Here is a 57,671-nt window from a genome sequence, read left to right as displayed (position 1 = left end):
CAAATAATTCTAGTCCAATTAAAGTAGCGACAGTTAATAAAATTGTCCCCCATAAACTTGATAATGGATATAACAATGCAATAAATGAAAAAATTAACGCTATTCCATATATCACTAAAACTGTTTGTCGATGAGTTAACCCAATTTGCATCAATCTATGGTGTAAATGATGTTTATCTGCATGCGAAATTGGTTGCTTATTTAATTTTCTTCTTAAAATTGCATAAACTGTATCAGTAATTGGAACTCCTAAAATAATTACTGGAATAATTACAGAAATAAATGTTGCATTTTTTAAACCATTTAATGAAAAAACTGCAATCATAAATCCAATAAATAATGATCCAGTGTCACCCAAATATATTCTTGCAGGAAAGAAATTATAAGGTAAAAATCCTAAACAAGAAGCAACAAGTGCAAAAATCATAATTGAAACATAAATATTCCCGACATTTAAAAAGAACATCCCTGTAATTCCCATTGTTGTTAATGCAATAATTGATACTCCTGTAGCTAAACCATCTAAGCCATCAATTAAATTAATTGCATTAGTAATAGCTGCAATCCATAACCAAGTAACCGGTAAGCTCAACAATCCTAATTGAAAATCACCAAGAAATGGAATTGTTACTGTCGTCATTTTTATTCCAGCCACAAAATAAATCCAAAATGCTGCAAGTGTAATACCAGCCATTTTTTGCCATGGCTTAAGTGACCAAATATCATCACATACACCAACAATAATGATTATTAATCCAGCTCCAAAAAAACCAGGCATTTTATCCATTGGCATTTGATTTCTTAACAAGATTAATATTGAAATTGAAAAAGAAATAAAAATAGATAAACCACCAAGGGTTGGCATCGATTTTTTATTAACTCTTCTTTTATTAGGTTCATCTTCTGCACCAACTTTAAATGCTAATTTTCTAATAAAAGGTGTTAAAACAGCAGATATTAGCATAGTTGCAAAAAGACTTACAATTATTTCTAGTTTTATTAACATCTTAATTCCTCACAATATTTTATGTATTCTAATTATACAAATCGTATTAATTAAACACAAGATTATAGGTCAATCATTCTAGCAAATTGTTAAAAGTTTAACTATTTATCTGTTATAATTACAATAATATTTAAATTTTGAAGGGATAGATTACAATTAATAAAAAAACTGGCATAATAAATCAATTACTTATATTTGCAACAATTTTATTCATTTCCGACCTCATAGCTAATCTTTTACCTGACGGATTTCCACTTTCTGGGCCTGTAATTGGTATCATAATTTTATATTTATTATTAACTATGAAAATCATCAAACTACATCAAGTAGAAACATTAGCAAGTTTTTTCATTAAAATTTTACCTTTCTTGATTATACCTTCTGGAATTGAATTAATTACATCAATCGATGTACTACATAAATATGGATTTAAATTAATTATTATGATTTTTTTATCTACAATTTTAATGGTTTTATCGGTTTCTGTTACAACTGCACTTTTAATTTTTATTCAAAAGAAAATTAAAAAAATTTTCAAAAAAGGAGATAATTTATGAAAGAGGAATTAATTAATCTATTAAAAGATCCATTATTTGGAATATGTTTAACCTTAATTGCATATTTAATTGGAATGTGGATTTATAAAAAAAGTAGTAATTTCTTTATTTTACAACCTGTATTAATTGCAATTGTGATTGGTATCCTAGTGTTATCATTAATCTCCATGTATACAAGCCATCATGTTGAATGGGTCTATAAAAGCCTATATAAGCCAGGTGGAGATATGATTTTTTGGTTTTTACTTCCTGCTACTTTGTCTTTTGCTGTCCCACTTTATAAAAGAAATGATATTATAAAAAAATATTGGTGGGAAATATTATTATCACTTTTTATTGGAATGATTATTTCATTATTTGGTATGTATTATATAGGTAAAATGCTTGGCATTGATGATACTGGAATTGCTTCAATTTTACCTCATGCAGCTACTTTAGCAGTTGCAATTCCTAATGCTGAAGCAATTAATGGAAATCCTTCAATTACTGCAGTTGCATGTATTTTAAATGGAATTATCGTTTATGCAATTGGTACTCAATTATTAAAATTATTCAAATTAAAAAATCCTGTTGGTGTTGGTCTTGGCTTAGGAACTTCTGGTACAATGGGATCCGCCAAAGCAGCAGAAATTGGATCAATTGAATTAGCAACGTCTTCAATCTCAATTGTTATTATTTCAATTCTAATTGATTTCTTAATTCCATTTTTTGCTAAATTAATGAATTTAGGTTAAAAAATTTAAAGGGAGTCACTTTATTATGAAAAAAGAAACACCAATTATCATTCAATTAAGTATTTTTGTATCTATTTTATTTGTTTCTAATATTATCTCTAGTTTTTTCCCTAGTTCATTTCCCGTCCCAACACCAGTAATCGGTCTTATTCTTTTATATTTATTATTAACTACAAAAATTATAAAAGTTGAACAAGTAGAAAAAGTCGGCGATTTTTTTATTGGTATTTTGGCATTCTTATTTATTCCTTCTGGAATTCAACTCGCCCCTTCTCTAGATGTATTGAGTCATGATGGAGTAAAAATTATTGGTATGACAATTTTTTCAACAATTATATTACTTGTAGTTATTACAACAACCGCATCAATTATTATTCGTCTAAAACAAAAAATTAGTTCAAATAATAAATAAAAGAAAGGTCTTAAAATAATGAGTAAAGATATAATGATTACTTTAGAAAATCCATTCTTTGGAATTTTTCTTTCTCTTCTAGTTTATGCCATTGGTGTTTTTCTCTTTAAGAAAACAAATGGCTTCTTCTTATTTCAACCGCTTTTTCTTGGGATGGTTTTAGGTATCTTTGTACTATGGCTAATTTCAAAAATGATTAATCAAAATATTGGATGGGTTTATACAAACTTATATAAACCTGGTGGAGACATAATTTTCTGGTTCTTATATCCTGCAACAATTGCATTTGCAATTCCACTATATAAAAGAAATGATATTGTTAAAAAATATTGGTTTGAAATTATTTCATCATTAGTTATTGGTACATTAATTTCACTATTCATTATTTACTTCACTGGTAAATTAATCAATTTGAATAATACAGGAATTGCTTCAATGCTACCACAAGCAGCAACTACTGCTGTAGCAATGCCAATTGCTGAAGGAATTAAAGGAGTACCAGCGATAACTGCAATGGCATGTATTATAAATGCAGTTATCATTTATGCATTAGGTGATAAACTAATTAAATTCTTTATATTAAAAAATCCAGTTGGTTTAGGACTTGGTCTTGGAACTGCTGGTCATACAATCGGTTCTGCAAAAGCCGTATCAATTGGTTCAATTGAAGGATCAATGGCATCAATTGCTGTTGTTATCATTTCAATTGTTGTTGATTTAGTAGTTCCACTCTTTGCTAAAATTATGCATATAAGTTAATACAAACCTAATAAAAAAGCTTACCTCGATTGGGGTAAGCTTTTTTTAATCTTTCAAATGGTAATTAAATGTTGAAACGATTATATTTTCTCTTGAATTTAAAACAGCTCTTAATTTTAAAGCTGTATGATTATGCAACACTTGTTGCCATGGATGTTTTGGTACAAATTGAGGTACTAAAACAGTTGTTGAATTATTATCTTTATCATCTTTATTAGCAATTACATCACAGAATCTCAAAACTGGATTAGTTATTGAACGATAAGAAGTATGAATATCGACAAATCTAATTTCTGGATAAGCTGCTTTAAACTTATCCGATAATTTCTTTTTCTTAGCATCTTCATTTTCATTAAATGAAACATGCATTGCAATTACATAATCTCCGATTGAGCTTGCGTATGCCATTGCTTCTTTAGTAACTTGTGTAATATCACTAACTAAAACAATCACAGTAGATCCTGAATAAGGTTTAATTTCTTTTACAGATTCTCTAGAAACTCTTAACTGTTCTGCTACTCTCTTATAATGATCATTAATTTTATAAAATAGTAATAAAAGTAATGGCATTATAATCAAATATGGCCAAACATTTTTAAAATGTAAAATAAATAAAAAGATTACTAAAGTAGCAGAAATAACTGTTCCAATAAAATTAATGAATGCTTTTCCAAGCCAGAAACCATCTCTTTCACGGAACCAATGTTTAATCATACCTGATTGCGATAAAGTAAACGGAATAAATACTCCCATTGCATATAAAGGAATCAATAAATTAGTTTCACCATTAAAAATTAAAATTAATATAATTGCTCCTAAAGCTAATGAAATTATTCCATTAGAATATCCTAAGCGATCTCCCTTATCCAAATATGCATGAGGAAGGTATTTATCTTTAGCCATATTGAAAGCTAAAACTGGAAAAGCTGAAAATCCTGTATTTGCAGCAACTACTAAAATCAAAGCAGTTGCAGTTTGAAGAAGATAATATAAAATACTATTTCCAAATACGGCCTGACCAATTTGAGATAATACAGTTTCTTTACTATTTGGTACAATTCCAAAATAATAACTTAAGAAAGTTATTCCAGCAAAGAAAATACCTAAAATAATTGACATAATAACTAATGTATTAGCAGCATTTTTTCGCTTTGGTTTATTAAAATTAGGAACTGCATTACTAATTGCTTCAACTCCAGTTAATGAAGAAGATCCTGAAGAAAAGGCTTTGAAAAATAGTAATAATGTCATTCCACTTACATTTGATCCAAAGTTTGCATAGCCATGAAACTCAACATTTCCAGTAATTATGTTATAACCACCAACAACAATCATCGCTATGATTGTAATAATGAATAAATAAACTGGAACAATTAAAAATGATGCAGATTCTCTCATTCCACGTAAATTTAATAACATAATAAATATTACAATAAAAATTGAGATAGCAACTGAATACTTATGTAAAGATGGAATTGTTGAAGTAATTGCTTCTGTACCAGCAGTAGTTGAAACTGCAACGGTTAACATATAATCAACTAATAGCGATCCACCAGCAACTAATCCAGCTGATTCTCCCCAATTAGTTTTGGATACTATGTAAGATCCACCACCTGAAGGATACGCATAAATAATTTGACGATACGATAGCGTTATTGCTGCTAATAAAATTAAAACTAACAAAGCAACCCATAACTGATACATTAATGCTGCCGCAGAAAGGGTTATTAATACTGCAGTTATCTGTTCTGTCCCATAAGCAACTGAAGACAAAGCATCAGACGACAACAATGCAATTCCCTTAAATTTAGAAATTGATTGTCCACTTTCATCATTTGATTTAAGTGGTTTACCAATTAAAAATCTTTTTAGATAACGCCACATAACTGTTACTCCTTTTTAATACATTTAATTAACTAATTAATGCATTTATTGAACAACGTGTATTTTACTACAATTACAATCATAATTCATCTACAAAGTAAAAAAAGATTTACTAATTATAGTAAATCTTTTTTACATCATTGGATTATTCGATTGAATATCTTTACTTTTTTCAGTGACTACTGCTTCAGTAGTTAACAATAATGCTGAAACAGAAGCTGCATTTTGTAATGCTGAACGGCTAACTTTAGTTGGATCAACAATTCCTGATGCAATCATATCCTCATACTCACCAGTTCTGGCGTTAAAGCCAATTCCATTTTCTTTATTTTTTAAATTTTCAATTACAATTGAACCATCAACTCCTGCATTTTTTGCAATTTGTCTAACTGGTTCTTCTAGAGCTCTTAAAACTATTTTAACTCCAGTTAATTCATCATCTTCAACATCAATATCTCTGATAGCTTTTAAAATATTGAGATATGATGTTCCACCACCTGGAACAAATCCTTCTTGAACTGCTGCTCTAGTAGCATTTAAAGCATCTTCAATTCGATATTTTTTTTCTTTTAATTCAGTTTCAGTAGCTGCTCCAACTTTAATTACAGCAACTCCACCAGCTAATTTAGCTAATCGATCTTTTAATTTATCTTGATCAAATTTTGAGCCAGTATCATTAATTTGTTTTTTTAATTCATTAACTCTTTCTAAGATATCATTACGGTTTCCTTTTCCTTGCACAATCGTAGTAGAATCTTTAGTTACGTTTACTCGATTAGCCTGACCTAATTGTGCTAATTTAATATCTTTCAAGTTCAAACCTAAATCATCAGTTATTAAAGTTGCTCCAGTTAATATAGCCAAATCTTTCAATTGATCTTTTCGACGATCTCCAAAACCAGGAGCTTTAACAGTAACCACATTAAAATTACCACGCATTTTATTTAAAACAATTGTTGGTAAAGTCTCTCCAGAAATATCATCAGAAATTAATAATAATGATCTTCCCTGTTTAACAACCTCTTGCAAAATAGGTAAAATTTCTTGAATACTATTTATTTTCTTATCTGTTAATAAAATATATGGATTATCTAGATTTGCTTCCATTTTTTCTTTATCAGTTACCATATACTGTGACATATAACCACGATCAAAAGACATTCCTTCAACTACTTCTAAATTAGTTTCAACGCCTCTTGATTCTTCAATAGTAATTACTCCGTCATTTCCAACTTTTTCCATTGCATCAGCAATTAATTGACCAACTTTTTCATTTGCAGATGAAATTGAAGCAATTTGAGTAATATCATCTTTACTAGATACTCCATGGGACATTTCGTGTAATTCATGAACAGCTGCATCAGTAGCTAATTCTATTCCTCTTCTAATCCCCACGGGATTAGCTCCTGCACTAACATTTTTTAATCCTTCTTTTACAATGGCTTGAGCTAAAACTGTTGCAGTTGTAGTTCCATCTCCTGCAATATCATTTGTTTTAGCAGCTACTTCAGCAACCAATTTAGCACCCATATTTTCAAAATGATTTTCTAATTCAATCGCTTTTGCAATAGTAACTCCATCATTTGTAATTTCTGGATTTCCGGCTGTTTTTTCCAAAACAACATTTCTTCCTTTAGGGCCCATTGTTGTTTTAACAGTATCGGCTAATTTATTAACTCCTTTTAACATTGATCTTCTAGCATCTTCTGAAAATTTTATTTCTTTAGCCATAAAAAACACCTCACTCATATATTTATTTAATAATTGCTAAAACATCTCTCAAATCAACGATTAAGACACTCTTTCCACCATCATTAAATTTCATACCACTATTTTTATTAATTAATACTTCTTCATCTTTTTTAATTTCATTAATTTCATCACTTACAGATAAAACTACAGCATTTTGTGAGCTTTCATCTGAATCATTGGGAATAATAATCCCACCAATTGATTGTTCAGTTTTATTTTTTAACTCAACAACAATACGATTTCCAATCGGTTTCAACATAATTAAATTCACCTCTATATTTTTAGCAATTCATTTATTGTACTGCTAATTTACTAATTCAATATATAATTTATTAATTAATTTTTCAAGTTAAAAAAAGACGATTTAAAAGAAATCGTCTTTTTCATCTTTTTGATCATAATGATCAATAAAATAAGTTAATGTTTGTAACTCATTAGTCAAATCTACATTGTGTACTCTAATTTTTTTAGGTGTTGATAATCTGATGGGGGTAAAATTCAAAATACCTTTAACACCTGTTTCTGCAACTTCGTCAGTTACCTTTTGAGCAACTTTAGCAGGAGTGGTCAAAATAACTACTTCAATCTGTTGTTCATTTAATTGTTGGACCATTTGATCCATTGGATAAATTGGAACTCCACCTTGAACAGTATTTACATTATCAGCATTAGTATCAAATGCTGCTGAAATTCTAATATTACTATCCATATGAAAATTAAAATTTAACAACGCATGTCCTAAATTACCAGCACCAATTAATGCAACATTGGTTAATTGATCTTGGTTTAAAATCTTTTTAAAAAAATCTAATAAACTTTGAACATCATATCCATATCCTCTTTTACCAAGTGCTCCAAAATAAGAAAAATCTCTTCTAATTGTAGCAGAATCAACTTGAATTGCATCTGACAATTCATTAGATGATACTCTATTTTTTCCACCATCGTGTAAAATATTTAAGTAGCGATAATAAATGGGCAATCTTTTTGCGGTCGCTCTTGGAATTTTTGTTTCTGCCATCTCTTTACTCCCCTATTTTAAAAAAATTCACAAAGACTTACGATATTTATCATATCATAAACTTTATACTTGTGAAATAAATTATATTACCTATCTGATTATGTTAATATTACTATATATAGAATGGAGGAATCATCATGAACATATTACAGGTATCAAATTTAACCAAAAGATTTGATGGGATAGATTTATTTTCCAATGTAAATTTATCAATTTCCTCCGATGATAAAGTCGGATTAGTTGGTAAAAACGGTGCTGGTAAATCAACTTTAATAAAAATGATTTTAGGTAAAGAAACAATTGATGAAGGTCATATATCTCAAAAGAAAGACATAAAAATTGGATATTTAGAACAAAATACTGGTTTAAATTCCAATAAAACAATTATTGAAGAAATGAGAACTGTGTTTTCAGAATTAATCAGTATTGAAAAGAAACTTCATGAAATTGAAAAAAGATTAAGTACTGATCAAGTTATTAATAATCCATCACTTCTTGATGAATTAACTCAAACTTATGACAATATTCAAAATGATTTTGAAGCTAAAGGTGGATACACTTATGACTCTGAAATTAAAAGTGTTTTATTTGGTTTTGGCTTTTATGAAGATATTTTTAACAAAAAAATATCAGAATTATCTGGTGGTCAACAAACACAACTGGCACTAGCTAAATTATTGTTACAAAAGCCTGATCTTTTAATTCTTGATGAACCAACAAATCATATCGATGTAGAAACAACTGCTTGGTTAGAGCAATATCTTCAAGGGTATAATGGATCTCTATTAATAATTTCACATGATCGTTATTTTATGGATAAAATAACTAATAAAATTTATGATTTAAACAATGGAAGTATAAAGGCATATACCGGTAATTATACTGAATTTATTAAAACAAAAGAACATGATCAAATCATTGAGTTAAAGCATTATGAAAAACAACAAAAAGAAGCTAAACAATTACAAGATTTTGTTGATAAAAATATAGTTCGTGCTTCAACTACTAAAAGAGCACAATCTAAACGAAAACAATTAGAAAAAATGGATTCGTTACAAAAACCTGATATTTATGATAAAAAAGCTAAATTTAATTTTTCATTTGATCGAAGTAGCGGAAATATTGTATTAGATTTAGATAAATTAAAATTTGGTTATCCAAATAAAACTTTTTTACCAACAGTTAATTTGAATCTCAAAAAAGGTGATTCCATCGGGATTGTAGGACCTAATGGTATTGGTAAATCTACATTAATAAAAACAATTATTGGAAGAATCCCAAAACTATCTGGAACAATCCGTTTCGGAACTGGCGTTACAGTCGGGTACTATGATCAACATCAAAGTGATTTGCATAATAATAAAACTGTATTAAATGAACTTTGGGATGATTATCCGACTGTTGATGAAAAAGACATTAGATCTATTCTTGGTAGTTTTTTATTTTCTGGAACCGATGTTTTAAAAACTGTTAGTATGTTATCTGGTGGAGAAAAAGCAAGACTTCTATTAACTAAATTATCTATGGAAAAGGATAATTTCTTGATTTTAGATGAACCAACAAACCATTTAGATATTGATAGTATCGAAGTTTTAGAAAAGGCTTTGCTTAACTTTCAAGGAACTATTTTATTCATATCTCATGATAGATACTTTTTAAATAAAATATCTAATAATATTTTAGAAATGAATTCTAATCAAGCTAACTTATATCTTGGAAATTATGACTATTATACTGAAAAAAAAGAAGAAGAACGTATTCTAAAAGAATACGAAGAATCACAAAAGGACCAAAATAATACTAAAAAAGAAACAAACGAAAATAAAACTTCATATCAATTAAGTAAGGAAAAGCAAAAAGAGCAAAGAAAAATTATTCGTAAAATAAATCAAATTGAAGAAGAATTAATTGAAATTGATAAAAATAATAAAACAATTCAAAATCAAATGACTTTGAATGAGAATATTACAAATTATGATAAATTAAATGATTTACAAAACTCTATTAATATTAATAATGAAAAAAAAGAAAATCTAGAAAATATGTGGACAGAACTATCTTTAAAATTAGAATAAATAAAAAAGACTGATTTAATAATCAGTCTTTTTTATATTCGAATTCTAGTCCAGGGTTAGCATTTAAACTATTATCAGCAAACACTCCCAATTGATAAAGTGGATATGCAGCTGCACCAATCATAGCAGCATTATCACCACATAATTTTAACGGAGCTTTTTCAAAAATAATATTTTTGTAATTATTATTAAATAATTTATCAAATTCATTTCTAAGTTGAGAATTTGCAGCAACCCCGCCAGCTAAAATAAATTCATTAACATCTAAATCATCAATTGCCTTCTTTGTTTTATGTACTAATACATCAACAACTGCATCTTGAAAACTAGCTGATAAATCATTTTTACTAAGTACCTGATTGATTTGTTCTGCATGATGAACTGTATTAATGAATGAACTTTTTAATCCACTAAAACTAAAATCAAAATTATCATCATCATTCATAGCCCTTGGAAAATTAAAAGTATCTTTTCCTTCAAATGCCAATTCATCGACTTTTTTTCCTGCTGGATATTGAAGTCCTAAAACTCTTCCAATTTTATCATAAGCTTCACCAGCAGCGTCATCACGAGTTTCACCAATTATCTCAAATACACCTTTTTTAGGCATATGAACTAATTCAGTATGTCCACCTGATACAACTAATGCTAGAGCTGGAAATACGATTTCCTGATTAAAAGCAGAAGCATATATATGCCCCATAATATGGTTTACAGGAATTAAAGGTAAATCATGAGCCCACGCTACCATTTTGGCTGCTGTTAATCCAACAAGTAATGATCCAACTAAACCAGGACCATAAGTGACAGCTACAGCATCTAAATCATCATAACTAACATTAGCTTCTTGCATTGCATCATCAATGCAAATATTAATTTCTTCAATATGATGTCTACTTGCTACTTCAGGTACAACTCCACCAAATCTTTGATGACTTTTTATTTGTGTTGCAACAATATTTGATAGAATTTCATTTCCATTTTTAATTACTGCGACACTAGTTTCATCACAACTACTTTCAAAAGCCAAAATCAAATTATCATTTTCAGCCATAATATCATCCATTCCACTATCTTCCATAATTACTTGGAGATAGATCAATTGTATTTAAATCAAAATGCATTAAAATCGCGTTTGATTTATCTTTATAAAAATTAGGTAACATTCCAGATTGTTTAAATCCAAGGTCTCTAAAAATATGTTGTGCTTTAAAATTATCATCTTTAACTTCTGCGATTACTTCTGACATTTCCATCAAACGTGCTCGATTAACAGCATTTGTAATCAAAAAATAACCAAGTCCATGATTACGAAACTTATTTAATAATGCTAAATTATTAATATAAAAAACATTTCTTTTTCGATCAATAGAACAACTAATATAACCTATTAATTCATCTTCTTTTCTTAAAACAAAAAATAAAGAATTTCGTTGATCTTTTAACTGTCTAGTTAAGATTTTTTTTCGATTCAATTCATTTACATCAAAAGCTTCTTTTTCAACTCGAATAATATCCGGCAAATCAGTTAAATTTCCCTTTGCAAAATAAAAATCTAATCCATTGATTTCAATAATATGATTTTTAAAATCTAAAGCCTCCCTGATTTTGTCATCAGAATCATCTTTAAAATCATCATATAATTGTTTAAGCTTTCTCCACATATTTTTTATTAACCTCTTTCGGATGTGTTTTTTTCCAATCAACTTCTGCTTTTGTTAATCTTAAATAATCTGGTGTTAATTCATTTATATTTTTAACTACTTCTTTATCAGAACCATAAAATGCTAAATTTGAAGCTTGTGGTAAATTATCAATTCCATTTACAAAGTTAGCATTATCTCCAATATAATCTAAAATTTTACTCTTAAAATTGATTATATCTGTTCCAATAAAAATAATTTTTGCCTGTTTTAATTTTAATTGTTCTAACCAATCATCAATATTTATATGTTGGTCTTTAATCAAATTGATAATTTTTTTGTTTTTCTTTTCATATAAACCTGTAAATACATTATCATTTCTAACATCAAACATTGGTACTACTAAAGTATCATCACTTTGAACATTAAGTACAAGAGTTTCTAAACTAGAAACTGCAACTAGATCAATATTTAAAGTATTAGCTAATACTTTTGCAGCAGTTACTCCAATTCTAATTCCCGTATAAGAGCCTGGTCCCTTTGCAACAACAATTCGATTTAATTCATTTGGCTTTAAATTAGCTACATTCATCAAATCATCAATAATCGGTAGTAATTGCTCTGCATGTTTTTTATTAGTTGTAATTGTTTTAGTTGCTTGAATTTTATTTTCAGCAATTAAAGCAATTGATAAAGGTTTGTTTGAAGAATCAATTGCTAAAATATTCATTTAAAATCTCCCATTTTATTATTTAACGTTTCCCCCATTCAAGATCAGCTACTGAATGATTATGACCATTAATTGTAATTTCATGATGAGTTTTTAAATAAATATCATTTTCTTGTACAATTTGTGCCGAACTTAGAATATCATTTCCATATTTTACTTCGTCTTCAAATTTTATATTAACTTTAGTTGGAACATATTCTTTTAATGTTGTAAAAGGCAATACATCAACCATCCACTCAATATAGTTTGCATTATTTACGTGTCCATTCCAATCTATATCAGAAAATCGAATATGATAACTCTTTTTTAATTCATTTATATTTTCATCTTTTCGTTTAATTTTAGGTAATTTAGGAATTCTTTTAACTTCTTCACCTCGGAAAGGAAGAACAACTTCTGGTGGTATTTTTACCATTTTTCTAGTTTCCATATCCATTGTTACCCATAAACTATCAATTACAACTAAATCATTTCTATTTTCATCTTTAATCCAAAATTTTCGATCAGCAAAATACTTATTATATGAAGTTGATTCAGTTTTTAAAATAATATCTTCTTTAATTTTTGGTAAACGCTTTATCTCCATATAATATTGAACAACAACCCATGTTACTCCTATTTTTTGAACTGCTTTATTAGTCTGATTCAAAGTTTCTCCATGATTTTGTGAAGCTAAATTTATTAATTCTAAAACCATTGATAAATTTACTTCTTCATTAGAATTACATTCATAATAATTAACATGGTGTTTCTCTTCATAAGAGCTAATCTGATTATTCATTTCGTTTCATTACCTCACTAATCAATTTGATGATAGATGTTATAAACTTCTTGTCTTTTTATTTCATTTTTTTTAGCTATTTTCTTAATTGCCTCATTAGTTTTTTCACCTTTATCAATTAAAAATTGAACTTGTTTATCAATAGCTAAATCAACAAGCGGATCATCTTCATTAGATTGAGGATTACTATTCCCAGAGACAAGTAATACAAACTCTCCTCTGACTTCATTTTCCTCAAACCAATTTATCATTTCATGAATTGTTCCTCGTAAATATTCTTCATATTTTTTAGTAACTTCTCTAGCTAAAACAATTTCACGATCACCTAAAATTTCAACCATCGATTTTAAAGTTTTTTTCAAACGATGTGGAGCTTCATAAAAAATAATTGTAAACGGAAAGTCCTTTACTTCATTTAAACTATTTTTTTGTTCACTTATTTTTCGAGGTAAAAAGCCATAAAATAAATTAGGTTGTGGAGCAATTCCTGAAGCAATCAGACTACTTAATCCAGCAGTAGCACCTGGAATTGAAATAACTGAAATATTATTTTTAATACATGCTTCAACTAATTCATGACCAGGATCACTAATTGAAGGCATTCCTGCATCACTCACTTGAGCAATACTTTCACCATTTTTTAGTATATCGATTAAAGTATTAATTTTTGTTTCTTTATTATGCTCATGAAAACTAGTTTTTTTTGTTTCAATTTCAAAATGATTTAATATTTTTTGAGTATTTCTTGTATCTTCAGCAGCAATCAAATCAACTTCTTTTAGAACTTCGATTGATCTTATTGACATATCTTTTAAATTACCAATTGGGGTCGGAACTAAATAAAGTTTCCCATTTTCACTTGTTTGAAAGCTTTTTTGAATTTGCAAAATAAATCCTCATCCTATCTTTCGCCATATATAATATCTGTACAAAACATACAGCTCTCGTCATTTTGTCTTCTTTTACCATAAAATTGATTACATACATGAAACCCTTCAGTATATAATTTTTCTAAATTTTTCTTTGAAAAAGATAATTCATAATCATCATTTTTTATTTGGTTTTTTGGTAATAATTCGCGTAGATGGTCATTTTCAATCTTTAATTCAGAATTTTCTTCTAACAGTTCAGAAATAGTATCTTTAACTGTTGTTAGTCGATCATTCATTAATGAAAATTTTGATTCTAAATCATTTAATTCATCAATCAAATCTTTTTTCTTCAAGTTAAATCCCCTACATTTCAGTTATTATCCATAATTGATATTATTTTTAAATTTATCATTTCAAGTAAATTTTGAAATGAAAGATTATGTTTGATTTTTTTCATATCATTTAAAATTACACTTAAAATATCTAATACTTTTTGATCACTTAAAGTATTAGACATTTTTTTTATTTGTTCACATATATTTTGAAAAGTTAAATCATTTTCATTATATTTTTTAAAATGAACATTAAAAACATCTTGATATAACATAGAAAATAACTTAATTATAATTTCTTGTTGATCTCGACTCTTTGCCAATGGCATTATTTCAGATTGAATAATAATAAACGACTTATCTTTATTATTATTCATCAAATAAAACCAGTTTTCTAGTTTACTTTTAATTTCCATTAACCAATTATCTTCAAGCATTAAATTAGCAATTTGAACATTATTGGTTAGTTTCTTTACTAAATGAACTATTTCATTATTCACTGAATATTTTTTCAAATATTCATCTAAATCATCATAATTATTTTGATGAAATTCTACAATTTGTGTTCTTGAAAGAATTGTAGGTAAAATTAAGTTTTTATGTTCAGTCAATAATATTGAGGTTATATTTCCAGTTGGTTCTTCAATGAATTTTAAGAGACTATTAAAAGAACTATTAGTCATCTTTTCAGCTTCATTAATAATAAATATCTTTTTTGAACCTTCTAACCCACTTTTAGAAAATTCTTGTTTCAAAAAACGAACTTGATCAACCTTGATTGTCTGATTTTCTGGTGAAATCATTATTACATCTGGATGCTGATCAGAAATTATTCTGGAACAATTATCACATATGCCACATGGATAACTTTGTTGCTTATTTTCACAAAATAGTGTCATTGCAATTAATTTAGCAACGTACAATTTCCCAGAACCTGCTAATCCATCAAATAAATACGCATGTGTTAGTTGATCATTATTGATTAACTTAACAAAATGCTTAGACACTTCTGGTTGCTTTTTATAAACTTCATTAAAAAAATTATCTTTAATATCTAGTTCCTTTTTATTAATCATTTTAAAAATGATGGAATGAATCCATAGGTAATACCATAACAGTAGCACCACCAACCTGTACTTCGACAGGATATGATGTTTCACTGATACTACCAGCTAAACTTACTGGAGGTGTCATATATTGTTTTCTAGTTTGAGATGTTTCCTTAATAACATCAAGGACATTATCAACCTTTTCATCTTCTGTTCCAATTAAATAAGTGACATTTTTAGCTTTTAAAAATCCACCTTTTGTTGATAAACGAGTTGCTTGAATTTTATTTTTGATAAACTCAGATTGTAACTTTGCTGCATCCTTATCTTGAACAATTGCGACGATTAACTTCATAACTTTCTCCTCCTAATAATATTTAGTTATTATTCTATCATTTAAAATTGATAAAACATCTTTAACAACTTCATCAATCGACTTAGTTGCATCTACTTTAACAATTCTTTGACTGAATTCATTCTCAATTTTATCATAAGCATCATGTACTCTTTGATAAAATTGCATATTTTCTAAATCCAATCGATTAATTTCATCATTATCACGATATTTATTAATTCTACTTAATCCAGTTTCTACTGGAATATCAAAATAAATTGTTAAATCGGGCATTTTATTTTCAATAGCAAATTGATTCATTTTTAAAACACTATTATATCCAATTTGTCTACCTTCACCTTGATATGCAATTGAACTATCAACATATCGATCACATAAAACTAGATCACCTTTATCTAGAGCTGGCCAAACTGTTTCAATCATATGCTGTCTTCTAGCTGCAGCATATAATAATGCCTCAGTTCTTGGATCCATTTCTGTATTATCTTTTTCAAGAATTATACTTCTAATTTCTTCAGATATTCGATTCCCACCGGGTTCTCTTGTAACAGTTAAACGATCATCTAATTCATCCTTTAAGTGCTCAATTACTTTATTTAAAACCGTTGTCTTACCAGCACCATCAGTGCCTTCAAAAGTAACAAATTTACCTTGCATAGAAATCATCCCTATTAATATTTTCTTACTCAATTGTACTTTAAGTTAACTTTTATGTCTATTTAGCACAAATAAAAAAGCTCATCTTTTGATGAACTTTAATAATCATAAATAGAACTTTGTATTTGGTTACTTTTAACGTTTCTTTTTCTAGCCTGTTTATACATAAATAAATATTTTCTTTTAGCAATTAAAGTAGGAACATGAACCGATTCATTAAATTCATAAACTGCTTCTTCAGTTTGAATTGCCTGGTTCCACTTCAACTTAAAATCATCAATTATTTCTAAAATTTCTTCATCATACTGTAACTTTAATTTTTCACTTTTTTTCCCAAACATAAGCTACCTCACATTTCAGTTCGTCCTTCAACTGCTTTAAATAGTGTCATTTCATCAGCATATTCAATATCACTACCGACTGAAAGTCCATGTGCCAAACGAGTCACTTTAATTCCTGATGGCTTAATTAATTTAGAGAGATACATTGCCGTAGCTTCGCCTTCTGGGCTTGCATTAGTTGCAATAATCACTTCATTAATTGATTTATTTTCCTGAAGTCTTTTAATTAAAGAACTAATATTTATATCTTCTGGTCCTTTACCTTCAATTGGTGATAAGACTCCATGTAAAACATGATAAAGTCCATTGTAATCTTTCATTCGCTCCATAATCATAATATCTTTAGACTGTTCTAATACTAAAACTTGTGATTGATTTCTACTTTTATCTTTACAAATCTCACAAACATCGTCCTCACTCAAGTTTCCACAAATTGAACAATATCTTAAATCATCTTTAGTAGAAATCAGAGCATTGGAAAATTGTTTTACATCATCTTTTTCCATATCAACAGTATAAAAAGCTAATCTTGTCGCTGTTTTTTTACCAATTCCTGGTAATTTCATATAGCTATCAATTAATTTTAAAAGTGGTTCTGGATAAAACATAAAATCCCTTCTTACATTCCAGGAATATTCATCCCATTAGTATATTTGCCTAAAGTTTTTTCTTTTTCATCACTTAATTTTGAGAGTGCATCATTAACTGCACTAATAACTAAATCAGAAAGCATATCAGGATCATCTGGATCAATTGCTTCCGGTTTTACTTGCATATCTTTCATCTTTTGATCACCAGAAAATACAACGCTAACTAACTCTTCTGGAGCAAATCCTTTAAATTCTTTTTGATTCAATGATTCTTGTGCTTCTTGCATATCCTTTTGCATTTGTTTTGCTTGTTTCATCATTTTTCCCATGTTCATACCGTTCATCATTATTAATTATCTCCTTTTTAATCATCTTTAACATTAATTATATCATCGCCAAATAAATCATGGGCTTTTTTTGTAACTTCATCATCATCTTTATTTAAATCTTCACTATTTTCATTTGAATTAGAAATATTTTCTTTATTTTTATTTAAATAATCTTTTCTAATTTTTGGCCAATCATCATTTGGTACAAAAGCAATTTGTGGAACAAAATTTAGGATTCGATCTAATCCATTCTCTAAAGCAATTCTTAATTCATCATCATCATCAGCTTTTTGAAATAAAAATCCATAATCAAATGAAACTACAACACCTTTTTCACTTGCTGCAACTGGACTAGACGAATGCATTATTGCTCTTTGCGTAACTGATAAAGACTGTAATAACTCATCCCAAATATTTTTATAATTAATCAAGTCAGCTTTTTTTGCTTCTTTTAATACGTCATTAATTTTAGTTAAATTAACTTTTACTGTTGCTTTTTTTACACTTGTTTTATCATTTTTATGTGTTTCTGTATTTACAATTGGTTGACTTTTTTCAGATATTTGATGAGATAAATCACTAACTTGTTTCTTCAATGATTCAATTTGATTTTCTAAATACTCAGTATTTTGTCCCATATTATCTACTGATGTATTTTCTTTTAATTTTCCTAACTTAACAGTCGCAATATCTAAATAAACATCTAGATTATCAGAAAATCTCATTTGTTGTTGAATTGAATTTAAGATTTCAATACAATCATAAATTTCTTCATTACTTACTATTTTTGTAATATTTTCAAAATTTTGATCAATTAATCCTAGTTCACTTTCATTAACTGCAGCAGGATTTTGTTTAAATAAAAGAATTGCTTGGCAATAGTTAATTAAGTCTTCAATAAAACGATTAGGATCTTTCCCATCGTCTAAAATCGAACTATTAATTGCTAGTGCTTCTTTAATATTTCCTTCAAACACTAATTTTAAATAATCAGCTAGTTTATTTTTAGTAACCGTTCCTGTAACTTGCAATGCACTTTCATAAGTTAAATTATTTCCATCATAAGAAATGACCTGATCTAAAATACTAAGTGCATCACGCATTCCACCTTCTGCATTCTTAGCAATTATTTTTAGAGCGTCTTCTTCATAATCAATCTTTTTATCATCTAAAATAAATTTCATTCGATTTAAGATTTCGACTGCTTTAATCCTTTTAAAATCGAATCTTTGTGTTCTAGATATAATTGTGGCTGGAATTTTATGAGGTTCGGTTGTTGCCAAAATAAAAATAACATGTGCTGGAGGTTCTTCTAAAGTCTTTAATAAAGCATTAAAAGCCCCTGTTGATAACATATGCACTTCATCAATAATATAAACCTTATATTTAGCAATACTTGGTGCATACTTCGCCTTATCTCTAATATTCCTTATTTCTTCAACCCCATTATTGGAAGCTGCATCAATTTCAATTACATCATTTAATGATCCCTGATTAACTGATTGACAAATTTCACATTCGTTACAAGGTTCACCATCTTTTAAATTGGGACAATTTACAGCTTTAGAAAATATTTTAGCTGCTGAAGTTTTCCCAGTTCCTCTAGGCCCAGTAAATAAATATGCATGACTTATTTGATTTGTTATCAAAGAATTTTTCAATGTTTGTGTTATTACTTTTTGACCAACTAACTCATCAAATGTAGTTGGTCGCCACACACGATATAATGCTTGATAACTCATTTTCAAAACCTCACTTAAATTATTAATTAATTCATATTATAAACTGCACTTTTTATTATTTCTATTAATTAAAAAAAATCTCTTAACCAAAATTTTGATTAAGAGTTTATATTCTAATAACAAGAAGCACAGTCCAAAATCTACTTAGTGCTGCTTTCTCTCGAACCTGACACGATTCATAGGATGAACTTGCTTCAAGGCCTTACGGCATCTACTATAATATCGTATTTATTTTAAAATGTCTAGTTAAGACTTTCGTTTATTTTTAAAAAATTCTTTCATTATTTTACTTGCTTCCTCAAACTCAATTCCGTTGGTAACTTCAACTTGATGATTTTGTCTTGAATCAGATAATAATTGATACAAACTATTAATGCTACCGGCTTTTTTATTTTCTGCTCCGTAAACTACTCTTTTAATTCTTGAGTTTAAAATTGCGCCGGCACACATTACGCAAGGTTCAATCGTAACATACATAGTACAATCTATAAGTCTCCAACTTTTTTGATTAATATTAGCTTGTTCAATTGCATTAATTTCTGCATGTTGCATAGCAATATTTGAATGCTCACGAAAATTATGTCCTCTGCCAATTATTTGGTTATCTTTTACCACAACTGCTCCAATTGGAATTTCACCAATTGTTGCAGCTTTTTTAGCCTCTTTTAGAGCTTCTCTCATATAATAAGAATCATAATTCATCATTATTCACCTATTTTTTTACTTTTTAAAATATAATAACCTTTATCCTTTTTTACGATTTCTGCATTACCAAATTTTTCTAACATTAATTTTTGAGCAGAAGGAGCTCCTTGCTTTTTTTGTAATACTACAAATAAAAATCCATTATCTAATAAATAATCATATGCATTACCAATCATTTCACTAACAATTTTTTTACCAGCTCTAACTGGTGGATTAGTAATTATTCCTGCAAATTTATTATCAATTGAATCATATACACTAGAATTATAAATTGTTACATTTTCTACATTATTTAATTTAGAATTTTTATTAGCTAATTCTAAGGCACGATTATTTACATCAGTCATATGAAAATATCGATTTGGAAATTCATGTCCCAAAATTATTCCAACCGGTCCATATCCACACCCTAAATCTAAAATTGGACCTTCAGGTAAATTAACTAAATCTACATTTTTAATTAATAAACTTGAACCAAAATCAATTGTTCGTTTAGAAAAAACACCATTATCTGTAGTAAAAAAAAACTTATGATTAAAAATATCAAAATTAATTTGTTTCTCATCATGTTTTGAATTCGGATTTGTTGTATAATAAAAGTCGCTCAATTTATTACCTACTTTCTTATAAATAAATCAACACTATATGTTGTGAAACATTTTACGCAAAACACAATATATAGTGTTTTATTATGTTGAATTTTATTTTTTTGAGTGTACAATTGATAAATGTACTAGAGATTAGGAGATGAAAAGTAATGCCAAAAATAGCTGTTTACACTAAAGAAAATTGCATGCAATGCAAGATGACTAAAAGATTTTTAACCGAAAAAAACGTTGAATTCGAAGAAAAAGATACAACTTCAAATCCTGAATATGTTTCATTTCTAAAAGAAAATGGATTCCTTTCACTTCCAGTTGTTGAAGTTGATGGACAACCTCAATTCAGTAATTTTAGACCAGATGCATTAAAAGAATTAGTTGGCTAATTCTTTTTTTATTTAACCTTAATATTATAATACATAATATTAAATCAAGATATTAATAAACAGAAATACTTAATTAAGAATTTAGAAAGTAGGGAATTTCATGTCTTTAAAAGATGACAAAAAAGTAAGCTATTATGCTTTAAATAATCAAGTTAATATTCCAATTGATGGACAAATTCAATTAGATAAAGATCAAGAAGCCCTTGATGCCTTCATAAAAGAAAATGTAATTCCAAATACATTAAAATTTGATAGTTTAAAAGATAAATTTGATTATCTTTTAAAAAATGACTATCTTGAAGAAGATTTTATAAATAAATATAATTTTTCATTTATTGAAAAAATTTATAACTATTTAAAAGAACAAGATTTTCATTTTAATTCATTTATGGCTGCATATAAATTTTATGCTCAATATGCATTAAAGACTGATGATAATGAGTATTATATTGAAAATTACATTGATAGAGCTGCAATGAATGCACTTTATCTAGCTGATGGAGATGAAAAATTAGCCTTAAACCTTGCTGATGAAATCATTAACCGTAGATTTCAACCTGCTACTCCTACTTTCTTAAATGCTGGTCGTAAAAGACGTGGTGAATTTGTTTCATGTTTTCTAATTCAAACTACGGATAATATGAACACAATTGGTAGAACTATTAACTCAGCGCTTCAATTATCTAGAATTGGTGGTGGAGTTGGAATTAACCTTTCTAACCTTCGAGGAGCTGGAGATCCAATTAAGCATATTGAAGGCGCTGCTAGTGGTGTACTACCAGTTATGAAATTACTCGAAGATAGTTTTTCTTATTCTAATCAGTTAGGACAAAGACAAGGTGCTGGAGTAGTTTATCTTAATGTTTTCCATCCAGATATTATTCAATTTTTAGGTGCTAAAAAAGAAAACGCTGATGAAAAGGTTCGTCTTAAAACATTATCATTAGGAATTACTGTTCCTGACAAATTTTATGAATTAGCTGAAAAAAATGATGATATGTACTTATTTAGTCCTTATGATGTTGAAAGAGAATATAATACACCCTTCTCTTATGTTGATATAACCGAAGAATATGATAATTTAGTTAAAAACCCAAATATCAAAAAGACAGTTATTAAAGCAAGAGAACTAGAAACTGAAATTGGAAAATTACAACAAGAGTCTGGATATCCATACATTGTTAATATTGATACTGCTAATCGTAATAATCCAATTGAAGGAAAAATCGTAATGAGTAACCTTTGTTCAGAAGTACTTCAAGTACAAAAGCCTTCAGTTGTTAATGATGTTCAAGGATATGATGAATTAGGAACTGATATTTCATGTAATTTAGGTTCAACAAATGTTACTAATTTAATGGCTTCACCTGATTTTGGTAAATCAGTTGATACCATGACTAGAGCCTTAACTTTTGTAACTGAAAACTCAAGTATTGATGTTGTTCCTTCAATTAAAAAAGGGAATGATTTAGCTCATACAATTGGTTTAGGTGCTATGGGTCTACATGCATACTTTGCTAAAAATCATATGTACTATGGCTCTAAAGAATCAATTGAATTTACCAGTCTTTATTTCCTATTATTAAACTACTGGACTTTAAAAGTTTCTAATGATATTGCTCGTGAAAAGAAAACTACTTTTTACAATTTTGAAAACAGTAAATATGCCGATGGATCATATTTTGATCAATATACTAATCAAGAATGGCAACCAAAATCACAAAAAGTATCAGATCTTTTCAAAGGTGTTTTTATCCCATCTAAACAAGACTGGGAAGATTTAAAATCATCAGTTATGAAAGATGGTTTATATCATCAAAATCGTTTAGCAGTTGCACCTAATGGATCTACTGCTTACATTAACGATACTACTGCAAGTCTTCACCCTATCATTAACAAAATTGAAGATCGTCAAGAATCAAATATTGGAAATATCTTTTACCCTGCTCCATACTTATCAAATGATACAATGCCATATTATGAATCAGCTTATGACATCGATATGAGAAAAGTGATTGATGTGTATGCGGCAGCTCAACAACATGTTGACCAAGGAATGAGTTTAACCTTATTTATGCGTTCTACAATCCCAGAAGGAATTTATGATTGGAAAGATGGACGATCAGAAAAAATGTCAACTCGTGATTTAACAATTCTTAGAAATTACGCCTTCAAAAAAGGAATTAAATCAATTTATTACGTTAGAACGTTTACCGATGATCAAGAAGAAGTTGGCGCAAATCAATGTGAAAGTTGTGTAATTTAATTTTTTAAGGAGGAAGTTATGGAACAACAAAATAATTATGAAGCAATTAATTGGAATGAAATCAATGATGAAATTGATAAGGCAACATGGGAAAAATTAACTGAACAATTTTGGCTTGATACAAGAATTCCTCTTTCAAATGATTTAAAAGACTGGCGTGAGTTAGATGAAGATCGTCAATGGTTAGTTGGTCATGTTTTTGGTGGTCTAACTTTACTGGATACTCTTCAATCACAAGATGGAATGGCTGCTCTAAAAAAAGATGCAATCACTCCTCACGAAATTGCAGTTCTTAATAATATTCAATTTATGGAATCAGTCCACGCTAAAAGTTATTCATCAATTTTTTCTACTTTAAATACTCCTGAAGAAATCGATGATATCTTTGATTGGAGTGATAGCGAAGAATATCTTCAAAATAAAACCAAAAGAATTTATGAATTATATCATGATGATTCAAACCCATTAAAAAAGAAAATTTCTAGTGTATTTTTAGAAACCTTCTTATTTTATTCAGGATTTTTTACCCCTCTTTGGTATTTAGGAAATAACAAGCTAGCTAATGTTGCAGAAATTATTAAACTAATTATTCGAGACGAATCCGTTCATGGTACTTACATTGGTTACAAATTCCAAATTGAATTTAATCAATTAAGTGAAAATAAACAAAATGATTTGAAAGATTGGATGTATAACTTCATGTACGATTTATATTCAAATGAAGAAAAATATACTCATCTTTTATATGATAAAGTTGGTCTAACTGAAGAAGTATTAACTTTTATTAGATACAATGCTAATAAAGCATTAATGAATCTTGGACAAGAACCAATGTTCCCAGATACTGCTGAAGATGTTAACCCAATTGTTATGAATGGTATTTCAACTTCTACTGCTAACCATGATTTCTTCTCTCAAGTTGGTAATGGATATCGACTTGGTAATGTTGAGGCAATGGATGATAATGATTATAAAAAATGGTTTTAATTAAAAAGGAATTAATTATCTGTATTTTCCAGATAATTAATTCCTTTTTTTATTTTCTCTTTTTATTAACAACAGATAATAATTGTAACATGGTAAAAATCAATGAATTATTTTTTCGATAAACAAAATATTTAGAAGACCAATGATTAACATATTTTTCTTTGTATAATCGTAGTCCCTTAAAATTATAAAAAGCATCACCATATTTATAAATAAGATTTACTACCTTTTCATTCACAAAACTAAACTTTGATTTACCAACATTTGAAAATGGTGCCATTCCAAGATTAAATAATTGATAATTATTCTTTTGATTATATTTAAATAAATTAATAAACATTAAATCCATAATTCCAGATGGAGCATCAATTCCTGATCTCATTAAATCAATTTATGTCATAATTTGATTATTACTTGGCATAATATTAGCAAAAGCCACAATTCTTTGATTTTCATCTTTAATTACCGCAATTGATGACCTTTCTAGATAATATTGATCAAAAAAACCTAATGAGAAACCTTTTTCTTTTTTTCCTGATAACCATTGATTAGAAATTTCTTTTAAATCATTAATTAAATTTAATTCAAAAGGTGGATTTAAAACATCAAATGTATATCCTTCTCTTTCAAATTTATTCATTAAAGCTCTTTCACCACGTCTTTTCTTACCTGATAAAGAGAAGTCATTTAATTGAACATATCCTTCTTCACCAGCTTTAATGAAATCAAATCCTTTTTCATGTAATAGCATTGTTAAATCTTCACTAATTTCATAAAAAACTAAATTTAAATTAATTAAATCAGCATCTTCCATAAATTGATCAATTGCATCATTAAGATAATTTTTATTTCCAATTGGATCTCCCATGATAATTAATTTATTAGCCTTTTTTACATACATAAACATTAATTGATCTTCGGTATCAACTTGATAATAGTAAATTTTTTTATCTCTTAAATAAATTAAATGACTTATTTCATTACCACCAAATTTATTTAATAATGAATTTATTCTTAATTCATCGAATGGTAAATTAAACCAATTTACTTTTTGAGATGATAAATAAATATAAACTAAAAATAAAACTAAAATAGCAAGTAAAAATCCGACTAATCCAATCAACCAGACATGTTCAGATAATAAAATCATTCTCACTTTAGAACTAACGATATGATTATTTAATGAATATAATCCAACAAGTCCATAACTCACGAGTGATATAAAAAATATTCCTAAATCAATTAAAAAATTACCCCAAGAATATGTTAACTTTGTTCGATAGAAAGTATCCTTAGAAAGAAATAGAAATAATAATATAGCTCCTAAAAATATTGTTATTTTAAATGGAAAATCCTGTTTCCAAAGTGTATTTATCATCGCAAATATTAAAACTATTACTGTTGGCCAAAAAGCCTTCTTTACTCCAGACGCAACACCTCTAGCAAGACCAATTAAAAGAAATGCAACCACAATATTGGTTAGTTGACCTAAAAAGTAGACAGTATAAGGTGCTAATGACAAATAAAAGGGATTTACTAAAACTAATTTAGGAAAAATTGAAATTAAAATCATCATAATTGCAGAAAAATACATAAAAATAATTGTAATAATCAATGATACTTTCTTCAAAATAAGTTTTGGTAATCCATCAAAATAATTGTTTATATGACCAACTAAGTCTATTAAATATAAAATTGTTCCAATTAAAAATGGAATCATATAATAAAACACTCGATATAATAATATCCAACTAGCACTTAAAGAAGGCGAAATACCCATACTATTTAATGCAGTTAACATCATTAAATCAAATGATCCCAAGCCTCCAGGAAGCATTGAAACAACTCCTAAAACATTAGCAGCAAAAAAGATTGGAACCACTATCAAAAAATTTGGTGATAAATTAAGAAAATATCCAATTATTAAAAATAAAGAAGCACAAGATCCCCATTCAAGTAAGGATCCTCCTATTAAAGTAAATTCACGTTTAATAGTTAAGTCTTTAAAATAATCAGAATCACTAATTCTTGTTATTAAAAATATAATTGGAAAATATATTGAACCACCTAATAATAAATACCAATAATGTGAAAATTCATTTCCACTCTTTGAAAGAAACATAAAAATAAAGGAAACTAAACAATATGTAGATAATCCTGAAAGTAAAAACAGAGCAATTTTAGATATTGCATAAAGAATTTCCTTTTTTGAAGCATTATCCTTATAAAAATTAGCTCTTAAACTTGCTCCTAAAAAACCACCAAATCCAGCAATATTTGTAATTGTGTTAGTTATCCAACCACTTTTAAAAATATATTTCTTTTTAAAATTACCAGGTAAAAATTTTACGATTGTAAAATCATAAATTAACATTGGTAAGACAGCAACAATTCCTAAAATAGTTAAGATTAAAATATGTAAAACATCTAAATTATTAATTGCATGTTTTACCTCTCCACCATTTATTTCTTTAATTACTTTATATGATTCAGAGGACACAATTAATAATACAAATATAATAAAAATTGTTTTTAATAAATTCATGTTTTTATTGATAAAATTTTTAGTTTTATTAAAAATATTATACATAAAAGTTTTTTCTCCTACCTTAATTTTTATAAAAAAAAGAGATGTGAATTTCACATCTCTTTAATCTGACATTAAAATTATTTAAGATTAATGCCTGCGCCAACTTCTTCAAGTTTTTCTTTGATTTCATTAGCTTCGTCTTCGCTAACGCCTTCTTTAACGATTGAAGGAGCGTTATCAACAAGATCTTTAGCATCTTTAAGACCTAATCCAGTAATTTCTCTAACTACTTTGATAGCCTTAACTTTTTGGTCACCTGATGAAGCTAATTCAACATCAAATGAGTCTTTAGCACCAGCATCGGCACCACCAGCAGCACCACCAGCTGCAACAGGAGCAGCAGCACTAACACCGAATTCTTCTTCAATAGCTGAAACTAAATCGTTTAAGTCAGTAATTGAAGCTTCTTTAATTTGTTCAATAATATTTTCTTTATCAAAAGCCATTTTATTTTCCTCCAATAATTATGAGTTATTTATAATAATTTTATTCTTCTGTTTTTTCAGCAACAGCTTTAACAGCATATGCAACATTACGTACAGGAGCTTGTAATACACTTGCAAGACTTGAAAGTAATTCTTCACGATTTGGAAGAGTAGCGTAAACGTTAATTTCATCGATTGAGGCAACTTTACCTTCGATAATTCCACCCTTAATTTCAACGGCATCATGATCGTCAGCAAATTTCTTCAAGATTTTAGCTGGGGCAATTGCATCTTCTTCAGAAAAAGCAACAGCACTAGGTCCAACAAAGATATCTTTAAGATCAGAAAGTTCTGCTTTGTCTGCAGCACGACTTAATAATTTGTTTTTAATAACACTTAGTTTTACGCCAGAATCACGTAATTGCTTACGTAATTCAGTATCTTCAGCAACTGATAAACCACGAGTATCAACAACAATAGCAGAAACAGAGTTAGTAAAACGTCCTGCGATGTCATCAACTAATTGTGCTTTAGCAGCAATAACATTTTCTTTTGGCATAATTTCACCTCCCAATTTTTTTATGGGATTTAATAAAAAATCCCTATGCTCGCTAAAACATAAGGAAAGAAAAACTTACTCCTCGGCAGGCTGGAAGATTAAGGCAATTAAGCCACCTGAGTCTTAGGCGAATCATATTAACTTAATATTATCATATTTGAAAAGTATCAGTCAATCAGGGATTTTTTATAACCTCTTAATTAAAGTGAATCAACATCAACCTTAACACCTGGTCCAAAAGTAGTTGAAACAGAAACATTAGTAATGTAACTACCTTTTACAGTTGATGGACGATTTTTGATAATTACATCTGAAATAGTTTTTAAGTTTTCAGTTAATTTGTCAGCATCAAATGAAGCTTTACCAATAGCAACTGCAACGTTACCATCACGGTCAGTACGGTAAGTAACCTTACCAGACTTAGCTTCACTAACAGCTTTAGTTACATCCATTGTAACTGTACCAGTTTTAGGGTTAGGCATTAATCCTTTAGGTCCTAATACACGACCTAATTTACCTACTTGTGCCATCATGTCAGGAGTTGCTACAGCAACATCAAAGTCTAACCAACCATTTTGAATACGTTCAGCAAGATCTTCATCACCAACAACATCTGCACCAGCAGCTTCAGCTTCTTTAGCTTTTTCACCTTTAGCAAATACTACAACAGTTTGATCCTTACCAGTACCATTAGGTAATACTACGGCACCACGTAATTGTTGATCAGCTTGTTTAGTATCTACACCTAACTTAAATACGATTTGTACTGAATCGTCAAAGTTAGCAAAATCAATTTTTTTAACTAATTCTACAGCTTCATCAACTGCATAATTTTTTTCTTTGTCAATTTGTTTTACAGCTTCTTGGTATTTTTTACCTCTTTTAGCCATTTTGTTTTCCTCCTTGCAATTGTGGTTATAACGGAAATTCCTCCCACTTGATATTTTGTTTTTAAACAAAACATCAGAACTACTTCAATAATAGACGATTAACCTTCAACAGTGAATCCCATACTACGAGCAGTTCCTTCAACCATGCGCATTGCTGCTTCAACGTCAGCTGCGTTTAGGTCTTGCATCTTAGTTTCGGCGATTTCTTTAACCTGATCACTAGTTACAGTTGCAACTTTTTTAGTGTTAGGTTCACCAGAACCATGTTCAACACCTGCTGCTTTTTTCAATAGAACAGCTGCTGGTGGAGTCTTAGTAACAAAATCGAATGAACGATCTTCATACACTGTAATAACAACTGGAATCAACATACCTGCTTGATCAGCAGTACGTGCGTTGAATTCTTTAGTGAATCCCATAATATTAATACCAGCTTGACCCAATGCAGGTCCAACTGGAGGAGCGGGTGTTGCTTTTGCCGCTGGGATTTGTAATTTAACAACATTAGCTACTTTTTTAGCCACGAGACATACCTCCTTAAGTCCGTGTTGTGGTAATTGAAGATTAGTATTTCTTCTCCCACATGTTACTTAGCATGTTCACAACATACTATGACAATATAACATATCATAAAAAAATTTACAATTAAATTTTAAAGTTCAATAGGTTTTACTTGGTGAAAATCTAATTCCGTACTTGTTTCTCTACCAAACATATCTATGTCAGCTTTAACTTTACCTTTTTCGTTATCAATTTCAGTAATTTTACCAACTAATCCTTTAAAAGCACCGTCAATAATGGTGATAGAATCACCAACATTACTATCAAGTTCTTTATATTTTTCTTTAACACCCATTGCTGCCATAACACTATCTACTTCTTCTGGTAATAATGGAGTTGGTTTTGAACCTTGACCGTGAGATCCGATAAATCCTGTAACTCCCGGAGTATTTCTTACAACATACCAAGCTTGATCTGTCATAATCATTTGAACTAAAACATATCCAGGGAAAATTTTTTCATTAACAATTTTTTCTTTATCATTTTTAACTTCTAATTCTTCAGTTTCTGGAACAATTACATCAAAAATATAATCTTCCATACCCATTGATTCTTTTCTAGAATCTAAATTAGTTTTTACTTTATTCTCATAACCTGAATAAGTATGTAAAACATACCATTGTCTTTCTAGTGTCTCTACCAATTGAATAATCTCCTTATTTTAATCAAAATAAAAAAACTTCGTTTCCGAAGTTCTTGCCTAAAACAACTATATCAAATTTAACAGCCAATTTCTATAACTAAACTAACTTAGATAGTAAATTTTGAAATACAAAATCAACAAATCCTAGGAAAGCAGCAAAAAATACTGTCATACCAATAACTACAGATGTATCTCTTTTTGTTTGTTGCGCATTTGGCCAAACAACTTTTTTCATTTCAGCAACTGTATTCTTTAAAAAATTAATAAACTTTTTCATTAGATAAAACTCCTATACTTATGGATTAGCACGATGTAAAGTTTGCTTACCACACTTATTACAAAACTTCTTTATTTCTAGTCTTTGTTTTGAATTAGCATTAGCAGGAACATTATAATTTCTCGAACCGCAATTAGAACACTCCAATGCAACTTTAGATTTCATAATAAAGTTGCACCTCCTTCATATAACTTATATATTATCATTTGAACTATAAATCGTCAATTTATATATGTATACAAGTTTTTAATTTCTTTCTACATTTACCTAAAGTTAATTTGTATTTAACATTACTACTATCAATTTCTGCATCTAATTTTGTAAGAACATTCATTAATACTTCTTTTTCCTGACAATTACATAAACTTAATGCTTCATTAATAATTTCAGTATTTTTTAATTTTGCATCTACTTCTACTTTAGGATCAATGATTGTTTCTTCGAAATAAAGTGATACCTCTTGAAATGATATTATGTTCTTACTTGGAATTCTTTTTTGAGCTTGCATTTTCCTTAGTAAATCAAATATATGATTTCTTAAATTTGATTTATAAAAAGCACCAAATGTAATATTTCTATCTTCTTTAAAGTTAACCAAAGTTTTCAGCATTACAATTGCGGCTTCTTGTTCAAAATCGTTCAAATCCATTCCATCAATATTATACATACTCCAAAACTTTAATAAAATTGGACGATATTTTTGCATTAACATTTCAAAATAAACATCGTCACCTTTTTTTGATAACTGAATCATTTTTTCTAATCTATTTTTCTTTCCTTCAAAATCATCTCTTCTCATTTTATTTCCCCTTTTAATTTGATAATAATAAATATAATCTAAACAAAAAGAAAACATCAATCGAACTAACATTCGCTTTAAAAGACTATATAATTCTTCAATTCAAATTTAATAAATAAATTTATAAAAATAAAAAAAGTGTTAATTTTATTGAAAATTAACACTTCACAAAAGGTCATCTCTTAATTTTTCTAATTCAGAAATTTGCTTTTCATTGAACGGATTATTACGAGTCTTATTTTTATTATTATAATTTGTAGTTGTATATTTAATTTCTTTTTTTACTCTGTTTACATCCACTAATAATTCTCTTGAAGAAATTCTAAGTGCTCCAGCAGAAAAAATAGTCCATTGTTCTGCCTCATCACTTGTTGCAACCACTACTTGAACTAATAAAGATTGCTTTAGTTTTGCTAATGACTCAATATAACTATCTGCTGTCTCGTCTTTACTTGTCCATATGACTTCCATGTTCCATTTTTTGGACTTCTTAGCTAATCCAGGTACATACATAGCATCAAATACAACAATTATTTCTTTATTTGTAAATTTTCGATATTCTGAAAGTTCTCTTAACAACTCATCACGAGCTTGACCTAATTTATTTTCTAACTTTAATTCATTTAAATGTGGCCATTGTCCAATTACATTATAGCCATCAACAATCAGTAATTCTTTTTTCATTAAAGAGGATTCCTACTATTAAATCCTTGATAAATTAATAGTCCAGCAGCCACTGATGCATTTAAACTTTGAATATCCCCAACCATTGGAATTGTTAGCATTTCATCCATTTGTTTTTTTAGTAGCGGTGAAATACCTTTTCCTTCACTACCAATAACAACTGCACTTGCTCCATTAGCATCCCATTTTCTATAATCTAATCCATTCATGTCAGTTCCAAAAATCCAAACACCATTATCTTTTAATTCTTTAACTGTATTAACTAAGTTAGTTACCCTAGCAACTGGTACTCTTTGAATAGCTCCAGCAGAAGTTTTTGCCACTGTTGAAGTTAATCCAACTGCACGATGCTTTGGAATAATTATTCCATGAACTCCGGCAGCATCAGCCGTTCGAATAATTGATCCTAAATTATGTGGATCAGCTATATTATCTAAAATAACAAAAAAAGGTGCTTCATTTTTTTCTTTAGCATTCTCAAATAAATCATCAATATCAGCATACTCAAATGCAGCAATTGATAAAATAACTCCTTGATGGTTTTGATTATCACTCATTAAATCTAATTTTTGTTTAGGAGCATTCGAAATAACTAAATGTCTTTCTTTAGCTAATTTAACGATTTTTTTAATTGTATCATCATCACTTTTAATTCCATTTTGTAAAAAAAGTTTATTAATACTTTGATCACTTTTTAAAGCAGATACAACCGGATGTCTACCAATTATAAAATCAGCATCGGTTTCGTTATTTTTCATATTGAATTCTCCCATCATCAACTTGCTTAATACACCATTTTGCCAATTCGGATAATCTTTGTTCTTGACCACTAATTGATAAGAAACCAAACAAAGCTTCAAACCCAGTTGAAATTCGATAAGTTACTACGCTAGTATTTTTAGCATGCGTGTAACTTTTAGCATTTCGACCTCGTTTAAAAAAATATATTTCTTCATCAGATAAAATTTGTTCTTGTTCCATTAGTTCAATTAAACCAGCTTGAGCTTTAGCTGAAACATATTTAGTTGCTCGTTTTTGTAATTGATTAGGCTTTGCCATTCCTAATTCAATTAAATGTCTTCTAACAAAAGGTTCATAAACTGCATCACCTAAATACGCCAGTACAACTCCGTTAAGTTGTCTATATTGAATATTATTGTCTGACATTAATTAATTTTCCCTTCTAAATCTAGTACCTGCATTAGTATCTTCTAAGATAATTCCCTTTTCTTTCAATTCATCCCTAATTTTATCACTCAAAGCAAAGTCTTTATTTTTTCTAGCATTGTTTCTTTGTTCAATTAATGATTTAACTTCATCATCCGCTAAATCTTCAGTAGCTAAATCAATTCCAAAAATACTTGATAATTCATTTAATCGATTTAAAATTAAAGAAATTGTTTTATCAAACACAAAATCTCTTTCAGAATATATATTACCTAATTTAGCTAATTCGTAAACCTCTGCAATTCCATTTTGTGCGTTAAAATCATCATCCATTGCATCTTGAAAATTAGCTTGAATTTGTCTAACTTCTTGATCAATTTTTGGATCATTTCCTTCATCAGCACTACTCATACGATGTTCTAAATTATTATAAGCATTTTTAATTTTCTTTAAATTATTTTCTGCTTCTGTTACTTTTTCTTGATTATAAGCAATTGGTCTTCTGTATTGAGTTGTAGACATTAAAAATCTTACAACTTCTGGATTCACTTCTTTGATTAGATCGTGAACTGTAATGAAATTACCTAATGATTTACTCATTTTTTCATTTTGATCACCAACTGTTACGAATCCGTTGTGTAACCAATAGTTTGCAAATTTTTCTTTATTTTTTGATTCACTTTGTGCAATTTCATTTTCATGATGTGGAAATTCTAAATCAATTCCACCACCATGAATATCAAAATTATTTCCTAAATATTTATTAGACATTACAGAACATTCAATATGCCAACCTGGTCTTCCTTTACCAAATGGAGCATCCCAATATACTTCATTTAGCTTTACTTTTTTCCATAATACAAAATCAATTGGATCTTCCTTTTCATTAGCTTCTGCTTCTGTGATATGTTGACTTGCACCATTTTCTAATTCATCAATATTTTTATTACTTAATTTACCATAATTTTTGAATTTTTTTGCACGAAAGTAAACACTACCATTACTTACGTAAGCCATACCATCATCAATTAGTTCTTCAATAAATTTTATAATATCATCAATGTGTTCAGTAGCACGAGGATTATTTGTAGCCGGTTTAACATTTAAAGCAGCAGTATCTTCCATAAATGCATCAATGTATCGATTAGTTAATACATCATAAGAAATTCCTTCTTTATTAGCCTCATTAATAATTTTATCGTCAATATCAGTAAAATTAGATACATAAGTAACATAATATCCCAGATATTCTAAATATCTTCTAATTGTATCAAAAGCAACAACACTTCGTGCATTTCCAATATGAATATAATTATATACAGTTGGTCCACAGACATACATCTTCACCGATCTTTTATTAATTGGTTTAAAGGTTTCAAGTTGATTAGTGAATGAATTATATACTTTTAGCATCTGTTTTCCTCCTATTTATTAATAGCTAGGTGTAATTCTATCATAATTTATTAATGTTTTTCTTAAAAAAATACATTAATCAATTGATTAATGTATTTTCTTCTTATTTAATTTGATTTAATGTTTGTTCAATATGTTTAAGCGCTTTATCACGACCAATTAATTCAATTGTTTCAGGTAATTCTGGTCCATGCATTTCATGAGTAACAGCAATTCTAATTGGCATCCAAAGTTGTCTACCCTTAATTTTAGTATTCTTTTGAACTGTTTTAATTGTTTTTAAAATTTCAACAGTATCAAATACTTCAATATTTTTAACTAATTCTGAAAATTCTTTCAAGACTACTGGAGCAGTATCATTACTAATTTCTTCTAAAGCTTCACCACTAACTTGATCAAAATCTTCAAAGAAAACAGATGCCATTTCATTAATTTGAGCCATATAACTCATTTGTTGTTTATAAACATTAATTAGTTTACGACACCATTCAACAGTTAAGGCATCTGGATTTGATTGAATGTTTCCAGCTTTAACTAATTGTCTTAAAGCCAAATCCATCACAATATCTTCATCACTAGATTTAACATATTGATTATTAATCCATTCTAATTTTTTATTATCAAAAGCAGCTGGTGATTTTGATAAACGATTTTCATCATACATTTTAATAAATTCTTTTTTAGAATAAATTTCATCTTCTCCAACTGGAGACCAACCAAGTAAGGTAATAAAGTTAAACATCGCATCAGGTAAATAACCAAGATCACGATATTGTTCAATAAATTGAATAATTGATTCATCACGTTTACTTAATTTCTTACCACTATCAGCACTAGTAATTAAACTCATATGACCGAATTTAGGATGATCCCAACCAAATGCTTCATAAATCATCATTTGTTTTGGAGTATTTGCAACATGGTCATCACCTCTAAATACATGTGAAATTTCCATCATGTGATCATCAACTACAACGGCAAAATTATAAGTTGGTGTTCCATCAACTTTAGCAATAACAAAATCTCCACCAATTGTATTGGATTGGAAAGAAACTTCGCCTTTAACCATATCGTCCCACTTGTATTCTTTATTCTTAGGAACTGCAAAACGAATAACTGGTTTAATTCCAGCAGCTTTAGCTTCATCAATTTTAGCTTGCTTTTCATCTTCAGTCATACCTGCAAATTCATATTCGTAATGTGGCATAACTCCTCTTGCTCTTTGTTCTTCTCTTTGAGCTTCAAGTTCATCTTCTGACATATATGACTCATATGCTTTACCTTCATCAATTAATTGTTGAATTAATGGTTTGTAAATATGATTTCTTTCAGATTGACGATATGGTCCAAAATCACCAGGATTTTCGGGACTTTCATCCCAATCTAAACCAAGCCATTTAAGATTATCTAATTGACTAGTTTCTCCATCTCCAACATTTCTTTTTGTATCAGTATCTTCAATTCTAATTATAAATTTACCTTTATTTTTTCTAGCAAATAAATAGTTGAATATTGCAGTTCTAGCATTCCCAATATGCAAGTGTCCTGTGGGACTAGGTGCATAACGAACTCTAATTTTCTTGTTAGCCAACCTTAATTCTCCCCTTCAAATAACATCTTTTTCAATACTATTAATCTTACAATGAAAAACATAAAAAATAAAGCTAGCTTCCTATTTTTTTAGTGCAATATTAAGCGCTTCACTTATTGTTGCAACCCCTATCACATCAATTCCTTTAGGAGGTGTCCATCCTGATAAGTTATTCTTTGGAATTAAAATACGAGAAAATCCTAATTTTTGGGCTTCTTTAACTCGTTGTTCAATTCGATTTACTCTTCTAATTTCTCCAGTTAATCCGATTTCTCCGATATAACATTCCATTGGATTAGTCCCTTGATTTCTATAACTTGAAGCAATTCCAATTGCTGCAGCTAAATCAATTGATGGTTCTTCTAACTTAACTCCTCCAGCAGCCTTTAAATAGGCATCTTGATTTTGTAACATCAATCCTGCTCTTTTTTCTAAAACTGCCATAATCAATGAAACTCGATTTCGATCTAATCCAGTTGCTGTTCTCTGCGCGTTACCAAAAACAGATGGTGTAAGCAAAGCTTGAATTTCAACTAAAATTGGTCTAGTTCCTTCCATTGAAACAACAATTGCTGAACCAGTTGCATCCTTTAACCTTTCTTCTAAGAAAATTTCTGATGGATTCAATACTTCTTCTAATCCATCTTCAGTCATATCAAAAATTCCTAACTCATTAGTTGACCCAAATCGATTTTTGACTGCTCTTAAAAGACGATACGAATGGTGTTTATCACCTTCAAAATAAAGAACTGTATCAACCATATGCTCTAATGTTTTAGGCCCAGCAATTGCTCCACCTTTGGTAACATGTCCAACAACAAAAATCGTAATTGCATTAGTCTTAGCAATATTCATCAAATCATTAGTAACACTTCGAACTTGTGAAACAGAGCCAACAGTTGATTCAACTTCACTTTCTTGCATTGTTTGAACAGAATCAATAATTACAATATCTGGATTAATATTATCAATTGCAGCTCTAATTGAAGTCATATCAGTTTCAGGATATAAATAAAGATTAGATTCATTAATGACACCAAGTCGATCAGCTCTCATTTTAATTTGATCAGCACTTTCTTCTCCTGAAACATAAAGGACTTTTTTATCTTTATTACTTAATTGGCCAGATACTTGTAATAACAAAGTGGACTTTCCTATTCCAGGATCTCCACCAATTAAAACTAAAGAACCAGGAACCACTCCTCCACCAAGCACACGATTAAGTTCTGAAGAATCAACCTCAATTCTTGGTGCATCTTCAGCTTTAACTTCACTAATTAGTTGAGGTTGTGACTTATGTCCATCCATTGAAACTCTTGTTACATTTGTTTTTCCGGGAGTTGTTTTTTGAACAACTTCTTCAACTAAACTATTCCATTCACCACAATTAGGGCAACGGCCTAAAAATCTAGGTGATATATATTCACAATTTTGACATTTATATTGTATTTTTGGTTTGGCCATTAAAAATAGCTCCTTAAATAATTATTGACCAGATGAGCCAAATCCGCCAGTTCTTTTCATCTTGTCAGTTTCATCATCATTATCAGTTTTTAAATACGGCATAAAAATTCCTTGTCCAATTTTATCACCTTTTTTAATTTTACGATCTAATAAACCAAAGTTCATTAGTTGAATAAAGATTTCACCTTCATTTTTATCATTATCATAATAATCAGAATCAATTACACCAATTCCATTTGGAACTACCATATTTCTTTTTAAAGGCCCACTTGATCGATTAGCAATCATTAAAAACTCATCATCTTGCATATATGCTTTAATACCAGTTGGAATTAAATATGGTTTAATAATTTTTTGTGCTTTTTCTAAGTCTTCATCTGAAAGATTATCTTGATGCTTTAAAAGCCATAGTCCATTTAAAAAATCCTTTTTCCAGATTGAGGGTAATACAAAATCTTCTGCACTTTCGAAGTCATATCCGGCAGATGCATTGGTTGCTCTTTTAGGTAAATTTAATTTACTATTTTGATACTTTGAAACAATATTAAATCCTCTTTTCATAATTAAATCTCCTATCTTATTTTTTAATTGGTAACTACCATTCTAACAGCAAACTTTAAATTTTAACATTACTTGACAAAATGTCAAAGACAATAGAAAATTAAAAGAAGTAAGAGTGTGCTGAATTTTCCATAGAGAGGTAGTTACTAATATGAAACCTTGTAATCAAGATGATTTAAAAAAGGCAGTTGGTAAAGAGGCAGTTAAATATATTGAAAATGGTATGATTGTTGGCCTTGGATCTGGAAGTACAATTAAATATATGCTTGAAGCACTTTCAGAAAAAATCAAAAACGAAAATATTAATATTGTTGGAATACCAACCTCTAAACATACTGAATTATTAGCAGAAAGCTTAGGAATTGTAACAAAAGATATCAATGATGTGGATTATATTGACTTAACAATTGATGGTGCTGATCAGATTGATCAAAACTACCAAGGTATTAAAGGTGGCGGGGCTGCCCACTTAATGGAAAAAATTGTTGCAATTAATTCTAAAAGAAATATGTGGATTGTTGACGAAACAAAATTTGTTAAAAATTTATCTTATCCACTCCCCGTTGAAGTAGTTCCACAAGGTAGTCGTCAATTATTCAAGAAATTTGATGAAAAAAATTACCATCCTAAATTTAGAGTTGATGATAATGATAATTTTGTTAAAACTGATTCTGGTGATTATATCATTGATTTGTATTTAGGTGAATTTCGTAATCCATATGAATTATCACTTGAAATTGATACACTTACAGGTACGATTGAACACGGATTATTTATGGACATTGTAGACACAATTATTGTAGAACATCCAAATGGTCCTGAAATAATCAATACCAACCGAAAAGAAGTATAATCTACTTCTTTTTTTTATTGCAATAATTTCTCATTAGTTTAGAATACAGTTAACAAATTAAAGGAGTGTGTCAGTTTTATGAGAGAAAATTCAATTTCATCCGAATCAATTAATAAGTTTCAAAATAATTTATCAGAAAATAAAACTTCTGATATTATTAGAAGATCTGTTAGTAAAAATGGTATTTTAGCTTCATCTACTGAAATTCAATCAGATGAACTAATGAAACCAGTTTTTTCAGTTGAGGTTTCTGAAAAACAAGATGTTCCTAATCAAAAACAAAGTGGTCGTTGTTGGATGTTTGCAGCTTTAAACACAATGCGTTATGACTTAACTAAAAATTTTGGTTTGCCTGCTGACTTTGAATTATCTCAAAACTTCATTAATTTTTGGGACAAATTTGAAAAGTCAAACTATTTCTTAGAAAATGTATTGGCTACAGCAAATGAACCAATTAATTCTAGAAAAGTATCTTTCTTGATGCAAACCCCTCAAGAAGATGGTGGTCAATGGGACATGTTATGTTCATTAATCGAAAAACATGGGCTTGCTCCAAAAAGTGCAATGGAAGAAACATTTAATAGTGAACACTCAGGTCAATTAAATAATGTTTTAAATACTAAACTAAGAAAAAATGCAAAAGAATTACGTAAAATGGTGGCTGATTCTAATAGTAATGATGAAATCAATGCTAAAAAAGAATCAATGCTTAATGAAATTTATCAAATCCTTGTATACGCATTAGGAAAACCAGCTGATAAATTCGATTTTGAATACTACGATAAAGATCATAAATACAATTTAGTAAAAGATTTAACTCCAATTGATTTTTATAAGCAATTCTTAAATCTAGATTTAGAAGACTACGTTTCAATCATTAACTCACCTACTGATGACAAACCATTTAATGATACTTATACCATTGAAATGTTAGGTAGCGTTGTTGGTGGACGTTCAGTTAAACATTTAAACTTAGAAATTGAAGAAATGAAAGACTTAGCTATTAAACAATTAAAAGATGGCGAAAGTGTTTGGTTTGGTTGTGATGTTGGAAAAGAATCTGACCGTCAAAAAGGAATTATGGATACTAATTTATTCCATAAGGATGAATTATTAGGTGCTGATTTATCAATGTCAAAAGCTGATCGCTTAAACTATGGTGAAAGTTTAATGACACATGCCATGGTACTTACTGGAGTCGATATAGTTAATGGTAAACCAACTAAATGGAAAGTTGAAAATAGTTGGGGTGACAAAGTTGGTACCAAAGGATATTTTGTTATGAGTGATGACTGGTTTAATGAATTTGTTTACCAAGTTGTTGTAAATACTAGATACATGTCAGATGAACAAAAGAAGAATCAACAAAAAGAACCAAAAATGCTTGATCCATGGGATCCAATGGGTGCATTAGCATAAATAAAAATGTTAAAAATAAAAAGCAAATTTCCATATAATTTGGAAATTTGCTTTTTTATTTATTCTCTTTTTCTATTACTTCTTTATTCAAGATGTTTAATTGATCATCGAAAGTATAAATTATTGGTTCACCGTTTGGAACCTCTACTTTATCAATTTCATCATCAGAAATATTTTCGAGATACTTAATTAATGCTCTCAATGAACTACCATGAGCAATTATTAATTGATTTTCTCCATCTAATAATTTAGGGACAACATTATTATTATAATATGGAACTACCCTATTATAAGTCATTTCTAAACTTTCAGCTTTTGGCTCAGTAACCCCTAAATTTAGATATTTAGAATCACTAATAACTGAATCTGACAGCTCAGGAGGTACTTCTTTGAAACTTCTTCTCCATAACTTATATTGCTTTTCTCCATATTCTTTTTTAACAGAATTTTTTTCTAATCCCCTTAAAGCACCATAATGTCTTTCATTTAATCGCCAACTTTTATTAATTGGTAAATAACTTTGGTTAATTTGACTTAATATAATATTACTAGTTAAAATTGCTCTTTTTAAAAAAGAAGTATGAACCATTTTAATATTCAAATCTAATTGATTTAACAAATTCCCAGCTTTTTGGGCTTCAAAAACTCCCTTTTCAGTTAATGGAACATCAGACCAACCAGTAAAGATATTCTTCTGATTAGCTTCACTTTCTCCGTGACGCATAATTATTAATTTACTCATTAGAATACCTTCTTTCTATTTGAAAATTTATACATCTTTTTCAGATAAAATATCTGAATCTTTTTCTTCATTTCGATTACCAATAAAAGTAATCACTGAACCTATTAGAATTATAACAATTCCAATCCAAACAGTTAAAGAAATTTTCTCACCAATTAAAAGCATCGCTAAAATTGGGGCCAAACCAGGTTTAATAAAGAAAACTAAAGAGGCAATAGAAACCCCTGCTTCTTGCATTGCCAAGAAATAAAATGCAAATCCTCCACCAGTTACACAAATACCAGTAAATAAAATAATTGGTAAATTACTCAAATTGACATTTTGTAAAATTGGCGTATTTGCAAATACCTTTAATCCTTTTGATGACTCTAAAAAATTAGCAATCGTTGGTATATGTGTTGCTCCAATCACAATCAATAATTCAATTGAACCAGCTATAAAAGTAAATGAAGTTAATGTTATTCCATCAAAATTATGTTTAAATGATTCATATCTTGAAAAAATACTATAAAAACCAAAAGTTAAAGCTGATAATAATCCTAAAAATAAACCAATTGGATGACTTAAATTAAAGGGATTAACAATAACGACTAATCCTAACAACGAAACTATTAATGAGATAAAATTTGTTCGACTAATTTTTTCATTCAAAATTAGATATGAAAAAATTAAAGCAAATAATGGATTAGAACTAAATAAAACAGCAACAATCCCAGGATCATCATATAAAATTGACATTTGATATAAACTCATACTAACAATGACACAAAATAAACCTGTCAGAAAAAATACTTTCCAATCTGACATTTTAATTTTCAAGTTTTGCTTATGCATAGATTTAATCGCAAAAGGAAGTAAAACAATTCCTCCAATAAAAAATCTAATTAAGTTTAATTGAATTGGAGAAAATTGGTTTCCAGCAATTTTTAAAGCAATCTCCATTGAACTAAACATAACAGTTGAAATCAAAACATATATATACGATTTTCGCAATTTTTTGAATACTCCTTAAATAAATTTAAATTAATTTATTTGTTGGACCAATAAAATTAGCACAGGTACGACAAATAAACTCAAAATAGTTGTCTCTGTGACCATAACGGAGGCATATTCATAATCTGCATCATATTTTCTAGCAATAATTGGTGCATTGGTCATCACCGGCATTGCCGATTGAATAATAAAAACTTGTTTCATTAAAAGCGGTACATCTGTATTGATAACTAACAACGTCATAACAATTGGAGCCATCACAAATCTACCAAATAAAATTCCCCAATTGGCTCGGTTAAATTTAATTTGACTTAATTTAACTTTTGAAATAGCAATTCCAATAAAAATCATTGATAAGGGAATTGTTAAATCACCAATATAAGAAAAATCACTCATTAAAAAAGTAGGTAGTTTAAAATCTAAAGCAACAATTATAACTCCTACAATGAATCCTAATAATGGAGGAGAAAATATTTTTTTTAAAGTAGTAGTAATACTAAATGGTTCTTTATATTTACTATCTTTTTGAATCAAATAAACCCCAATTGTCCAAAAAAAAGTTGTATTTGCCATGTAATATACCAAAACATATGGTAAACTCTTTTCACCAAACAAAGCCATATTAATAGGTAATCCAATAAAAACTGTATTAGAATTTAAAAACATTGATTCAAATAAGCCTCGATGTTCTTTTTTTATTTTTATAATATGAACAATTGCAATTGAAATTCCATATAAAATAACCATCGAAATAACCGGGAATCTTAAATCTGGTAAAATATGTAATAACTTTGTTGCTGTAAAATCCTTTGTAATTGTAGAAATCATATATGCTGGTAAAGCAATATTAACTACTAATTTAACTAGCAAATCAGTTGAATTCTTATCAAACCATTTAAATTTTGCTAGTATATAACCTAATCCAATCATAATTAAGATTGTCAGTATTCCTGAAATACTTTGTAAAAATTCTGCCATTCAATCATTCCAAACTAAAATTTATTTAAATTCAATTGTACCACAATTGTAAAGCACAAATTTTTACTGATTTTCATGCTATAATAACCTAAATGTTAAAATATCGTAAAGTACTGGTAAAAAACAAAGTCAAATAGAAATATTTATTTTATAATCAAAGAAGATTAACTCACAGATATGGAGATTTTTTATGAAAAATAATAAAGAAATAAATAATCGAACTGAAAAAAGTAACCTTAGAACTGCTCACCATCCTATAATTTGGACTTTCCAATTATTAAGTTTATTAATTGTTATTGTTGGACTAGGACTTGGTTATAATAGATATCAAGATGCAAAATCGACCTTCTCAGATACATATGATAAAACATCAAGTAATAAGATTAGAAATGCTTCCAGTATGTTAAATAACAAGAAACCTTTCTCAATTCTTTTATTAGGTACTGATACTGGTGCATTAGGTCGTCATGATACTGGTAGAACTGATACTATTATGGTGGCAACCGTTAATCCTAAAAAAGAAACTACTTATTTGACTAGTATTCCTCGTGACACTAGAGTTTCTGTTAAGGGTGATCAATCACAATATGAAAAAATAAATGCTGCTTACACTATTGGTGGAGCAGATTCAGCTATGCAAACTGTTGAAGATTTACTAGATATACCACTTGATTTTTACGCAATTGTTAACATGGGTGGTCTTGAAAAAATGGTTAATGCTGTTGGTGGAGTAACCGTAAAGTCTCCATTAACATTTAGTTACGGACATGCAAGCGTTGTTAAAGGAAAAGCTACTCATTTAAATGGTAAACAAGCATTAGATTATTCAAGAATGCGTTATGATGATCCAAAAGGTGATTATGGAAGACAAGCACGTCAAAGACAAGTTCTTCAAAAATTAGTAATGAAAGGGTTAAATATTTCTTCTATTACTAGAACCAAAGAAATTCTTACATCATTAAATGGTAACTTAAAAACAGATATGTCTTTTGAAGATATGACTGCTGCAAGAGCTAATTATGGTGAAGCTACTCATCATATTAAATCTGAAACACTTCAATGTGATGATGCAATGATTGATGGAATTAGTTATCAAATTGCTCCCGACAAAGAATTAAAAAAAGTATCAAATCATATTAGAAAAACGTTAAACTTAAAAGCAACCAAAAAATTTACTACTGATGCACAAAATAATAGTTCTAATAATAATGATAGTTATAATTACAATTCTAATAATAGTTATAATTCTACAAGTTACTAAAAAAGAAGCCATTATGGCTTCTTTTTTTTATGTCTTTTTTTTAAATTACTTATTTCTTTATTTTGCTGATTAACGATTTTAATTAAATAATCCATCTTTTGATTAATTTCATCTAAATCATTTTTTTGAGAAACATCTGTTTTTCGCGTAATAAATTGAATTAGGTTAGATGTTAATAACCCGATAAATCCAATTCCCAAAAACATTAATCCAATTGCTATTAACTTACCTAAAAAAGTATGTGGACTAATATCACCATATCCAACTGTAGTAGCAGTTACGATTGCCCACCATAATGATTCTCCTAGACTTACATGCTCAACAATTGAAAAACCTAAACTAGCAGCAATTATAATTCCAAAAGATACAGAAATTAAATAAATAAATTTTTTTGTAAATAAAAATTCATGAATACTACTTGTTAAATTATTAGATAATCCCAATCGATAAATTAATTTATAATATCTTATAAATTTATAAACACTAATCACTCTAAAAAAAATAAATACTGGATGAAAAGGAATTATTGAAATAATCTCAAATAAATTATTCAATAAAAAAATATTTTTTTCTTTAGATAAACAAAAACGCCAAACTAATTGGATAATATAAATTAATTCAATTAATATTTCAGAAAATAAATAATATTTATCATTTAAATCAAAAAAATTAGCATAAGCTAAAATTACGTTAACAATTGAAATGACTGAAATAATCATTAAAAATGTGTAAAATAAACCTTTTTTATCAATTTTATTTTTATCTGTCATAATTGAATACCTGATTTTTTTATTTTAAATTATTATAACACTAAAAAAGACAACCAAAAATTGGTTGTCCTTTTATTTAAATGCGGCCAAGAAGATTCGAACTTCCACCGGGATAATTCCCGACAAGATCCTTAATCTTGCGCGTCTGCCAATTCCGCCATGGCCGCTTAACCATTAACTAATATAGCAAAATTACAGACTAAAAGCAATACTAATCTAGTTCTCCTCTAATTTCAGTACCATTATTTGCAAGTTTTACAATTTTGGTTTTTCCATCTAAATCTTTTAACTGCTCTCTAATTTTTACTAACTGCTCTTCTTTACCTAATGTAATAATAGTCGAACCAGCACCACTAATAAAAGTACTATGAACATTATGCTCATGCGCAATTTCTCTAATTTTTTTCAATATTGAGTAATCTTTTGTACGACTTTTTTCAACAAAGTTATCAACTTCCATTATTTTTGCTGCTTTGTCCCAATCTTTATTCATAAGTGCTGCAATAAATAGATTTGATGCACTACTTGAATTAACTGCATTCATTAATCCAATTACTTTTGGTAATTCTTTAATACTTTCTTTTTCAGTTATTCCATTTGTTTTAATAAAAATCAATGCTTTAATATCTTCAGGTAATTCGGTTTTTTCAGAATCAACAATCTCACCATTATAATGAGAAATTGTTAATCCACCTAAAATAGCTGCAGCAGAATTATCCGGATTTCCATCAAATTTTGTTACCAAATTAATTTCATCTTCCATTGTCATCTTTAATTTTCCAATTGAATTAGCTATTTTAATTCCTGCTACTACTGCAGTTGTACTTGAACCTAATCCATGTTCTACTGGAATATCAGACATAACCGTGAGTTGATGTGGTTTAATATCAGGCTTTATTTTTAAAATAGTTTGAACAATTAAATTATTTTTATCAGTTGGAATATTATCTCCTAATGCATGGTTTATTTTCCACACTTCTGTTTCTTCTTCAACTATTACTGTGTAATAAAGATGAAGCGCTAATCCAATTGAATTAAATCCATTTCCAACATTTCCAGATGTTGCAGGAACTCTTACAATTAACTTTTCCACTTTATCACCCTCTATATAAATTTAACTATAACTAAATACTAACTTTCCTCGACATTTACTACAAACATATTTATCTGTATTTATTTTTTTCTTTCTAGGATATTTTTGTCCACATTTTTTACATGTATAAATGTATTTTGGCTTATCTAAAATCATCGGTGCATATCGACTACCACCAACTTGTTTTAATAAATCTTTAAATTCTTTTGTTGCATGTTTACCAGAGTAACCTTGTCTTGATAAATGATAATGAACTAACTCATGTTTAATTACACCAATTAAAGTTTCTTTTGAAATTTCCAACATTTTTGGATTGATATCAATATTATGAGAATTTAAATGATATCGCCCTCCAGTGGTTTTCAAACGTCGATTAAAATATGCTTGATGTCTAAATGGTTCATGAAAATAATCAATTGATATTTGTTCAACTAATCTTTGTAGTTCAATATTTTCCAAATTATTAACCTTTCGGTGCAATCATTGATAATTGAATTCTTCCTCGATCTAAATCAACCTGATCAATCCAAACATCAACAATATCTCCCACTGATGCTATTTTACTTGGATCATCAATAAATTTATCACTCATCTTCGAAATATGAACCAATCCATCTTGTTTAACTCCAATATCTATGAATACTCCAAAATCAGTTACATTACGAACTGTGCCTTGCATTTGCATTCCTTCTTTTAAATCTTCCATAGTTAAAACATCAGATTTCAAAAGTGGAGCTGGCATTTCATCCCTAGAATCTCTTCCATAATGTTTCAATCCATTAATTAATTCATTAATAGTTAATTGGTTTTCATCTAATTGATTTATATCAATCTTATTTAAATCTAATTCATTCTTTTTAGCATCTAATTCTGTTAAATCAATATTTTGTTTTTTCAAGATTTTTTTTGCAATCGTATAACTTTCTGGATGAATATCAGTATTATCAAGTGGATTAACCCCATCTAAAATTCTCAAAAAACCTATTGCTTGTTCATAGGTTTTTGGACCTAATTTAGATACTTTTTTCAATTGATTTCGATTGGTAAATTCACCATTATCTTCTCGATATTGCACAATATTTTTTGCAGTTGTTTTACTTAATCCAGCAATATGTTCTAATAACTCTGCACTAGCGGTATTTAAATCTACTCCAACATTATTAACAACCATTTCTACAATTCGATCTAATTTATTATCTAATTCTTTTTGAGAAACATCATGCTGATACTGACCTACTCCGACTGATTTGGGATCAATTTTAATAAGTTCAGCTAGTGGATCTTGTAGTCTTCTACCGATACTAATTGCTGATCTTTCTTCAACATGTAATTCTGGAAATTCTGTTCGTGCATTTGAACTAGCTGAATAAACTGAAGCTCCTGCCTCATTAACAATTACGTAATAAACCTTTCGATCAATTTTTTTCAGTGCTTCTGATACAAAAAGTTCAGATTCTCTGCTTGCAGTTCCATTACCAATTGCAATCATTTCAACATGATATTTTTCAATTAAATTAATAAATATTTTCATAGCTTCTTTTTGTTTAGCTTCACTAGATGGTTTAGTTGGATAAATAATTTCTTTATGAATAAATGTACCATTCTTATCAATTATTGCTAATTTACATCCTGTTCGATAAGCAGGATCAAATCCCATTATAATTTTACCTTTTAGAGGAGATTGCATTAAAAGATGATAAAGATTATTACCAAAGACCTCAATTGCATGAGCTTCCGCATTTTCTGTCATTTCAGCACGTAATTCTCGCTCGATTGATGGTGCAATAAAACGACTATAAGCATCTTTAAATGCTTCTTCTACAAATTCACTTGCAGCTCCAGTTTCTCCCTTTAACAAATTATAAGCTAAATATTTATTAATCACTGCTAAATCCATTTCAATCTTAACTCGTAATATTTTTTCTTTTTCACCACGATTAATCGCTAAAATTCGATATCCCGGAATTTGCTTCAATTTTTGGGAGTAATCATAATAATCTTGATATACTCCTTTTTCATCAAGTTCTTTACCTTTACTTTTTACCTTTGTAACTAATAACCCGTTATCTCTGGTCTGCTTTCTAATGAAAGCACGATATTCAGCTTCATTACCTACCATTTCAGCAATAATTTCATGAGCACCATCAAATACATCTTGAATTGAATTTAGTTCAAGTTCTGTATTTACATACTTTTCTGCTTCTTGATTCAAATCAACTTTAGGAAAAGTTAAAATCCATTCAGCAAATTTATCTAATCCTTTTTCTTTTGCAATCATTGCTTTAGTTTTTCTTTTTTGTTTATAAGGTAAATATAAGTCTTCTACTTGTTGCATAGTTGTTGATTTTAAAATTTTATCTTTTAATTCATCAGTTAATTGACCTGCTTCATTAATTTGATTAATTACTTCTTCTTGTCGCTTAAATAGTTTATTAATTTTATCATGTGAATCTTTAATTTCAGCAATTTGTACTTCATCAAGATTTCCAGTTAATTCTTTTCGATATCTGGCAATAAATGGAATTGTATTTCCATCTTCAATCAGTTTAATTGTTTGTTTAATTTGATTTTCTGAAATATCAGAAAAATTCTTTTTAATTTCTTTTAATGCTTTAGTTTCCATTCTTTCTCCCTTTCAAAATAAATAATACTTCGTTAATTTATTTAACGAAGTATTATATCTTACATGTAAGAAGTTAAAATTCTTTGAACTACTTTTGTAACACGGTCGCTACTTTCTTCTTGATTCTTTTCTGATTCATTAAATTTTTCTTCATCAACTGAATCATCATTTAAACTATCTACCATTAATTGACAACCATCAACATAATCTTCATAAGCACTAATCATTTGATTATGTTTACCTAATTCTTTAATTGGAGCCTTTAAATTTTTTAAACTCACTAAATTCCTTTTGTATTTATCAGTTCCATTTTGAAATTTATCTTGAATTTGAACTAAATCAATATCAATTGTATTATCATCAATATATTTTTTTACTAATAAATAGCTGTCATTCATTTCTTCACCAATATTATTAGTATCTTCAATAATTTCCCCTAATTTTGGTCCATAATTAACATCAAATTTCTTTTTCATTTATTATCTCCTATTTCCAAAAATCATCAAAAACAGTTATTGGTGATTTTCTTTTATGTTCAGTTTTTAAATACCACTTTTCTATTATTGTTGCTGCTTTTTCATCAATTACATTTCCTTCTAAAAAATCATCAATTTCATCATATGTTACACCCAATGCTTTTTCATCTGGCAATGCAGGACGATCATCTTCTAAATCAGCAGTTGGAATCTTTTTATATAGATGCTCTGGTGCATTTAATAATTTTAAAAGTAAAACTCCTTGTCGCTTATCTAATCGCCATAATGGTGTTATATCAGCAGCTCCATCCCCAAATTTAGTATAAAATCCAGTTACCGCTTCAGCTGCATGATCTGTTCCAATTACTACTCCACCATTTGCACTAGCAATCGCATATTGAGCTATCATTCTTTGACGAGCTTTAATATTACCCTTATTAAAATCAGAAATTTCATCATGATTATCAGAAACTGCCTTAATCATATCATCTGTTGCTGCTTTAATGTTTACTCTTTTTACTAAATCTGCTTTCATAAACTCAATTGCATCCATCGCATCAGATTCATCAGCTTGCTCTCCATACGGTAAACGGACTGCAATAAATTTATAATTATTATTTCCAGTTTCTTGTCTTAATTCATCAATTGCAATTTGTGCAATTTTACCTGCTAAAGTTGAATCTTGACCACCAGAAATACCAAGTACTAAAGATTTAGCCCATTGATTTTTTTTCATAAATTCTTTAATTAAATCAATACTTCTTCTTAATTCAATCTTAGCATCGATTTTAGGTTGAACTTTTAGTGATTTAATAATTTTCTTTTGCAAATCTAATTGAGCTTGATTCATTCATTATCACCTAACTTATTCATTTTTTCTTTCATTTTACTGATTAATTCCATTTTATGATTCCAACATTCAGTTGACAAATCAACTGGATAATCCTCTGGATTTAATTGTCTTTTGTATTCAGGCCAAAGTGAGTCTAAATTAGCTTTAGCATATTTTTGAATACTATGAACATCTGGTAAATCATAAACTAATTCACCATTAACAATAATATCTTTTAATAAAGGTTGAGCTGAGAAATTCTTAACTGTTTTATTAATATAAGTAAAGTTAGGATGAAACATATATAAACTATCTTCATTTTGTGGATTTTCATTTTGTAATGATATATAATCACCCTCAGATTTTCCATCTTTATTTTTAGTAATTCTCCAAACTTGCTTTTTACCAGGTGTTGAAACCTTTTCTGCATTATTTGATAATTTAATTGTATCAATCATTTTACCTTGATCATTTTCAATGGAGACTAATTTATAAACTGCTCCTAAAGCTGGTTGATCAAAGGCTGTAATTAATTTAGTTCCAACTCCCCAAACGTCAATTTTAGCATGTTGCATTTTTAAACTTGAAATTGTGTATTCATCTAAATCATTTGAGGCATAAATTTTTGCATCTTTAAATCCAGCTTCATCAAGCATTTCACGAACCCGTTTAGAAAGATAAGCCATATCTCCAGAATCAATTCTAACTCCTCTAAAGTTAATTGATTCTCCCATTTCTTTTGCCACTTTTATTGCATTGGGAACTCCACTTTTTAGTGTATCAAAAGTATCAACCAAAAATACACACTCTTTATGTGTTTCTGCATATGCTTTAAAAGCATCATATTCACTATTCATCGATTCAACCAATGAATGTGCATGGGTTCCACTAATTGGAATATTAAATTTTTTTCCAGCTAAAACATTTGAAGTAGCATCAAAACCACCAATATAAGCTGCTCTTGATCCCCATAAAGCAGCTGTTGTTTCCTGTGCTCTTCTAGTACCAAATTCAAGCAAAGGATCATCTTTTACAGTCATTCTAATCCTTGAAGCTTTAGTTGCAATTAAGATTTGATAATTAACAATATTTAATAATAAACTCTCTACAAGTTGACATTCAGCAATTGTTCCCTCAACCTGTAAAATTGGTTCATTACTAAAGATTAAATCTCCTTCTAGAGCAGAACGAATTGTCCCCTTAAATTCAAAATTTCTTAAATAATTTAAAAAATCTTCTGAATAATCTCCAACTTCTTTTAAATACTGAATATCTTCTTCAGAAAAATGTATTTGTTGAATTGATTCAACCAAATGTTCTAATCCAGCAAATATTGCAAATCCGTTTCCAAATGGCATTTTTCTAAAAAAAGTTTCAAATACAGCATGTCGATTATGCATATTTTTTTTAAAATAAGTTGCCATCATGTTGATTTCATATGCATCTGTATGTAAAGTAATATTATCAACTTGATTATTTTTTAACATTGAAATAAAATCCTCCATCGATTCGTTCGATAATTTAATTATTATTTTACCATTAATTTATAATAATAGTTAAAAGATATCATTTATGAAAGGACATTAATTAATGCTCAATAATTTAAGTACTACTTCAATTTTAAATATTCCATTCGTAAACGAGTCGTTTGATACATTCATGACTCAAATAAAGAATGATATAAATCTACACGAAAATAGATTTGTTATCACTGCAAATCCTGAAATTGCGGTACATGCATATGATAATAAAGACTACCTTGATTTAATAAAAAAATCTGACTATGTCGTCCCAGATGGTATTGGAATTGTAAATGCATCAAAAGAATTCTCCACACCAATCAAAGAAAGAATTTCTGGTTATGATATTTTTTGTGATTTATTAAAATGGGGAAATGAAAATAATAAATCGGCATATTTTATTGGATCAAAACCAGAGGTAATAACTGATTTACAAAAAAAATTAAATCAAGATTATCCTACTCTTCAAATTAAAGGAATTCATGATGGTTATTTTAACAATCCAAATGAAATATTAAATGAAATTAAACATACAAAACCTGATATGGTATTTGTAGGACTAGGTTTCCCAAAACAAGAAGAATTTATAGATAAACATCGACCAATTAATAACGGTTTATGGATTGGTTTAGGCGGTAGCTTTGATGTAATGTCTGGTCATGTAAAGCGTGCCCCAAAATTTTGGATTAACCATCATTTAGAATGGTTATATCGTTTTATTACTCAACCAACTAGATTCAAAAGAATGCTTGCTATCCCAAAATTTTTAAGATTAGTAAAGAAACAAAAAAAGGATAATTAATAATTATCCTTTTTTATTTTTGTAGATAAAATTCAAACCTTTCAGCAACATACTGTGATTGAACATATTCAAACGGTGTTCCATCATCTAAATAAGATGTTTGCCTTAATTTCAAAATAGGCTCATTCATTTTTATTTCTAAATATTCCGAAATCTGTTTAGTAGCTAAAATTGCAGAAATATATTGTTTAGCATTTTTCGGCTTTAATCCTTTTTTCTCTTTTAAAGATTGATATAAAGAACGTGAAATTTCATCTCTGCTAATTCCTTTTAATAAATCCAATCGAATTGTTGTTACTTCATAACAAATAGGGATTTGATCACCATATCTGATTCGTTCCATTCTTAAAACTTTATTATTACCATTAATTTTTAATTCTTCAGACTCATTAAAAGTCGCTTCAACCTCTTTAAAAGATAATGTTTTACTTGAAGGAACTTTACCTTCAGAAATCATAATATCAGTAAAGCCTGTTACTCCTGACATTTTTTCTTGAATCTTTTGATTTGCAACATATGTACCAGAACCAGGAATTTTATTTAAAATACCTTCTTCGACAAGAACTTGAATTGCTTGTCTTAATGTCATTCGAGAAACATTATACATATCTGATAAAATTCTTTCAGATGGTATTCTCTTTCCAACTGACCAAATATTATTTTCAATCTTTTTTTGAATATCATCATGGATTTCAACGTAAACAGGTTTAACCATAAAATAAATCCCTTCTTTTGATATAAAAAAAGCCGATTAACATTTTATGTTAACCGACCATTATATATTGGGCTAGCTGGATTCGAACCAGCGCATCACGGGATCAAAACCCGATGCCTTACCGCTTGGCTATAACCCAATAAATGGAGGGGAGTGGATTCGAACCACCGAACCCGAAGGAGCGGATTTACAGTCCGCCGCGTTTAGCCAGACTTCGCTACCCCTCCGCAAGCATTGAATTAATATATCACTTCAACAAGTAATATATTACATGACTGACAAAATAATGTCAACAGTTATTTATAAAATATAAATAACTAAATAGTTATCTCATCAACAAATAATATATTACATGATAATTAGTTTTTCGTCAATACTTTTTTATAATACATTACCCATATTATTTTTTATTTTCTTTAACATAAACAAAAGAACGATTCCTGCAACAATTGAAACAATTCCAATCCACATAAAATAATTCATTTCGTTTCCGGGAACATAAAATTTAACAATTTGTGAATTAATTGCCTGCCCGGCTGCATCTGCCAAAAACCACATTCCAAGCATTTGAGACTCAAATGACTTTGGTGCCAAACTAGTTGTTACAGAAAGACCAATTGGTGAAATTAATAATTCTGCAATTTCAATAATTGCCCAACTTCCAATCAACCAAAATGGACTAACTTTAGCTGTCTCTCCAAATAATCCAATTGGAATCATCATAAAAATATACGATAAGCCTGCAAAAAACATTCCATAAGCAAACTTTTTAGGAGTGCTTGGTTGTTTCTTTCCTAATTTAGTCCACATATAAGCAAATAATGGTGTATAAAGCATTATAAATCCTGGATTTAATAATTGATACCATGAAACATTAATATTAAATCCTAAAATGCTGTTATTAGTTTGGTCAGCAGCAAATAATGCTAGAACTACTGATCCTTGCTCTTCAATTGCCCAAAAAACAGTTGCTGCAATAAATAATGGAATATAAGCTAAAACTTTTTTTCTTTCTATTGAATTTACTTTTTTACTATTTAACATAATCATAAAGTAAGCGATTGGTGTCAAAATAACAATAATACTTAATAGAGAAATAAAGTTTTCAATATTTAAAATTCCAATAATTTTCATAAATCCTAAAACTAAAATGAATAAAATTGTTCCTAATAAAATATTTCTTTTGATTTTACTTTTTTCTACATCTGTTAAAGGAGCACTTGGTTCATTACCAATATCACCTAATCTTTTATTTCCAACTAAATAATAATTTAAAAGGGCAATAAACATTCCAATTGCAGCAATTGAAAACCCTACATGAAAATTATAATTTAATCCAATAGTTCCAACAATTAAGGGTGCAATTAATGCTCCAAAATTAATCCCAAAAACAAAAATATTGAATCCTGCATCTTTTCGATTATCACCATCTGGATACAATTTACCTACCATATCTGATATATTTGGTTTCAACATACCAGTACCAATACAGATTGAAATAATAGAGGCAAATAAAGCCAACTTACCAAATGGTAATGACAGAAATATATGGCCAAACATAATAAATACTCCACCATAAAAGACAGTTTTTCGACTACCTAAAATTCGATCAGCTATAAATCCACCCAAAACAGTTGATAAATAAACCATCGATCCATAAATAGACATAATTGATAATGCAACTGTCTTATCAAATCCTAAACCACCTTTAGCAACGGAATAATACATATAATAAATTAAAATAGCTTTCATACCATAATAACTAAAACGTTCCCATAATTCTGTAGAAAACAATGTAGATAATCCTAAAGGTTGTCCTAAAAATGTTTTTTCTTGTTTCATAATTATCTCCAAACTTATTTAATAAAATATACAATTAGATATTGTTGGGAATTATACTATTTAAATTAAATTAAAACAATCTTTTATGAATCTTTTAATTTAATTTAAAGAATAAATTTTGATATAATTGCTGATAGTTTAATGAAAGGAAGTTTTTTATGCTTAAAGAATTTAAAGAATTTATTGCTCGTGGTAATGTTGTAGATTTAGCAGTTGGAATGATTGTAGGATCAGCTTTTACAGCCATTGTAACTTCTTTAGTCTCTAATATAATCAATCCTTTAATTGGAATGTTTTTAGGCCAAATAAATTTATCTAATTTGGTACTAAAAATTGGAAGTGCAGAATTTAAATATGGTGACTTTATTGATTCTATTATTAATTTTCTAATTATTGCTTTCGTTGTTTTTATTTTTGTAAAAATAATTAATAAAGTTACTTTAAAAAATAAAAAAGATGAAGAAGCAGCTCCTGCAGAACCAAGTCAAACAGATAAATATCTTGGTGAAATTGTTGATTTATTAAAAAAGGATGATAAATAAAAAAGACTTGCTAAGCAAGTCTTTTTTTATAATGAATCTAAATATTGATCTCTTTCCCATTTTGAAACATTTTCACGATAAGAATCCCATTCTAATTTTTTAGCTTCTAAGAAACTTTGATGAATATGTGGTCCTAATGCTTTTTTCATCAATGGATCATTTTGAAATTCAACTAAAGCATTATATAAAGTAGAAGGTAGATTTTTAATGTTGTCTAACTCTCTTTCAGCTTTGTCCATCATATAAATATTACGGTCAACTGGTTCTTCTGGATCAATTTTATTTTTAATTCCATCAAGACCAGCTTCTAGAATTGCTGCAATAGCTAAATAAGGATTTGCAGCTGGATCTACACTTCTTAATTCTAATCTAGTAGATAAGCCTCTGCTGTTAGGAACTCTTACAAGTGGTGATCTATTTGAACCAGACCAAGCAATATATACAGGAGCTTCAAATCCAGGTACTAATCTTTTATATGAATTAACAGTTGGATTACATACAGCAGCTAATGATTTTGCATGCTTTAATAATCCTCCTAAGAACCAATAAGCTTTTTGTGATAATTCCATTTCATCTTTATCATCATAAAATGCATTTTTATCTTTATCAAATAATGACATATTAATATGCATTCCAGATCCATTAATTCCATTTAGTGGTTTTGGCATAAACGTTGCATAAAAACCATATTTTCTTGCAACTGTTTTTACAACTAATTTAAAAGTTTGAATATGGTCAGCAGCTGTTAATGCATCTGCATATTTAAAATCAATTTCATGTTGTCCCGGCGCTACTTCATGATGAGAAGCTTCTACATCAAAACCAATGTTTTCAAGTTCTAATACAATATCTCTTCTTATATTTTCACCAAGATCCATTGGAGCTAAATCAAAATAACTACCATTATCATTTAATTCAGTTGTTGGTTCTCCATTTTCATTTAATTTAAATAAAAAGAATTCAGGTTCAGGTCCTATATTAAAATTAGTAAAGCCTTCATCTTCCATTTCTTTAAGTACTCTAATTAAATTATTTCTTGAATCACCCATGAATGGTTCACGATCACTTTTATATACACTACAAGTCAAACGACCAATTTTACCATGTTTATCTCCCCAAGGAAATACAACCCATGTAGATAAATCAGGATATAGATACATATCACTTTCTTCGATTCTTACAAATCCATCAATTGAAGATCCATCAAACATTTGTTTATTATCTAATACAGTTTCTAATTTTGAAATTGGAACCTCAACGTTCTTTACTGTTCCCAATGAATCAGTAAACATTAATCTTAAAAATCTGACATCTTCTTCTTTTGCCATGGTTCTAATGTCTTCTTTGGTATAAGTTTTTCTCATAATGTATAGATCTCCTTAATTTTTTATAAGCGATTTGATCGGAAATCGTTTGATTTATTTAATCTTCCAGCATTAAGAAAATCATCTTTTAGATAATTTCTAGCTTCTACATCTGTTAATTCACCTTTTTTAGATTTCCTCAATTGCTGCTTATAATAAATTCTTTTAATATCATGAATATTCATACCCTCATCAAGATAATCTTTAATCTCTAAAATTCTATCAATATCATTTAAAGAATATAATCTTTGATTACTTTCAGTTCTTTCTGGAAAAACTAAACCTTGATCTCCATAATATCTAATTTGCCGAGCAGTCAAGGAAGTTAATCTAATTACAGTTCCAATTGTCAAAACAGACATCGATTTTCTTAAATCTTTTTCTCCCATAATCAAATCTCCTTATGTATGTGTATCAGTTTATTATTACAATACGAATAAGTCAATTATTTATGTTAGGAAAATTAACATAAAAAAAAGAGATGTGAAATAACATCTCTTTTTTATGCCGGCTGCAGGACTTGAACCTGTGACCCTCGGTTTACGATACCGATGCTCTACCAACTGAGCTAAGCCGGCATAACAATTATTCTTTTGTAAATAAAAATGCTAACACAATGGTTAGCAAATTATAATAACTCCGGCAGGCGGGCTCG

General features: G+C 28.6%; 62 protein-coding genes, 4 tRNA genes, 1 other RNA gene, 1 pseudogene and 1 other annotated feature (1 of these 69 running past the window's edge). Of the genes and pseudogenes, 13 read left to right on the top strand and 55 right to left on the bottom strand.

Annotated elements, in window-relative coordinates; genetic code table 11:
- Window positions 1-1,000, bottom strand: the 5' portion of a protein-coding gene (locus GSH19_RS05940; RefSeq protein WP_237027338.1) for an MraY family glycosyltransferase. 95 nt of this gene lie to the left of the window's left edge; only the first 1,000 of its 1,095 coding nucleotides appear in the window; it begins with the start codon at window positions 998-1,000; its stop codon lies off the left edge, out of view.
- A gap of 155 nt (window positions 1,001-1,155) precedes the next feature.
- Here GSH19_RS05940 and GSH19_RS05935 point away from each other — a divergent pair, with 155 nt between their 5' ends.
- The 4 genes from GSH19_RS05935 to lrgB are packed head-to-tail and all read left to right on the top strand — an operon-like array spanning window position 1,156 to window position 3,468.
- The gene (locus GSH19_RS05935) at window positions 1,156-1,563 is read left to right on the top strand and encodes a CidA/LrgA family protein (RefSeq protein ID WP_370636172.1); all 408 of its coding nucleotides are present in this window, start codon (window positions 1,156-1,158) and stop codon (window positions 1,561-1,563) included.
- A gap of 11 nt (window positions 1,564-1,574) precedes the next feature.
- The gene (locus GSH19_RS05930) at window positions 1,575-2,297 is read left to right on the top strand and encodes an LrgB family protein (protein WP_237027336.1); all 723 of its coding nucleotides are present in this window, start codon (window positions 1,575-1,577) and stop codon (window positions 2,295-2,297) included.
- 25 nt (window positions 2,298-2,322) lie between these two features.
- The gene (locus GSH19_RS05925; protein ID WP_237027180.1) at window positions 2,323-2,709 is read left to right on the top strand and encodes a CidA/LrgA family protein; all 387 of its coding nucleotides are present in this window, start codon (window positions 2,323-2,325) and stop codon (window positions 2,707-2,709) included.
- A gap of 18 nt (window positions 2,710-2,727) precedes the next feature.
- The gene (gene lrgB / locus GSH19_RS05920) at window positions 2,728-3,468 is read left to right on the top strand and encodes an antiholin-like protein LrgB (protein WP_237027179.1); all 741 of its coding nucleotides are present in this window, start codon (window positions 2,728-2,730) and stop codon (window positions 3,466-3,468) included.
- A 45-nt stretch (window positions 3,469-3,513) separates the two neighbouring features.
- On the opposite strand, the gene GSH19_RS05915 is transcribed toward lrgB, so the two are convergent.
- The 4 genes from GSH19_RS05915 to GSH19_RS05900 form a co-directional block, all read right to left on the bottom strand.
- Window positions 3,514-5,352, bottom strand: a complete 1,839-nt coding sequence (locus GSH19_RS05915; protein WP_237027178.1) for an APC family permease — start codon at window positions 5,350-5,352, stop codon at window positions 3,514-3,516.
- A 132-nt stretch (window positions 5,353-5,484) separates the two neighbouring features.
- On the bottom strand, window positions 5,485-7,083 hold the full coding sequence (gene groL / locus GSH19_RS05910; RefSeq protein ID WP_237027177.1) for a chaperonin GroEL: 1,599 nt from the start codon (window positions 7,081-7,083) through the stop codon (window positions 5,485-5,487).
- 22 nt (window positions 7,084-7,105) lie between these two features.
- Window positions 7,106-7,363: a hypothetical protein gene (locus GSH19_RS05905; protein WP_237027176.1), complete on the bottom strand. Its 258-nt coding sequence runs from the start codon at window positions 7,361-7,363 to the stop codon at window positions 7,106-7,108.
- Window positions 7,364-7,468: 105 nt separating this feature from the next.
- A complete protein-coding gene (locus GSH19_RS05900) occupies window positions 7,469-8,125 on the bottom strand; it encodes a redox-sensing transcriptional repressor Rex (RefSeq protein WP_237027175.1) in 657 nt (218 codons plus the stop codon).
- Window positions 8,126-8,262: 137 nt separating this feature from the next.
- On the opposite strand from GSH19_RS05900, the gene GSH19_RS05895 reads away from it, so the two are divergent.
- On the top strand, window positions 8,263-10,200 hold the full coding sequence (locus tag GSH19_RS05895; protein WP_237027174.1) for an ABC-F family ATP-binding cassette domain-containing protein: 1,938 nt from the start codon (window positions 8,263-8,265) through the stop codon (window positions 10,198-10,200).
- Between the two features lie 22 nt (window positions 10,201-10,222).
- Here the strand turns inward: GSH19_RS05895 and tsaD are convergent, their stop codons facing one another.
- The 16 genes from tsaD to GSH19_RS05815 form a co-directional block, all read right to left on the bottom strand.
- Window positions 10,223-11,254 (bottom strand): tRNA (adenosine(37)-N6)-threonylcarbamoyltransferase complex transferase subunit TsaD, encoded by a 1,032-nt coding sequence (gene tsaD, locus GSH19_RS05890; RefSeq protein ID WP_237027335.1) that lies wholly within the window; start codon window positions 11,252-11,254, stop codon window positions 10,223-10,225.
- Between the two features lie 16 nt (window positions 11,255-11,270).
- Window positions 11,271-11,864 carry an N-acetyltransferase gene (locus tag GSH19_RS05885; protein ID WP_237027173.1) on the bottom strand — a complete coding sequence of 198 codons (594 nt, stop codon included), beginning with the start codon at window positions 11,862-11,864 and terminating at the stop codon, window positions 11,271-11,273.
- Window positions 11,848-12,573, bottom strand: coding sequence for a tRNA (adenosine(37)-N6)-threonylcarbamoyltransferase complex dimerization subunit type 1 TsaB (tsaB, locus tag GSH19_RS05880; protein ID WP_237027172.1), 726 nt, complete (start codon window positions 12,571-12,573; stop codon window positions 11,848-11,850). Before tsaB ends, GSH19_RS05885 begins: the two co-directional genes overlap by 17 nt.
- Before the next feature lie 22 nt (window positions 12,574-12,595).
- Window positions 12,596-13,354, bottom strand: a complete 759-nt coding sequence (locus GSH19_RS05875; RefSeq protein ID WP_237027171.1) for an acyl-[acyl-carrier-protein] thioesterase — start codon at window positions 13,352-13,354, stop codon at window positions 12,596-12,598.
- A gap of 17 nt (window positions 13,355-13,371) precedes the next feature.
- The gene (gene rsmI, locus GSH19_RS05870; protein ID WP_237027170.1) at window positions 13,372-14,241 is read right to left on the bottom strand and encodes a 16S rRNA (cytidine(1402)-2'-O)-methyltransferase; all 870 of its coding nucleotides are present in this window, start codon (window positions 14,239-14,241) and stop codon (window positions 13,372-13,374) included.
- A gap of 14 nt (window positions 14,242-14,255) precedes the next feature.
- Window positions 14,256-14,579: a DNA replication initiation control protein YabA gene (locus GSH19_RS05865; RefSeq protein WP_255700265.1), complete on the bottom strand. Its 324-nt coding sequence runs from the start codon at window positions 14,577-14,579 to the stop codon at window positions 14,256-14,258.
- Between the two features lie 17 nt (window positions 14,580-14,596).
- On the bottom strand, window positions 14,597-15,634 hold the full coding sequence (gene holB / locus GSH19_RS05860) for a DNA polymerase III subunit delta' (protein WP_237027169.1): 1,038 nt from the start codon (window positions 15,632-15,634) through the stop codon (window positions 14,597-14,599).
- A gap of 1 nt (window position 15,635) precedes the next feature.
- Entirely contained in the window at window positions 15,636-15,962 is a 327-nt protein-coding gene (locus GSH19_RS05855; RefSeq protein ID WP_237027168.1) for a cyclic-di-AMP receptor, read from the bottom strand.
- Between the two features lie 12 nt (window positions 15,963-15,974).
- A complete protein-coding gene (gene tmk, locus GSH19_RS05850; protein ID WP_237027333.1) occupies window positions 15,975-16,619 on the bottom strand; it encodes a dTMP kinase in 645 nt (214 codons plus the stop codon).
- A gap of 98 nt (window positions 16,620-16,717) precedes the next feature.
- Window positions 16,718-16,960: a YaaL family protein gene (locus tag GSH19_RS05845; protein WP_237027167.1), complete on the bottom strand. Its 243-nt coding sequence runs from the start codon at window positions 16,958-16,960 to the stop codon at window positions 16,718-16,720.
- Window positions 16,961-16,968: 8 nt separating this feature from the next.
- Window positions 16,969-17,568: a recombination mediator RecR gene (gene recR, locus GSH19_RS05840; RefSeq protein ID WP_237027166.1), complete on the bottom strand. Its 600-nt coding sequence runs from the start codon at window positions 17,566-17,568 to the stop codon at window positions 16,969-16,971.
- An 11-nt stretch (window positions 17,569-17,579) separates the two neighbouring features.
- Window positions 17,580-17,897 carry a YbaB/EbfC family nucleoid-associated protein gene (locus tag GSH19_RS05835; RefSeq protein ID WP_237027165.1) on the bottom strand — a complete coding sequence of 106 codons (318 nt, stop codon included), beginning with the start codon at window positions 17,895-17,897 and terminating at the stop codon, window positions 17,580-17,582.
- A gap of 17 nt (window positions 17,898-17,914) precedes the next feature.
- Complete coding sequence (gene dnaX, locus GSH19_RS05830) at window positions 17,915-19,621, bottom strand: DNA polymerase III subunit gamma/tau (RefSeq protein ID WP_237027164.1); 1,707 nt, start codon at window positions 19,619-19,621, stop codon at window positions 17,915-17,917.
- A gap of 115 nt (window positions 19,622-19,736) precedes the next feature.
- An RNA gene (gene ffs / locus GSH19_RS05825) (signal recognition particle sRNA small type) lies at window positions 19,737-19,822 on the bottom strand.
- Window positions 19,823-19,867: 45 nt separating this feature from the next.
- A complete protein-coding gene (tadA, locus tag GSH19_RS05820) occupies window positions 19,868-20,326 on the bottom strand; it encodes a tRNA adenosine(34) deaminase TadA (protein WP_237027163.1) in 459 nt (152 codons plus the stop codon).
- Window positions 20,326-20,934 (bottom strand): class I SAM-dependent methyltransferase, encoded by a 609-nt coding sequence (locus GSH19_RS05815; RefSeq protein WP_237027162.1) that lies wholly within the window; start codon window positions 20,932-20,934, stop codon window positions 20,326-20,328. Before GSH19_RS05815 ends, tadA begins: the two co-directional genes overlap by 1 nt.
- Before the next feature lie 149 nt (window positions 20,935-21,083).
- Between GSH19_RS05815 and nrdH the strand changes: the two genes are divergently transcribed.
- From nrdH to nrdF, 3 genes are all read left to right on the top strand, one after another.
- Complete coding sequence (gene nrdH, locus GSH19_RS05810; RefSeq protein WP_237027161.1) at window positions 21,084-21,314, top strand: glutaredoxin-like protein NrdH; 231 nt, start codon at window positions 21,084-21,086, stop codon at window positions 21,312-21,314.
- 100 nt (window positions 21,315-21,414) lie between these two features.
- Window positions 21,415-23,580, top strand: coding sequence for a class 1b ribonucleoside-diphosphate reductase subunit alpha (nrdE, locus tag GSH19_RS05805; RefSeq protein ID WP_237027160.1), 2,166 nt, complete (start codon window positions 21,415-21,417; stop codon window positions 23,578-23,580).
- 18 nt (window positions 23,581-23,598) lie between these two features.
- Entirely contained in the window at window positions 23,599-24,567 is a 969-nt protein-coding gene (gene nrdF, locus GSH19_RS05800; protein ID WP_237027159.1) for a class 1b ribonucleoside-diphosphate reductase subunit beta, read from the top strand.
- A gap of 49 nt (window positions 24,568-24,616) precedes the next feature.
- Here nrdF and mprF read toward each other — a convergent pair.
- The 16 genes and pseudogenes from mprF to GSH19_RS05720 all read right to left on the bottom strand — a co-directional run bounded on the left by mprF (window position 24,617) and on the right by GSH19_RS05720 (window position 38,191).
- Window positions 24,617-27,112 (bottom strand): annotated as a pseudogene (mprF, locus tag GSH19_RS05795) (bifunctional lysylphosphatidylglycerol flippase/synthetase MprF).
- 122 nt (window positions 27,113-27,234) lie between these two features.
- Complete coding sequence (gene rplL, locus GSH19_RS05790) at window positions 27,235-27,603, bottom strand: 50S ribosomal protein L7/L12 (protein WP_237027158.1); 369 nt, start codon at window positions 27,601-27,603, stop codon at window positions 27,235-27,237.
- Between the two features lie 40 nt (window positions 27,604-27,643).
- On the bottom strand, window positions 27,644-28,141 hold the full coding sequence (rplJ, locus tag GSH19_RS05785; protein WP_237027157.1) for a 50S ribosomal protein L10: 498 nt from the start codon (window positions 28,139-28,141) through the stop codon (window positions 27,644-27,646).
- Window positions 28,142-28,166: 25 nt separating this feature from the next.
- Window positions 28,167-28,287 (bottom strand) — a sequence feature (ribosomal protein L10 leader region).
- Between the two features lie 54 nt (window positions 28,288-28,341).
- Entirely contained in the window at window positions 28,342-29,031 is a 690-nt protein-coding gene (gene rplA / locus GSH19_RS05780; RefSeq protein WP_237027156.1) for a 50S ribosomal protein L1, read from the bottom strand.
- Between the two features lie 98 nt (window positions 29,032-29,129).
- Complete coding sequence (gene rplK, locus GSH19_RS05775) at window positions 29,130-29,555, bottom strand: 50S ribosomal protein L11 (RefSeq protein WP_237027155.1); 426 nt, start codon at window positions 29,553-29,555, stop codon at window positions 29,130-29,132.
- Between the two features lie 128 nt (window positions 29,556-29,683).
- Window positions 29,684-30,235: a transcription termination/antitermination protein NusG gene (nusG, locus tag GSH19_RS05770; RefSeq protein ID WP_237027154.1), complete on the bottom strand. Its 552-nt coding sequence runs from the start codon at window positions 30,233-30,235 to the stop codon at window positions 29,684-29,686.
- A 97-nt stretch (window positions 30,236-30,332) separates the two neighbouring features.
- A complete protein-coding gene (gene secE / locus GSH19_RS05765; protein WP_237027153.1) occupies window positions 30,333-30,512 on the bottom strand; it encodes a preprotein translocase subunit SecE in 180 nt (59 codons plus the stop codon).
- An 18-nt stretch (window positions 30,513-30,530) separates the two neighbouring features.
- Entirely contained in the window at window positions 30,531-30,677 is a 147-nt protein-coding gene (gene rpmG / locus GSH19_RS05760; protein ID WP_237027152.1) for a 50S ribosomal protein L33, read from the bottom strand.
- A 61-nt stretch (window positions 30,678-30,738) separates the two neighbouring features.
- Window positions 30,739-31,311, bottom strand: a complete 573-nt coding sequence (locus GSH19_RS05755; RefSeq protein WP_237027151.1) for a sigma factor — start codon at window positions 31,309-31,311, stop codon at window positions 30,739-30,741.
- 165 nt (window positions 31,312-31,476) lie between these two features.
- A complete protein-coding gene (locus GSH19_RS05750) occupies window positions 31,477-31,995 on the bottom strand; it encodes an NYN domain-containing protein (RefSeq protein ID WP_237027150.1) in 519 nt (172 codons plus the stop codon).
- On the bottom strand, window positions 31,995-32,753 hold the full coding sequence (gene rlmB / locus GSH19_RS05745; protein ID WP_237027149.1) for a 23S rRNA (guanosine(2251)-2'-O)-methyltransferase RlmB: 759 nt from the start codon (window positions 32,751-32,753) through the stop codon (window positions 31,995-31,997). Before rlmB ends, GSH19_RS05750 begins: the two co-directional genes overlap by 1 nt.
- Window positions 32,743-33,162 (bottom strand): Mini-ribonuclease 3, encoded by a 420-nt coding sequence (locus GSH19_RS05740; protein ID WP_237027148.1) that lies wholly within the window; start codon window positions 33,160-33,162, stop codon window positions 32,743-32,745. The genes rlmB and GSH19_RS05740 overlap by 11 nt, the downstream gene beginning before the upstream one ends.
- Window positions 33,163-33,165: 3 nt before the next feature.
- A complete protein-coding gene (cysS, locus tag GSH19_RS05735; RefSeq protein ID WP_237027147.1) occupies window positions 33,166-34,575 on the bottom strand; it encodes a cysteine--tRNA ligase in 1,410 nt (469 codons plus the stop codon).
- Between the two features lie 103 nt (window positions 34,576-34,678).
- Entirely contained in the window at window positions 34,679-36,166 is a 1,488-nt protein-coding gene (gltX, locus tag GSH19_RS05730) for a glutamate--tRNA ligase (RefSeq protein ID WP_237027146.1), read from the bottom strand.
- An 81-nt stretch (window positions 36,167-36,247) separates the two neighbouring features.
- A complete protein-coding gene (gene radA / locus GSH19_RS05725) occupies window positions 36,248-37,630 on the bottom strand; it encodes a DNA repair protein RadA (protein WP_237027145.1) in 1,383 nt (460 codons plus the stop codon).
- Between the two features lie 21 nt (window positions 37,631-37,651).
- A complete protein-coding gene (locus tag GSH19_RS05720) occupies window positions 37,652-38,191 on the bottom strand; it encodes a dUTP diphosphatase (protein WP_237027144.1) in 540 nt (179 codons plus the stop codon).
- A gap of 151 nt (window positions 38,192-38,342) precedes the next feature.
- Here GSH19_RS05720 and rpiA point away from each other — a divergent pair, with 151 nt between their 5' ends.
- Complete coding sequence (rpiA, locus tag GSH19_RS05715) at window positions 38,343-39,044, top strand: ribose 5-phosphate isomerase A (RefSeq protein ID WP_237027143.1); 702 nt, start codon at window positions 38,343-38,345, stop codon at window positions 39,042-39,044.
- 78 nt (window positions 39,045-39,122) lie between these two features.
- Window positions 39,123-40,463, top strand: coding sequence for a C1 family peptidase (locus GSH19_RS05710; protein WP_237027142.1), 1,341 nt, complete (start codon window positions 39,123-39,125; stop codon window positions 40,461-40,463).
- Between the two features lie 55 nt (window positions 40,464-40,518).
- Here the strand turns inward: GSH19_RS05710 and GSH19_RS05705 are convergent, their stop codons facing one another.
- The 3 genes from GSH19_RS05705 to GSH19_RS05695 are packed head-to-tail and all read right to left on the bottom strand — an operon-like array spanning window position 40,519 to window position 43,176.
- On the bottom strand, window positions 40,519-41,205 hold the full coding sequence (locus GSH19_RS05705) for a 2,3-diphosphoglycerate-dependent phosphoglycerate mutase (RefSeq protein ID WP_237027141.1): 687 nt from the start codon (window positions 41,203-41,205) through the stop codon (window positions 40,519-40,521).
- Window positions 41,206-41,232: 27 nt separating this feature from the next.
- Entirely contained in the window at window positions 41,233-42,198 is a 966-nt protein-coding gene (locus GSH19_RS05700; RefSeq protein WP_237027140.1) for a DMT family transporter, read from the bottom strand.
- Between the two features lie 30 nt (window positions 42,199-42,228).
- On the bottom strand, window positions 42,229-43,176 hold the full coding sequence (locus GSH19_RS05695; protein WP_237027139.1) for an AEC family transporter: 948 nt from the start codon (window positions 43,174-43,176) through the stop codon (window positions 42,229-42,231).
- Between the two features lie 190 nt (window positions 43,177-43,366).
- Between GSH19_RS05695 and GSH19_RS05690 the strand changes: the two genes are divergently transcribed.
- The gene (locus GSH19_RS05690) at window positions 43,367-44,437 is read left to right on the top strand and encodes an LCP family protein (protein ID WP_237027138.1); all 1,071 of its coding nucleotides are present in this window, start codon (window positions 43,367-43,369) and stop codon (window positions 44,435-44,437) included.
- Between the two features lie 11 nt (window positions 44,438-44,448).
- On the opposite strand, the gene GSH19_RS05685 is transcribed toward GSH19_RS05690, so the two are convergent.
- The 8 genes from GSH19_RS05685 to GSH19_RS05650 all read right to left on the bottom strand — a co-directional run bounded on the left by GSH19_RS05685 (window position 44,449) and on the right by GSH19_RS05650 (window position 51,718).
- Window positions 44,449-45,207: a potassium channel family protein gene (locus GSH19_RS05685; RefSeq protein ID WP_237027137.1), complete on the bottom strand. Its 759-nt coding sequence runs from the start codon at window positions 45,205-45,207 to the stop codon at window positions 44,449-44,451.
- 81 nt (window positions 45,208-45,288) lie between these two features.
- Window positions 45,289-45,374 (bottom strand) — tRNA-Leu (locus GSH19_RS05680).
- Window positions 45,375-45,418: 44 nt separating this feature from the next.
- The gene (gene thrB, locus GSH19_RS05675) at window positions 45,419-46,300 is read right to left on the bottom strand and encodes a homoserine kinase (RefSeq protein ID WP_237027136.1); all 882 of its coding nucleotides are present in this window, start codon (window positions 46,298-46,300) and stop codon (window positions 45,419-45,421) included.
- A gap of 21 nt (window positions 46,301-46,321) precedes the next feature.
- The gene (locus tag GSH19_RS05670; RefSeq protein ID WP_237027135.1) at window positions 46,322-46,759 is read right to left on the bottom strand and encodes a SprT family protein; all 438 of its coding nucleotides are present in this window, start codon (window positions 46,757-46,759) and stop codon (window positions 46,322-46,324) included.
- Window positions 46,760-46,763: 4 nt separating this feature from the next.
- Window positions 46,764-48,923 (bottom strand): Tex family protein, encoded by a 2,160-nt coding sequence (locus tag GSH19_RS05665; RefSeq protein WP_237027134.1) that lies wholly within the window; start codon window positions 48,921-48,923, stop codon window positions 46,764-46,766.
- A 59-nt stretch (window positions 48,924-48,982) separates the two neighbouring features.
- Window positions 48,983-49,399: a hypothetical protein gene (locus tag GSH19_RS05660; RefSeq protein WP_237027133.1), complete on the bottom strand. Its 417-nt coding sequence runs from the start codon at window positions 49,397-49,399 to the stop codon at window positions 48,983-48,985.
- A 10-nt stretch (window positions 49,400-49,409) separates the two neighbouring features.
- Window positions 49,410-50,249: an ammonia-dependent NAD(+) synthetase gene (nadE, locus tag GSH19_RS05655; RefSeq protein WP_237027132.1), complete on the bottom strand. Its 840-nt coding sequence runs from the start codon at window positions 50,247-50,249 to the stop codon at window positions 49,410-49,412.
- On the bottom strand, window positions 50,246-51,718 hold the full coding sequence (locus GSH19_RS05650) for a nicotinate phosphoribosyltransferase (RefSeq protein WP_237027131.1): 1,473 nt from the start codon (window positions 51,716-51,718) through the stop codon (window positions 50,246-50,248). Before GSH19_RS05650 ends, nadE begins: the two co-directional genes overlap by 4 nt.
- A 103-nt stretch (window positions 51,719-51,821) precedes the next feature.
- On the opposite strand from GSH19_RS05650, the gene GSH19_RS05645 reads away from it, so the two are divergent.
- On the top strand, window positions 51,822-52,553 hold the full coding sequence (locus GSH19_RS05645) for a WecB/TagA/CpsF family glycosyltransferase (RefSeq protein ID WP_237027130.1): 732 nt from the start codon (window positions 51,822-51,824) through the stop codon (window positions 52,551-52,553).
- 13 nt (window positions 52,554-52,566) lie between these two features.
- Here the strand turns inward: GSH19_RS05645 and GSH19_RS05640 are convergent, their stop codons facing one another.
- From GSH19_RS05640 to GSH19_RS05625, 4 genes are all read right to left on the bottom strand, one after another.
- On the bottom strand, window positions 52,567-53,268 hold the full coding sequence (locus tag GSH19_RS05640; protein ID WP_237027129.1) for a GntR family transcriptional regulator: 702 nt from the start codon (window positions 53,266-53,268) through the stop codon (window positions 52,567-52,569).
- A 67-nt stretch (window positions 53,269-53,335) separates the two neighbouring features.
- Window positions 53,336-53,407, bottom strand: a tRNA-Gln gene (locus GSH19_RS05635).
- A gap of 5 nt (window positions 53,408-53,412) precedes the next feature.
- A tRNA-Tyr gene (locus GSH19_RS05630) sits at window positions 53,413-53,495 on the bottom strand.
- 154 nt (window positions 53,496-53,649) lie between these two features.
- The gene (locus tag GSH19_RS05625) at window positions 53,650-55,110 is read right to left on the bottom strand and encodes a peptide MFS transporter (protein WP_237027128.1); all 1,461 of its coding nucleotides are present in this window, start codon (window positions 55,108-55,110) and stop codon (window positions 53,650-53,652) included.
- Between the two features lie 158 nt (window positions 55,111-55,268).
- Here GSH19_RS05625 and mscL point away from each other — a divergent pair, with 158 nt between their 5' ends.
- On the top strand, window positions 55,269-55,652 hold the full coding sequence (mscL, locus tag GSH19_RS05620) for a large-conductance mechanosensitive channel protein MscL (RefSeq protein WP_237027127.1): 384 nt from the start codon (window positions 55,269-55,271) through the stop codon (window positions 55,650-55,652).
- Between the two features lie 26 nt (window positions 55,653-55,678).
- Here the strand turns inward: mscL and glnA are convergent, their stop codons facing one another.
- The 3 genes from glnA to GSH19_RS05605 form a co-directional block, all read right to left on the bottom strand.
- Window positions 55,679-57,016, bottom strand: coding sequence for a type I glutamate--ammonia ligase (glnA, locus tag GSH19_RS05615; protein WP_255700263.1), 1,338 nt, complete (start codon window positions 57,014-57,016; stop codon window positions 55,679-55,681).
- A gap of 23 nt (window positions 57,017-57,039) precedes the next feature.
- On the bottom strand, window positions 57,040-57,405 hold the full coding sequence (locus GSH19_RS05610) for a MerR family transcriptional regulator (RefSeq protein ID WP_237027126.1): 366 nt from the start codon (window positions 57,403-57,405) through the stop codon (window positions 57,040-57,042).
- 116 nt (window positions 57,406-57,521) lie between these two features.
- Window positions 57,522-57,594, bottom strand: a tRNA-Thr gene (locus GSH19_RS05605).
- Window positions 57,595-57,671 lie beyond the last annotated feature (77 nt).

This window comes from Lactobacillus sp. S2-2, assembly GCF_021698855.1.
Lineage (GTDB): Bacteria > Bacillota > Bacilli > Lactobacillales > Lactobacillaceae > Fructilactobacillus.
This window is presented reverse-complemented; position numbering and strand designations above follow the sequence as displayed.

Coding starts and splice junctions, on each gene's coding strand:
- GSH19_RS05885 (WP_237027173.1), bottom strand. CDS start 11,864: ATGTGGAGAAAGCTTAAACAATTATATGATGATTTTAAAGATGATTCT.
- tmk (WP_237027333.1), bottom strand. CDS start 16,619: ATGCAAGGTAAATTTGTTACTTTTGAAGGCACTGATGGTGCTGGTAAG.
- GSH19_RS05925 (WP_237027180.1), top strand. CDS start 2,323: ATGAAAAAAGAAACACCAATTATCATTCAATTAAGTATTTTTGTATCT.
- rpmG (WP_237027152.1), bottom strand. CDS start 30,677: ATGAAATCTAAAGTTGCATTGGAGTGTTCTAATTGCGGTTCGAGAAAT.
- nrdF (WP_237027159.1), top strand. CDS start 23,599: ATGGAACAACAAAATAATTATGAAGCAATTAATTGGAATGAAATCAAT.
- GSH19_RS05835 (WP_237027165.1), bottom strand. CDS start 17,897: ATGATGAACGGTATGAACATGGGAAAAATGATGAAACAAGCAAAACAA.
- GSH19_RS05875 (WP_237027171.1), bottom strand. CDS start 13,354: ATGAATAATCAGATTAGCTCTTATGAAGAGAAACACCATGTTAATTAT.
- GSH19_RS05660 (WP_237027133.1), bottom strand. CDS start 49,399: ATGAAAAAGAAATTTGATGTTAATTATGGACCAAAATTAGGGGAAATT.
- nrdH (WP_237027161.1), top strand. CDS start 21,084: ATGCCAAAAATAGCTGTTTACACTAAAGAAAATTGCATGCAATGCAAG.
- GSH19_RS05650 (WP_237027131.1), bottom strand. CDS start 51,718: ATGTTAAAAAATAATCAAGTTGATAATATTACTTTACATACAGATGCA.
- GSH19_RS05610 (WP_237027126.1), bottom strand. CDS start 57,405: ATGGGAGAAAAAGATTTAAGAAAATCGATGTCTGTTTTGACAATTGGA.
- nadE (WP_237027132.1), bottom strand. CDS start 50,249: ATGAATCAAGCTCAATTAGATTTGCAAAAGAAAATTATTAAATCACTA.
- GSH19_RS05640 (WP_237027129.1), bottom strand. CDS start 53,268: ATGGTTAAACCTGTTTACGTTGAAATCCATGATGATATTCAAAAAAAG.
- recR (WP_237027166.1), bottom strand. CDS start 17,568: ATGTTTTATCCAGAACCACTTTTAAAATTAATTGATAGCTATATGAAA.
- GSH19_RS05845 (WP_237027167.1), bottom strand. CDS start 16,960: ATGTTTGGGAAAAAAAGTGAAAAATTAAAGTTACAGTATGATGAAGAA.
- glnA (WP_255700263.1), bottom strand. CDS start 57,016: ATGAGAAAAACTTATACCAAAGAAGACATTAGAACCATGGCAAAAGAA.
- rplJ (WP_237027157.1), bottom strand. CDS start 28,141: ATGCCAAAAGAAAATGTTATTGCTGCTAAAGCACAATTAGTTGATGAC.
- nrdE (WP_237027160.1), top strand. CDS start 21,415: ATGTCTTTAAAAGATGACAAAAAAGTAAGCTATTATGCTTTAAATAAT.
- rlmB (WP_237027149.1), bottom strand. CDS start 32,753: ATGAAAAATAACGAAACCGATGCTGATTTTATAATTGGTAGACATCCG.
- GSH19_RS05685 (WP_237027137.1), bottom strand. CDS start 45,207: ATGACAGATAAAAATAAAATTGATAAAAAAGGTTTATTTTACACATTT.
- GSH19_RS05900 (WP_237027175.1), bottom strand. CDS start 8,125: ATGGCAGAAACAAAAATTCCAAGAGCGACCGCAAAAAGATTGCCCATT.
- tsaD (WP_237027335.1), bottom strand. CDS start 11,254: ATGGCTGAAAATGATAATTTGATTTTGGCTTTTGAAAGTAGTTGTGAT.
- rplL (WP_237027158.1), bottom strand. CDS start 27,603: ATGGCTTTTGATAAAGAAAATATTATTGAACAAATTAAAGAAGCTTCA.
- dnaX (WP_237027164.1), bottom strand. CDS start 19,621: ATGAGTTATCAAGCATTATATCGTGTGTGGCGACCAACTACATTTGAT.
- GSH19_RS05710 (WP_237027142.1), top strand. CDS start 39,123: ATGAGAGAAAATTCAATTTCATCCGAATCAATTAATAAGTTTCAAAAT.
- GSH19_RS05905 (WP_237027176.1), bottom strand. CDS start 7,363: ATGTTGAAACCGATTGGAAATCGTATTGTTGTTGAGTTAAAAAATAAA.
- GSH19_RS05625 (WP_237027128.1), bottom strand. CDS start 55,110: ATGAAACAAGAAAAAACATTTTTAGGACAACCTTTAGGATTATCTACA.
- GSH19_RS05915 (WP_237027178.1), bottom strand. CDS start 5,352: ATGTGGCGTTATCTAAAAAGATTTTTAATTGGTAAACCACTTAAATCA.
- tsaB (WP_237027172.1), bottom strand. CDS start 12,573: ATGAATATTTTAGCAATTGATTCTTCAAACAAACCTTTATCAATTGCT.
- groL (WP_237027177.1), bottom strand. CDS start 7,083: ATGGCTAAAGAAATAAAATTTTCAGAAGATGCTAGAAGATCAATGTTA.
- GSH19_RS05720 (WP_237027144.1), bottom strand. CDS start 38,191: ATGAAAAGAGGATTTAATATTGTTTCAAAGTATCAAAATAGTAAATTA.
- GSH19_RS05855 (WP_237027168.1), bottom strand. CDS start 15,962: ATGAAGTTAATCGTCGCAATTGTTCAAGATAAGGATGCAGCAAAGTTA.
- GSH19_RS05755 (WP_237027151.1), bottom strand. CDS start 31,311: ATGAGAAGAGATGATTTTGAAGGAAAGAAAAATAGATTAGAAAAAATG.
- GSH19_RS05665 (WP_237027134.1), bottom strand. CDS start 48,923: ATGGAAACTAAAGCATTAAAAGAAATTAAAAAGAATTTTTCTGATATT.
- radA (WP_237027145.1), bottom strand. CDS start 37,630: ATGGCCAAACCAAAAATACAATATAAATGTCAAAATTGTGAATATATA.
- rplA (WP_237027156.1), bottom strand. CDS start 29,031: ATGGCTAAAAGAGGTAAAAAATACCAAGAAGCTGTAAAACAAATTGAC.
- lrgB (WP_237027179.1), top strand. CDS start 2,728: ATGAGTAAAGATATAATGATTACTTTAGAAAATCCATTCTTTGGAATT.
- cysS (WP_237027147.1), bottom strand. CDS start 34,575: ATGCTAAAAGTATATAATTCATTCACTAATCAACTTGAAACCTTTAAA.
- secE (WP_237027153.1), bottom strand. CDS start 30,512: ATGAAAAAGTTTATTAATTTTTTAAAGAATACAGTTGCTGAAATGAAA.
- mscL (WP_237027127.1), top strand. CDS start 55,269: ATGCTTAAAGAATTTAAAGAATTTATTGCTCGTGGTAATGTTGTAGAT.
- GSH19_RS05645 (WP_237027130.1), top strand. CDS start 51,822: ATGCTCAATAATTTAAGTACTACTTCAATTTTAAATATTCCATTCGTA.
- GSH19_RS05895 (WP_237027174.1), top strand. CDS start 8,263: ATGAACATATTACAGGTATCAAATTTAACCAAAAGATTTGATGGGATA.
- GSH19_RS05690 (WP_237027138.1), top strand. CDS start 43,367: ATGAAAAATAATAAAGAAATAAATAATCGAACTGAAAAAAGTAACCTT.
- rpiA (WP_237027143.1), top strand. CDS start 38,343: ATGAAACCTTGTAATCAAGATGATTTAAAAAAGGCAGTTGGTAAAGAG.
- GSH19_RS05750 (WP_237027150.1), bottom strand. CDS start 31,995: ATGAAAAAAGAATTACTGATTGTTGATGGCTATAATGTAATTGGACAA.
- GSH19_RS05705 (WP_237027141.1), bottom strand. CDS start 41,205: ATGAGTAAATTAATAATTATGCGTCACGGAGAAAGTGAAGCTAATCAG.
- GSH19_RS05695 (WP_237027139.1), bottom strand. CDS start 43,176: ATGGCAGAATTTTTACAAAGTATTTCAGGAATACTGACAATCTTAATT.
- GSH19_RS05740 (WP_237027148.1), bottom strand. CDS start 33,162: ATGTCAGACAATAATATTCAATATAGACAACTTAACGGAGTTGTACTG.
- holB (WP_237027169.1), bottom strand. CDS start 15,634: ATGATTAATAAAAAGGAACTAGATATTAAAGATAATTTTTTTAATGAA.
- tadA (WP_237027163.1), bottom strand. CDS start 20,326: ATGATGAATTATGATTCTTATTATATGAGAGAAGCTCTAAAAGAGGCT.